Origin of the sequence: Rhizobium sp. BK196, assembly GCF_014193255.1 — a bacterium.
Taxonomy (GTDB): Bacteria; Pseudomonadota; Alphaproteobacteria; order Rhizobiales; family Rhizobiaceae; genus Rhizobium.
Genome location: NZ_JACHZB010000009.1, coordinates 1 through 56,223, shown reverse-complemented (window position 1 = coordinate 56,223; position 56,223 = coordinate 1). Strand labels below are relative to the sequence as shown.

At 59.5% G+C, this 56,223-nt stretch carries 52 protein-coding genes and 7 pseudogenes (1 of these 59 only partly in view); 33 read left to right on the top strand and 26 right to left on the bottom strand.

Annotation, left to right across the window (positions count from 1 at the left end):
• Positions 1-455, bottom strand: partial view of an alpha/beta hydrolase gene (locus FHT78_RS24705; RefSeq protein WP_183749205.1) — the 5' portion only. It extends 499 nt beyond the left edge of the window; 455 of the gene's 954 nt are visible here — the first part of the coding sequence; the start codon lies at positions 453-455; the stop codon falls past the left edge of the window.
• 9 nt (positions 456-464) lie between these two features.
• Complete coding sequence (locus FHT78_RS24700) at positions 465-1,613, bottom strand: Gfo/Idh/MocA family oxidoreductase (RefSeq protein WP_183749204.1); 1,149 nt, start codon at positions 1,611-1,613, stop codon at positions 465-467.
• Positions 1,614-1,768: 155 nt separating this feature from the next.
• On the opposite strand from FHT78_RS24700, the gene FHT78_RS24695 reads away from it, so the two are divergent.
• From FHT78_RS24695 to FHT78_RS24670, 6 genes are read left to right on the top strand one after another with little or no spacing between them, the layout of a single operon-like run.
• On the top strand, positions 1,769-2,590 hold the full coding sequence (locus FHT78_RS24695; protein ID WP_183749203.1) for a sugar phosphate isomerase/epimerase: 822 nt from the start codon (positions 1,769-1,771) through the stop codon (positions 2,588-2,590).
• Positions 2,591-2,600: 10 nt separating this feature from the next.
• The gene (locus FHT78_RS24690; RefSeq protein ID WP_183749202.1) at positions 2,601-3,677 is read left to right on the top strand and encodes a Gfo/Idh/MocA family oxidoreductase; all 1,077 of its coding nucleotides are present in this window, start codon (positions 2,601-2,603) and stop codon (positions 3,675-3,677) included.
• On the top strand, positions 3,677-4,498 hold the full coding sequence (locus FHT78_RS24685) for a sugar phosphate isomerase/epimerase (protein WP_183749201.1): 822 nt from the start codon (positions 3,677-3,679) through the stop codon (positions 4,496-4,498). The genes FHT78_RS24690 and FHT78_RS24685 overlap by 1 nt, the downstream gene beginning before the upstream one ends.
• Positions 4,495-5,328: an alpha/beta hydrolase gene (locus tag FHT78_RS24680; RefSeq protein ID WP_183749200.1), complete on the top strand. Its 834-nt coding sequence runs from the start codon at positions 4,495-4,497 to the stop codon at positions 5,326-5,328. The genes FHT78_RS24685 and FHT78_RS24680 overlap by 4 nt, the downstream gene beginning before the upstream one ends.
• Positions 5,325-6,047, top strand: a complete 723-nt coding sequence (locus FHT78_RS24675) for a ribulose-phosphate 3-epimerase (protein ID WP_183749199.1) — start codon at positions 5,325-5,327, stop codon at positions 6,045-6,047. The genes FHT78_RS24680 and FHT78_RS24675 overlap by 4 nt, the downstream gene beginning before the upstream one ends.
• Complete coding sequence (locus tag FHT78_RS24670) at positions 6,044-6,988, top strand: ROK family protein (protein WP_183749198.1); 945 nt, start codon at positions 6,044-6,046, stop codon at positions 6,986-6,988. The genes FHT78_RS24675 and FHT78_RS24670 overlap by 4 nt, the downstream gene beginning before the upstream one ends.
• A 269-nt stretch (positions 6,989-7,257) precedes the next feature.
• Here FHT78_RS24670 and FHT78_RS24665 read toward each other — a convergent pair whose 3' ends face one another.
• From FHT78_RS24665 to FHT78_RS24645, 5 genes are all read right to left on the bottom strand, one after another.
• Positions 7,258-8,118, bottom strand: a complete 861-nt coding sequence (locus FHT78_RS24665) for an ABC transporter ATP-binding protein (RefSeq protein WP_183749197.1) — start codon at positions 8,116-8,118, stop codon at positions 7,258-7,260.
• Positions 8,115-9,149 carry an ABC transporter ATP-binding protein gene (locus tag FHT78_RS24660; RefSeq protein WP_183749196.1) on the bottom strand — a complete coding sequence of 345 codons (1,035 nt, stop codon included), beginning with the start codon at positions 9,147-9,149 and terminating at the stop codon, positions 8,115-8,117. The genes FHT78_RS24665 and FHT78_RS24660 overlap by 4 nt, the downstream gene beginning before the upstream one ends.
• Before the next feature lie 4 nt (positions 9,150-9,153).
• A complete protein-coding gene (locus FHT78_RS24655) occupies positions 9,154-10,011 on the bottom strand; it encodes an ABC transporter permease (protein ID WP_183749195.1) in 858 nt (285 codons plus the stop codon).
• Between the two features lie 5 nt (positions 10,012-10,016).
• On the bottom strand, positions 10,017-11,021 hold the full coding sequence (locus FHT78_RS24650; RefSeq protein WP_183749194.1) for an ABC transporter permease: 1,005 nt from the start codon (positions 11,019-11,021) through the stop codon (positions 10,017-10,019).
• Between the two features lie 64 nt (positions 11,022-11,085).
• Positions 11,086-12,987, bottom strand: a complete 1,902-nt coding sequence (locus tag FHT78_RS24645; protein ID WP_183749193.1) for an ABC transporter substrate-binding protein — start codon at positions 12,985-12,987, stop codon at positions 11,086-11,088.
• Between the two features lie 375 nt (positions 12,988-13,362).
• On the opposite strand from FHT78_RS24645, the gene FHT78_RS24640 reads away from it, so the two are divergent.
• The 8 genes from FHT78_RS24640 to FHT78_RS24605 all read left to right on the top strand — a co-directional run bounded on the left by FHT78_RS24640 (position 13,363) and on the right by FHT78_RS24605 (position 21,965).
• Positions 13,363-14,967: a beta-xylosidase gene (locus FHT78_RS24640; RefSeq protein WP_183749192.1), complete on the top strand. Its 1,605-nt coding sequence runs from the start codon at positions 13,363-13,365 to the stop codon at positions 14,965-14,967.
• Positions 14,968-15,224: 257 nt separating this feature from the next.
• The gene (locus tag FHT78_RS24635; RefSeq protein ID WP_183749191.1) at positions 15,225-16,109 is read left to right on the top strand and encodes a dihydrodipicolinate synthase family protein; all 885 of its coding nucleotides are present in this window, start codon (positions 15,225-15,227) and stop codon (positions 16,107-16,109) included.
• 23 nt (positions 16,110-16,132) lie between these two features.
• Entirely contained in the window at positions 16,133-16,792 is a 660-nt protein-coding gene (locus FHT78_RS24630; protein ID WP_183749190.1) for a GntR family transcriptional regulator, read from the top strand.
• Positions 16,793-16,841: 49 nt separating this feature from the next.
• Positions 16,842-18,173 (top strand): sugar ABC transporter substrate-binding protein, encoded by a 1,332-nt coding sequence (locus FHT78_RS24625; protein WP_183749189.1) that lies wholly within the window; start codon positions 16,842-16,844, stop codon positions 18,171-18,173.
• Entirely contained in the window at positions 18,173-19,111 is a 939-nt protein-coding gene (locus FHT78_RS24620; RefSeq protein WP_183749188.1) for a sugar ABC transporter permease, read from the top strand. The genes FHT78_RS24625 and FHT78_RS24620 overlap by 1 nt, the downstream gene beginning before the upstream one ends.
• On the top strand, positions 19,111-19,932 hold the full coding sequence (locus FHT78_RS24615) for a carbohydrate ABC transporter permease (RefSeq protein ID WP_183749187.1): 822 nt from the start codon (positions 19,111-19,113) through the stop codon (positions 19,930-19,932). Before FHT78_RS24620 ends, FHT78_RS24615 begins: the two co-directional genes overlap by 1 nt.
• A 24-nt stretch (positions 19,933-19,956) precedes the next feature.
• On the top strand, positions 19,957-21,012 hold the full coding sequence (gene ugpC, locus FHT78_RS24610; protein ID WP_183749186.1) for a sn-glycerol-3-phosphate ABC transporter ATP-binding protein UgpC: 1,056 nt from the start codon (positions 19,957-19,959) through the stop codon (positions 21,010-21,012).
• Between the two features lie 2 nt (positions 21,013-21,014).
• Positions 21,015-21,965 carry a sugar kinase gene (locus FHT78_RS24605; protein ID WP_183749185.1) on the top strand — a complete coding sequence of 317 codons (951 nt, stop codon included), beginning with the start codon at positions 21,015-21,017 and terminating at the stop codon, positions 21,963-21,965.
• Here the strand turns inward: FHT78_RS24605 and FHT78_RS24600 are convergent.
• A complete protein-coding gene (locus tag FHT78_RS24600) occupies positions 21,953-22,660 on the bottom strand; it encodes a GntR family transcriptional regulator (RefSeq protein WP_183749184.1) in 708 nt (235 codons plus the stop codon). The two genes, FHT78_RS24605 and FHT78_RS24600, sit on opposite strands and share 13 nt — an antisense overlap.
• A 26-nt stretch (positions 22,661-22,686) precedes the next feature.
• Positions 22,687-23,712 (bottom strand): Gfo/Idh/MocA family oxidoreductase, encoded by a 1,026-nt coding sequence (locus tag FHT78_RS24595; protein WP_183749183.1) that lies wholly within the window; start codon positions 23,710-23,712, stop codon positions 22,687-22,689.
• A gap of 219 nt (positions 23,713-23,931) precedes the next feature.
• Here FHT78_RS24595 and FHT78_RS24590 point away from each other — a divergent pair, with 219 nt between their 5' ends.
• The 3 genes from FHT78_RS24590 to FHT78_RS24580 all read left to right on the top strand — a co-directional run bounded on the left by FHT78_RS24590 (position 23,932) and on the right by FHT78_RS24580 (position 26,904).
• On the top strand, positions 23,932-25,644 hold the full coding sequence (locus FHT78_RS24590) for an IlvD/Edd family dehydratase (protein ID WP_183749182.1): 1,713 nt from the start codon (positions 23,932-23,934) through the stop codon (positions 25,642-25,644).
• Positions 25,641-26,513, top strand: a complete 873-nt coding sequence (locus tag FHT78_RS24585) for an amidohydrolase family protein (RefSeq protein WP_183749181.1) — start codon at positions 25,641-25,643, stop codon at positions 26,511-26,513. The genes FHT78_RS24590 and FHT78_RS24585 overlap by 4 nt, the downstream gene beginning before the upstream one ends.
• A 157-nt stretch (positions 26,514-26,670) precedes the next feature.
• Positions 26,671-26,904 (top strand): type II toxin-antitoxin system VapB family antitoxin, encoded by a 234-nt coding sequence (locus tag FHT78_RS24580; RefSeq protein ID WP_183749180.1) that lies wholly within the window; start codon positions 26,671-26,673, stop codon positions 26,902-26,904.
• Positions 26,905-26,985: 81 nt separating this feature from the next.
• On the opposite strand, the gene FHT78_RS24575 is transcribed toward FHT78_RS24580, so the two are convergent.
• From FHT78_RS24575 to FHT78_RS24555, 5 genes are all read right to left on the bottom strand, one after another.
• Positions 26,986-27,600 (bottom strand): DJ-1/PfpI family protein, encoded by a 615-nt coding sequence (locus tag FHT78_RS24575; RefSeq protein WP_112972442.1) that lies wholly within the window; start codon positions 27,598-27,600, stop codon positions 26,986-26,988.
• Between the two features lie 62 nt (positions 27,601-27,662).
• Positions 27,663-28,610 carry a substrate-binding domain-containing protein gene (locus FHT78_RS24570; protein WP_183749179.1) on the bottom strand — a complete coding sequence of 316 codons (948 nt, stop codon included), beginning with the start codon at positions 28,608-28,610 and terminating at the stop codon, positions 27,663-27,665.
• A gap of 53 nt (positions 28,611-28,663) precedes the next feature.
• Positions 28,664-29,656, bottom strand: a complete 993-nt coding sequence (locus tag FHT78_RS24565) for an ABC transporter permease (RefSeq protein ID WP_183749178.1) — start codon at positions 29,654-29,656, stop codon at positions 28,664-28,666.
• On the bottom strand, positions 29,653-31,215 hold the full coding sequence (locus FHT78_RS24560) for a sugar ABC transporter ATP-binding protein (protein ID WP_183749376.1): 1,563 nt from the start codon (positions 31,213-31,215) through the stop codon (positions 29,653-29,655). The genes FHT78_RS24565 and FHT78_RS24560 overlap by 4 nt, the downstream gene beginning before the upstream one ends.
• Positions 31,216-31,243: 28 nt before the next feature.
• On the bottom strand, positions 31,244-31,924 hold the full coding sequence (locus FHT78_RS24555) for a GntR family transcriptional regulator (protein WP_183749375.1): 681 nt from the start codon (positions 31,922-31,924) through the stop codon (positions 31,244-31,246).
• A 211-nt stretch (positions 31,925-32,135) separates the two neighbouring features.
• Here FHT78_RS24555 and FHT78_RS24550 point away from each other — a divergent pair, with 211 nt between their 5' ends.
• From FHT78_RS24550 to FHT78_RS24535, 4 genes are all read left to right on the top strand, one after another.
• Positions 32,136-33,362: an iron-containing alcohol dehydrogenase gene (locus FHT78_RS24550; protein ID WP_183749177.1), complete on the top strand. Its 1,227-nt coding sequence runs from the start codon at positions 32,136-32,138 to the stop codon at positions 33,360-33,362.
• 16 nt (positions 33,363-33,378) lie between these two features.
• Entirely contained in the window at positions 33,379-34,866 is a 1,488-nt protein-coding gene (locus tag FHT78_RS24545; protein ID WP_183749176.1) for an NAD-dependent succinate-semialdehyde dehydrogenase, read from the top strand.
• A gap of 118 nt (positions 34,867-34,984) precedes the next feature.
• Complete coding sequence (locus tag FHT78_RS24540; RefSeq protein ID WP_312858787.1) at positions 34,985-35,698, top strand: alpha/beta hydrolase; 714 nt, start codon at positions 34,985-34,987, stop codon at positions 35,696-35,698.
• A gap of 880 nt (positions 35,699-36,578) precedes the next feature.
• Positions 36,579-36,917, top strand: coding sequence for a hypothetical protein (locus FHT78_RS24535; protein WP_183749174.1), 339 nt, complete (start codon positions 36,579-36,581; stop codon positions 36,915-36,917).
• 202 nt (positions 36,918-37,119) lie between these two features.
• Here FHT78_RS24535 and FHT78_RS24530 read toward each other — a convergent pair whose 3' ends face one another.
• Complete coding sequence (locus tag FHT78_RS24530; RefSeq protein WP_183749173.1) at positions 37,120-38,910, bottom strand: glycosyltransferase family 39 protein; 1,791 nt, start codon at positions 38,908-38,910, stop codon at positions 37,120-37,122.
• Positions 38,904-39,773 carry a glycosyltransferase gene (locus FHT78_RS24525; RefSeq protein WP_183749172.1) on the bottom strand — a complete coding sequence of 290 codons (870 nt, stop codon included), beginning with the start codon at positions 39,771-39,773 and terminating at the stop codon, positions 38,904-38,906. Before FHT78_RS24525 ends, FHT78_RS24530 begins: the two co-directional genes overlap by 7 nt.
• 1,518 nt (positions 39,774-41,291) lie before the next feature.
• Here FHT78_RS24525 and FHT78_RS24520 point away from each other — a divergent pair.
• On the top strand, positions 41,292-41,507 hold the full coding sequence (locus tag FHT78_RS24520; protein WP_183749171.1) for a hypothetical protein: 216 nt from the start codon (positions 41,292-41,294) through the stop codon (positions 41,505-41,507).
• An 11-nt stretch (positions 41,508-41,518) separates the two neighbouring features.
• Here the strand turns inward: FHT78_RS24520 and FHT78_RS24515 are convergent, their stop codons facing one another.
• The 5 genes and pseudogenes from FHT78_RS24515 to FHT78_RS24500 form a co-directional block, all read right to left on the bottom strand.
• Positions 41,519-42,826, bottom strand: coding sequence for a lipase family protein (locus FHT78_RS24515; protein ID WP_246715409.1), 1,308 nt, complete (start codon positions 42,824-42,826; stop codon positions 41,519-41,521).
• 183 nt (positions 42,827-43,009) lie between these two features.
• Positions 43,010-43,342: pseudogene (locus tag FHT78_RS29445) on the bottom strand (endonuclease/exonuclease/phosphatase family protein); the annotation flags it as partial.
• Positions 43,343-43,351: 9 nt separating this feature from the next.
• A pseudogene (locus tag FHT78_RS29440) lies at positions 43,352-43,527 on the bottom strand (DUF3606 domain-containing protein).
• A gap of 405 nt (positions 43,528-43,932) precedes the next feature.
• Positions 43,933-44,772 carry an SDR family oxidoreductase gene (locus FHT78_RS24505; RefSeq protein WP_183749170.1) on the bottom strand — a complete coding sequence of 280 codons (840 nt, stop codon included), beginning with the start codon at positions 44,770-44,772 and terminating at the stop codon, positions 43,933-43,935.
• A gap of 214 nt (positions 44,773-44,986) precedes the next feature.
• Positions 44,987-45,391, bottom strand: a complete 405-nt coding sequence (locus FHT78_RS24500; RefSeq protein ID WP_183749169.1) for a GFA family protein — start codon at positions 45,389-45,391, stop codon at positions 44,987-44,989.
• Positions 45,392-45,992: 601 nt separating this feature from the next.
• On the opposite strand from FHT78_RS24500, the gene FHT78_RS29695 reads away from it, so the two are divergent.
• Positions 45,993-46,127: a hypothetical protein gene (locus tag FHT78_RS29695; protein ID WP_281412882.1), complete on the top strand. Its 135-nt coding sequence runs from the start codon at positions 45,993-45,995 to the stop codon at positions 46,125-46,127.
• 203 nt (positions 46,128-46,330) lie between these two features.
• Here FHT78_RS29695 and FHT78_RS24490 read toward each other — a convergent pair.
• A pseudogene (locus tag FHT78_RS24490) lies at positions 46,331-46,992 on the bottom strand (BID domain-containing protein); the annotation flags it as partial.
• Here FHT78_RS24490 and FHT78_RS24485 point away from each other — a divergent pair.
• From FHT78_RS24485 to FHT78_RS29435, 4 genes and pseudogenes are all read left to right on the top strand, one after another.
• Positions 46,992-47,175: pseudogene (locus FHT78_RS24485) on the top strand (mobilization protein); the annotation flags it as partial. The pseudogenes FHT78_RS24490 and FHT78_RS24485 sit on opposite strands and share 1 nt — an antisense overlap.
• Positions 47,172-47,603 (top strand): annotated as a pseudogene (locus FHT78_RS24480) (type IV secretory system conjugative DNA transfer family protein); the annotation flags it as partial. The pseudogenes FHT78_RS24485 and FHT78_RS24480, both read left to right, overlap by 4 nt.
• 198 nt (positions 47,604-47,801) lie before the next feature.
• Positions 47,802-48,257 (top strand): hypothetical protein, encoded by a 456-nt coding sequence (locus FHT78_RS24475; protein ID WP_183749168.1) that lies wholly within the window; start codon positions 47,802-47,804, stop codon positions 48,255-48,257.
• Positions 48,258-48,768: 511 nt separating this feature from the next.
• Entirely contained in the window at positions 48,769-49,110 is a 342-nt protein-coding gene (locus FHT78_RS29435) for an AAA family ATPase (RefSeq protein WP_312858789.1), read from the top strand.
• A gap of 339 nt (positions 49,111-49,449) precedes the next feature.
• Here the strand turns inward: FHT78_RS29435 and FHT78_RS24465 are convergent, their stop codons facing one another.
• From FHT78_RS24465 to FHT78_RS24450, 4 genes are all read right to left on the bottom strand, one after another.
• Positions 49,450-49,710: a hypothetical protein gene (locus FHT78_RS24465; protein WP_183749167.1), complete on the bottom strand. Its 261-nt coding sequence runs from the start codon at positions 49,708-49,710 to the stop codon at positions 49,450-49,452.
• A 22-nt stretch (positions 49,711-49,732) separates the two neighbouring features.
• Positions 49,733-50,095, bottom strand: a complete 363-nt coding sequence (locus tag FHT78_RS24460) for a hypothetical protein (RefSeq protein ID WP_183749166.1) — start codon at positions 50,093-50,095, stop codon at positions 49,733-49,735.
• Between the two features lie 19 nt (positions 50,096-50,114).
• The gene (locus FHT78_RS24455; RefSeq protein WP_183749165.1) at positions 50,115-51,071 is read right to left on the bottom strand and encodes an SDR family oxidoreductase; all 957 of its coding nucleotides are present in this window, start codon (positions 51,069-51,071) and stop codon (positions 50,115-50,117) included.
• A gap of 84 nt (positions 51,072-51,155) precedes the next feature.
• Positions 51,156-52,205 carry a PAS domain-containing protein gene (locus tag FHT78_RS24450; protein ID WP_183749164.1) on the bottom strand — a complete coding sequence of 350 codons (1,050 nt, stop codon included), beginning with the start codon at positions 52,203-52,205 and terminating at the stop codon, positions 51,156-51,158.
• A gap of 151 nt (positions 52,206-52,356) precedes the next feature.
• Between FHT78_RS24450 and FHT78_RS24445 the strand changes: the two genes are divergently transcribed.
• From FHT78_RS24445 to FHT78_RS24415, 6 genes and pseudogenes are all read left to right on the top strand, one after another.
• Positions 52,357-52,722, top strand: a complete 366-nt coding sequence (locus tag FHT78_RS24445; protein ID WP_183749163.1) for a response regulator — start codon at positions 52,357-52,359, stop codon at positions 52,720-52,722.
• Positions 52,723-52,952: 230 nt separating this feature from the next.
• Positions 52,953-53,216: a DUF982 domain-containing protein gene (locus tag FHT78_RS24440; protein WP_183749162.1), complete on the top strand. Its 264-nt coding sequence runs from the start codon at positions 52,953-52,955 to the stop codon at positions 53,214-53,216.
• A 376-nt stretch (positions 53,217-53,592) separates the two neighbouring features.
• The gene (locus FHT78_RS24435) at positions 53,593-53,910 is read left to right on the top strand and encodes a PepSY domain-containing protein (RefSeq protein ID WP_183749161.1); all 318 of its coding nucleotides are present in this window, start codon (positions 53,593-53,595) and stop codon (positions 53,908-53,910) included.
• 17 nt (positions 53,911-53,927) lie between these two features.
• On the top strand, positions 53,928-54,527 hold the full coding sequence (locus FHT78_RS24430) for a general stress protein (RefSeq protein ID WP_183749160.1): 600 nt from the start codon (positions 53,928-53,930) through the stop codon (positions 54,525-54,527).
• A gap of 94 nt (positions 54,528-54,621) precedes the next feature.
• Positions 54,622-54,977, top strand: a pseudogene (locus FHT78_RS29430) (hypothetical protein); the annotation flags it as partial.
• A gap of 76 nt (positions 54,978-55,053) precedes the next feature.
• Positions 55,054-56,066 (top strand): annotated as a pseudogene (locus tag FHT78_RS24415) (IS3 family transposase); the annotation flags it as partial.
• Between the last annotated feature and the right edge of the window lie 157 nt (positions 56,067-56,223).

The following is a 56,223-nucleotide window of genomic DNA, read 5'->3' as shown; positions in this document are numbered from 1 at the left end:
CGATCGATACCGAGCGCGCTTGCCTGCTCCACCATATAGGCAAGAGCCGATACGCAATCCTCCAAACCCGCCGGGAACTTGTGCTCGGGGGCCAGCCGATAGTCAGGACAAAATACCGCACAGGCGCCGATATTTGCAAACCACCGGCAGATCTCGTCATGGGATTCAAGCGTGCCGACGACCCAGCCGCCACCGTGAAGGTAAAGAAGTGCCGGCGCATCCGCGTCTGGCGCACCCACGCCTCGATAGATCCTGACCGAGATCGGGCCGCCCGTCCCTGCAATTGTTCTGTCCTCGACGGCCGCGACCGGCTCGCGATCGCCCTGCAATGTCGGACAACCCGCGTCATAGGCGGCGCGCGCCTCGTTCACCGTCCCGCGCTCAAAGGGTGGCTGGTTTGCGGCGCGGCCGAGCGCCAGGACATGCGCGGCGCCGGCGTCCAATCGATCGTTCATCGTTTCACCTCAAGCAAGCAGGCTGCGGGCTTCGTCTTCGCCGAGCAGCTGCGGTTGTGCGACTGTACCCGCAATCACAACCGCGCTCCTGGCCTCACTGGATGCCAAGGTCGCCTCCATGATCTCGAGAACATGAAGGGCCAAATCGCCGGAGGCGCGCGGCGCCCTGCCCTCGCCAAGCGCGCGGATGAGATCGGCAACGCCCAGCATGCGATAATTGGCGCGGTCGGGAGCGCTATATGGCCAGTTCAAAGCGCCATACAACTCGCCTTCGCTTTCGAAATTCTTCCATTCGGCACCACGCTCGGAAAGCGAGACCGTTCCGCCGAACGTATCGGGATCTGGCAAGCGCAACGAACCTTCCGTACCGTGCAGCTCGATCGGATGATTGGAGTGCCGGAAGACGTCCCACGACGTGCCGAAATTCACCGTTGCGCCGGATTGAAACTCGAGAAGCGAGAGCACGTTGGTCGGCGTGCCCACTTTGAACCTCATATTCTTGAAGGGGCCGTCGGCCGTGATCAGCCGTTCTTCCTGGCCCTTCGTCGCCATTGCCATGACGCTTTTCACCGGCCCGAGCAGATTGACCAGCATCGTCAGATAATAGGGACCCATGTCGAACATCGGCCCGCCACCGGGCTGATAATAGAATTGCGGATTGGGATGCCAATGTTCCATGCCGCGGCCGAACATGAAGGCGGTGCCGCTGACCGGGCGACCGATCGCACCTGCATCCATCAGGCCTCGTGCGCGCCTGCCGGCGGCGCCGAGGAATGTATCGGGAGCCGAACCCAACAGAAGACCGCGACGTCTGGCTTCAGCCACCAGCTTGCGGCCCTCGGCGGCCGACGTCGCAAGCGGCTTTTCGGTGAAGACGTGCTTGCCCGCAGAAAGTGCCGACATCGTCACGTCGAAATGAACGGCCGGGATCGTGAGGTTCAGGACAAGGCCGACTTCGGGGTCTGCCAAGAGCGCGTCGACCTCCATCGCCCGGATGCCATATTCCTTCGCCCTCAGCGCCGAGATGTCGGATGAGATGTCGGCACAGGCCCTCAATTCGACTCCGGCAAACAGGGCAGCATTACGAAGGTAGGTCATCGAGATATTGCCGCAGCCGATAACGCCGATGCCCAGCCTCGTTCCCGGATATGCTTTCATGAATTGGCCTCCCCACCAATTTCAGATGTTTCGCCCATCATCGATGGGGATCGCTGCCGCGACAATCGCTATAGACCATATTATTTCTTGACGCGCGATAAATTTTTATAAACCATGCGGAAAATCCATCCGATCATCGCATCGAGGAATGAGCCATGAGTATCAGAGACCTGAAAGTCGGCTGCCAGACATTCACCTGGGAAATGCTCGGGAAAAGCTGGAATGGCCGCCCGGACGATCTGCTGGATGCCATTGCGAAGGGCGGCTATGCGGGCATCGAAATCACCGACACGATGATCGGCCACTACGCAGACCGTCCCGACGATTTCGCCGCAAGCCTGAAGAAACATGGCCTGACGCTCGTGTCTTTCGCGATGGGCTCGAAAAGCGGCTTTACTGTCAGGCAAGAGATCGACAACGACCTCAGAACCACACAGCGCTGGATCGATTTCGTGGCCGCCTTTCCCGGCGCCCTCGTTTCGATCGGCTCGGCGACGGCTGTCTCGGAAGGACCGCGGGAAGCGAAATTCGAAATCGCTTCGGAATTCTACAATCGGGCCGGCGAACTGGGCAAGGCATCGGGCGTGGATATCGCCGTGCATCCAAGCTCGCACCACAATACGCTGCTGTTCGACCGTGCCGATTATGACCGGATCTTTTCGCTTATCGATAAGAACCTCGTCGGCTGGGTGCCCGATACCGGCCATATCCTGCGCGGCCATGGGGATATTCTCGATACGCTGCGAACCTATCAGGACCGCATCCGATATCTGCACCTCAAGGACGTCGATGCGAACGGCAAATGGGCCATGCTTGGCAAGGGGGTCTGCGATACGCCCGCCGTGATCGACATCGTCGCCGCTGCGCCGCGCTTCAATGGCTGGCTGGTCCTGGAAGAGGAATCAGACACGGCCGCCGCCAATCCCGTGGCAGCCGTCCGGGCGAACCGTGAAACGATGCGCCGCTACGGCGCCTGAGGGAGAAGTCATGATCCGTAAGGAAGACCGCCGGCTGCGTGTGGGCGTGCTCGGCTGCGGCCCGATCGCACAGTTCGCCCATCTCGAATCCTGCGTGAAAGCCAGGAATGCCGACCTCTACGCCATCTGCGATGCAGCACCCGACTTGCTTGCGCGAATGGGTGCGACGTACGAACCACAGAAGATGTACGCCGATTATGACGCGATGCTCGCCGATCCCGAGCTCGAAGCCGTCATCATCGCCACATCAGACGCCTATCACGTGCCGATGTCGATCAAGGCGCTCGATGCTGGAAAGCATGTGCTCTGCGAGAAGCCCACTGGTGTTACGATCGAGGAAGGCCGGGCGCTCGCCGACGCCGTGAAGCGCTCCGGCAAAGTGCTGCAGGTCGGTCACATGAAGCGTTTCGACCCGGCGCTGGAGGCTGCCCGGGATTTTGTCCGTGACGATATCGGCGAGATCTTCGCGCTGAAAGCATGGTACTGCGACTCCACCCACCGCTACACCAATACCGATGCGGTCCAGCCGCTGCCGATCACCAGCAAATTCGCGAGGAAACCCTCCGGAAATCCCAAGGCTGACCTACGCCAGTATTTCATGCTGGCGCATGGCTCGCATCTCGTCGATACCGCCCGTTTTCTGTGTGGTGGGATCGTCGCGGTGCGAGCCCGCCTTCTCGAGCGTGCCGGCGCCTATTGCTGGTTCGTGGAAGCCGAATTCGCCAATGGCGCGCTCGGTCATCTCGATCTGACGGTCGCGGTCCGCATGGACTGGCATGAGGGCTTCCAGCTCTATGGCGAAAACGGTTCGGTGATCGCCAAGACCTTCAATCCCTGGTACCTCAGAGCGAGCGAAGTCGAGATCTTTCACGAAAAGGACGCGACGACCCGAAAACCTCTAGGAGCCGACGGGCACTTCTTCCGCCGCCAGCTGGAAGGTCTTGCCGATACCGTGCTGAACGGTGCGCCGATGCGCGGCGCCGATATAGAGGACGGGATCGCCTCCATCCGCGCCATGGTCGCCATCGCCCGCTCGGTTGAGACGGGTGAACGCGTCGAACTCGCAACCGTCACGGGATCGGTCTGATGCAGCTTGGGATCTTTGCAAAGACCTTCCCCGGCACCGATCCCCGGCAAATTCTCTGCACCGTGCGTGACTGCGGATTTGCGACGACGCAGTTCAATCTCGCCTGCGTCGGCCTGCCGTCGATGCCGGATGCGGTAGCGCCGGAAACGATCACCGCGATCCGGACAGCATCTGAGGAGGCCGGCGTTTCGCTCGCGGCGCTTTCGGGCACCTATAACATGGCTCATCCGGACAGGTCCGTGCGGGAAAGAGGGCTCAAACAGCTTGGAGCGGTGATCGAAACGGCGGCGGCCCTGCAGATTCCGCTGGTGACGCTTTGCACCGGCAGCCGTCATGCCCAGGACCAATGGATGCATCATCCCGACAATGCGCTTCCGTCCGCCTGGGCCGATATGGCGGCCGAAATGGAAAAGGCGCTGGAACTTGCCGAGCGGCACGGGATCGATCTCGGCATCGAGCCGGAACAGGCAAACATCGTCACCTCCGCCGCCGATGCGGTGCGGCTGATCGAAGAGATAGGTTCGAGGCGCCTGCGCATCGTGCTCGATCCGGCAAACCTCTTCGAGCAGGCAGCACCAGCCGAAGTGTCCGACATCGTCGCTAGGGCGATCGATATCTCGGCCGGGTATGTGACGATGGCCCATGCGAAGGATCGTTATGCCGATGGCCGCTTTGCGACGGCAGGTCAGGGTATCGTCGATTTCCCAGCCTTCATCAAAGGCCTGCGCGCGACCGGTTTCAGCGGTGCGCTCGTCACGCACGGTCTTGCGGCAGAAGAAGCACCCGCCGTCGCCAAATTTCTTTCGGATCTGATCCGATGAAGACGCCCATCGCCTTCAGACGAGACGATGCCAACCTTTCAGTCTACGACTGCGGGACAGGCCAAGCCTTGCTCTTTCAACACGGGCTCGGAGGCAATGAGGCGCAGGTCGCGCAGGTTATCCCGGAAGGGCACGACTGGCGGCGGATCACGACCGAGTGCCGCGGGCATGGAAGCTCGACGCTCGGAACGCGCCGCCCCTTTTCGATTGCGATGTTTGCAGCCGACGTCTTGGCCGCAGCAGACGAAAAGGGAATAGACCGGTTCATCGCCGGCGGCGTCTCGATGGGCGCAGCCATCGCGCTGCATCTGGCCAAAACGTATCCCGAGCGCGTCATGGGTCTCATTCTGGTGCGACCGGCCTGGTGGTTTGCCCGGGCCCCAGACAATCTCGCGCCGATCCGCGAGATCGCGGCATTGCTTCGATCTCATTCGACTGGCGACGGCCAGACGCTTTTTGCCAGGTCGGCGACGGCGGGACGTCTGCGGATGGAAGCGCCAGACAATCTCGCCTCTCTGCTTGGCTATTTCGAACGCCCGGATGCACGAACTTTCGCCGACGTCCTCTGCGACATCGCCTCGGATGGAACCGGCGTTTCGCTGGAAGACGCAGAAAACCTCAGTGTTCCCGCCCTCGTCCTCGGCAACCGGCAGGATGCCATTCACCCCCTCGCCGTCGCGCGATTGTTGGCTGACACGCTTCCAAATGCGCATTTCCTCGAAGTGCCGGCAAAGGCAGCGGATGCCGAAGCGCATTTCGCCGCGGTCCGAACGGTGATCCAGCAATTCCTCACCACAGAATTCAAAGATCGGAGCATCGCTCAGCCATGACATCGAACTCTCTCTCGGGCGGCGCCATCGCCGCATTGCCCCGGCATAGGCTACTCGGCGAGTTTTCACTCTGGTCCGCGGATCTTGCCAATATGGAGCGCGACCTTCGCCGCATCGAACCCTATGTTGATCTCCACCATATCGACGTAGCCGACGCACGCTTCACGCCCGGCTTCCTGTTCTTTCCCGATTTCGTCGCCCGCATCGCCAAGCTGACGGCAAAACCGATCCATGTGCACCTGATGGTCGAGGCCGAGATCGTCGAGGAGCAGACACGCCAGTTCATCGAGGCCGGCGCCGATCTCATCAGTGTTCATGCCGAGAATGGGGAAGCCGGCTTGTGTGCGGTGGCACTCGCAAAAGAGCTTGGGGCCGAAGCCGGTGTCGTTCTGCGACTGGAAACTCCGGTCGCCGCGGCAGAACCGTTCCTCACTGAGGTCGCCTTCTTCACGCTGCTCGGGACCTCGATCGGCGTCAAGGGACAAAGCCTTTCGGACAAAGCCTGCGACCGGTTGCGCGAAGCGCGCTCGCTGATGAAGCGCGCCGGACGTGAAAAGGAGATCGTCCTTGCAGCGGATGGCGGCATCCGTGAACAGACAGTTCCGCTGTTGCGGGCAGCAGGTGCCGAGACGGTCGTGCTCGGGTCACTGGCGTTTGGCGACATGGATCTGCCGGGGCGCATCGCCTGGCTGCGTTCTCTGGAGGCCGAGCCGCAATGAACAGAATTGCGCTCGCATTCGACCTGGGTGGAACGGAGTTGCGCGCCGCATTGGTTGGCGACGACGGCAATTTACTGGCGTTCGCATCCGCTCCGACGCGCGCCAGGGATGGGCCGGTTGCAGTCATCGAGCAGATCACGATGCTTGCGGAGGAAACCTGTTCGGAACTTCCCGACGCCAGGCCGCTCGGCATCGGCGTCGGAGCGCCCGGCCCGCTTGATCCGGCCGCAGGCATCCTGACTGCACCGCCGACACTCTCGGGCTGGCGTGAAGTACCCCTCGCGCGCCTTCTTGAAGATCGCTTGAACCTGCCTGTCCGGTTGGAGAACGATGCGAACGCCGCCGCTCTCGGCGAATGGCGTTTCGGCGCCGGGCGCGGCACGGCCTCGCTTGTGTTCGTCACCGTGTCCACCGGCATTGGCGGTGGGGTGATCGCCGATGGCCGGATCGTGCACGGTCGTCGTGGGCTCGCAGGTGAAATCGGCCATATGACCATCACCGGCGAGAGTGAACGATGCCTTTGCGGTGCGGTGGGCTGCTTCGAGGCGGTGGCATCGGGCACGGCACTTGGCCGTCGTGCGACAGCACTGACAAAACCGGGTGACGGTTCAGTGCTACGGGCGCTGTCACATGACGGCGACGTGACGGGCCAACACGTTGTCGAGGCTGCGCGCGGGGGTGACGAAGCAGCCCTTGCGCTGATTGACAGGGAGGCCCGCTGGCTGGGCATCGGCTTTACCAATCTGCTCCACCTCTACTCGCCGGATATGATCGTCATGGGCGGTGGAATTTCCCACGGCTACGATCTTCTTCGAGAACGGATCGAGGCCACCATTCAGGAGCGCGCGATGCCCGCTTACCGCGATGTGCCGGTCGTGCCGGCGCAACTCGGAAGGCATGCCGGTTTGATCGGCGCCGCAAGCCTGGTCCTTCTCAAATGACAGGTTCCGAAATCTGACCGCCGCCCCACTGCAGGATGATAGCCGAGTGCTGAGTTGGATTTGTATAAGCTGTAGCCTTCGACGAAGACAGGTGTTGGATTCGCGTGGGTGGGAATCCGACGACGAACCGCAGGGCGAAGCTTACATGACGGCAATCGAAGAGGCGGATCGGCTGTTGATTTCCGCCGGTACCGTCGCTGGGGCCCTCCTCGTAGCCTCACGACGCAATGTCGGCGAAGAAGTAGAGCCCTCAGCCGAGTGGAACAGAGCTAGACACCGGAAGACATACGGTCGCGCTGACGCGCGTATAGGATCGCTGATGCTCGCTTTGGATCCGGGGGCAGCACGGCATTCTTCAAGGCGAACGAATAGTCGTGCTGCGGATTGTCCAGCACGGCACGCGCGTCCCCACTTTCGACGACCACGCCCTTGCGCATGATGATGACACGGTCCGCTATGTAATAGGCGGTCGCAAGATCATGAGTGATGTAGATGATCGATACTTTCAACGTGTCGCGCAATTCGCGGAAGAGATTGACGATCGACATGCGCAGCGACGCATCCACCATGGAAACTGGCTCGTCTGCGACGATAAGCTTCGGCTCGGGAATGAGCGCGCGTGCCACCGCAATGCGCTGGAGCTGGCCACCGGACAATTCGTGCGAATAACGTCCTCGAACCTCCGCAATGGAGAGGCCGACCCGCTGCAGCGTCATATCTGCCAAGGCCTCCCTTTCCGCGCGGCTCTTCGCACCCTTGAAGCGATGCGCCGTGGCATACAGATACTCGTCGATGCGCGTCAGCGGATTGAAGGCTTCGAAGGGATTCTGGAAAACCGGCTGAACTCTGGTCATGAAGGCTTCGCGGGCGCTGCGGCTGCTGATATCGCCAATGTCGGCGCCGTCGAAGCGGATGGTGCCGCGGTCTGCGGCTTCGCTGCCGAGGATCATCTTGGCGAGCGTGGATTTGCCGGAGCCGGATTCGCCGACGATCGTAAAAATCTCTGGCCTGTCAGCCGCAAGCGCAAAGCTCACGTTATCGACTGCCGTCATTCTGGCGCGTGAAAAGAAACCGCCGATCGGAAAGAACTTGCTGACATTTTCAAGCTGGAGAAGGTGTTCGCCACTCATTGGATCTTGTACTCCCCTGCCTTGAAACAGGCCACGCGCCCGCCGGTCGCGCTCGGCTCCATGACAGGAACCTCCTTCGAGCACCTGTCGATCGCAATCGGACACCGTGGATGGAAGCGACATCCCGACGGCGGGTTCGAAAGCGCCGGAGGCTTGCCCTGCAAGCTCTTCCGCGTCCGGGTATCGCCGATGCGCGGCAGGCTGCCGATCAGGTGAGCCGTATAGGGATGTTGCGGATTGTCGAAGATCGCCTGCGTCGGCCCTTCTTCGGCGAGGCGGCCGGCATACATGATCGCTAGGCGATCGGTGATGGCGGCGTGGACAGACATATCGTGGGTGACGAAGATGACTGAAGCTTGCATACGCGTCTGCACTTCCTTGATCAACGCCAGAACATCCTGCTGCACCAAAACGTCGAGCGCCGTCGTCGGTTCGTCGGCGATGATGAATTCCGGTTCGCACACGGTGGCAAGCGCAATGGTCAGCCGCTGGCGCATACCGCCGGAGAGCTGGTGCGGAAAGGCTTCAAGGACATGCGGATCGAGATGCAGGCGGGCAAGATGCGCCTCGACCCGCTGGCGGAAAGCAGCTTGATCCAGATCCATATGGCGGAAGGCGAAATCGTTGAAAGCGTGTTTCACCCGCCGGACCGGGTTTAGCACGTTCATCGAGCCCTGCATGATGTAGGAGAGATGCCGCCAGCGCGCAGCCCGCATCTTTTGCGGTTCGCCATAGACGTCGATCGGCTTGCCATCGAAATTGAAATTGACCGTGCCGCCGACGACCCTCATCGGCGGGCGAATGGCTCCGGCAAGCGTCTTGATGAGCGAGGTCTTGCCGCTCGAGGATTCTCCGGCAATGCCGTAGATTTCGTTCTTGCGTACCGTCAGGCTGATATCGTCGACGGCCCTGATCTCGCGCCGGACGCCGAAATAATCGTTGACGTAGTAGCATTTGAGCCCGTCGATCGTCAGCGCATCCCGGGAGTTTTCGACGAGGGTCAAAGGTGCTTGCCTCAAAGAATTCTGCATCGTCTCAGGCTCCCATCCGTGCCAGGCGCGAGCGCGGGTCGATATATTCATTGACCGACATGGAAAGCATGAAAAGGCCGAGGAAGAGGATGACCACGAAGAGCATCGGGAAGGCCACCCACCACCAGATGCCGGCAACCATGGCCGAATGTGCATTGGCCCAGTAGATCATGCCACCGATCGTCGGCCGGTTAATGTCGGAAAAACCGAGAATGGAGAGCGTCACCTCCAGGCCGATCGCCCAGATAAGATTGTTCATCGTCGTGAAGAAGACGATCGGCATGACATAGGGAAGATGTTCGCGAATGAGGATCTGCGACGTGCGCATGCCCGAAAAGACGGCGTGCCGCGTGAATTCCCGTTGCCGAAGCGATAGCGCAACGGAGCGGATGAGCCGGCTGTCATGGGTCCAACCGAGCAGGGCTGCGACGACCGCCAGCATCGACCATGTCATCTGGTCACGCAGGACAAAGACCAGAAGAAGCAGGATCGGGATGTTTGGCAGCGCGCCCAGCGTATCGTTGACGCCCATGATGATCTGGTCGGTGCGGCCGCCGATGTAGCCGGAAACGAGGCCGACGACGAGCGCGATGAGGCGGCTGACGACGGCGACAATGATGCCGAAGATGAGCGTATTGCGCAGCGACGCGCCGATCTGCCAGAAGACATCCTGGCCGCGCGAGGTCGTGCCGAACCAGAATTCGGCCGATGGCGGCATGTCGGGGATCACGACATAGATGGCGGTCTCGTCATAGGGTGAGAAAAACGAGGAGACGATCAACCCGACAATGATCAGGATCAGGATCGTCCCGAACAGGAATTCGCGGTTGTAACGAAGCAGGTCTCGGAGGATCTTGAACATCGCGATTATCCCAGTTTCACGCGCGGATCGATCAGCGGATAGATGATATCGATCACGAAGACGGCCGCAGCAACAGCAATGATGGCGATGGTCGTGACACCCAGGACCAGGCTGTAATCGCCGGAATAGATACCCGAGATCAGCAGCTTGCCGATGCCCGGATAGTTGAAGACGAACTCGACGATGACGGCACCGCCGAAGACATTGCCGAGGCTGAGCGCGAGACCCGTAACCTGCGGCAGCATGGCGTTGCGGGCCACATAATACGAAAAGATGCTGCTCGAGCGCACGCCGCCGAGCTCGGCATAAACCACATGGTCGTCAGTGATGATGTTGGAGACGAGCGAACGCATGGAGATGAACCAGCCGCCGATGCCGACGAGCACCAGCGTCAGCGCCGGCAGAATGCCATGTTCGATGACCGAACTGATGAAGACCCAGCTGAAGGCAGGCGCGAGATTGACCTGCGCGCCGCCACTGATCGGCAGGATCGGCCAGACGAAACCAAAGAGAATGACGAGGCTGAGGCCGATAATGTAGGTCGGAATCGGCTGCAAAGCCATGATGACGATGCCGGCAAGCTTGAGCAGCCGGCTGTTGCGGAAATAGCCGGCAAGCGCACCGAGCAGGTTGCCGATAATCCACGAAATGATCGTAGCAAGTGTGAGAAGGCCGACGGTCCAAGGCAAAGCGCGTCCGATGACGGTCATGACCGGCGTCGGGAAAGAGGACAGCGACGGACCGAAATCCCCGGTCAGCACCCGTCCCCAGAATGTGAAATACTGACCGATAAGCGGGCCGCCGGTTCCATAGAGCTCCCGCAGCGACTGTCGCAGAATTTCAACAGATTGTGGATCGGTCGAGCCGAAACTCGTCAAAAGCGATACGGTCTGCTCCACCGGGTCGACCGGCGAGAAATGCGCGATCAGGAATGCGAGCGTGATGCCGGTGACGACCACGAAAAGGAACTGCAGGAAACGTTTGCCCGCATAGATCAGAAAACCATTCATGGCATCCATCCTTCAGTAGGAGAAGGGGAGCGGCCGGCAATCAGCCACTCCCACGTCGACGCGATCAGTTCTTCGGAGCGTCCGGATTGGCCTTCAGGCCGGTCACCATGTAACGAATGTTCGACCAGTTCGGACCAGAGGCGGAATAGGGGTTTTCAGCGCTCGGATAGTTCGTCCAGTAGGTCGTGTCGAACGGTGCGAACTTGTTATAGGCCATCAGCGGGATCATCGGCATCTCTTCGACCGCGAGCTTTAAGAAATCCTGACCGACCTTGATGACGTCGGGCGAGTCGAAGGCGATGGAGCGGTTCTTCGCGATGATCTGATCGAGACGCGGATCCTGCCAGCGCTGCAGATTGCGCGGCGGCTGGATCTGGCCGAGCGGCTTTATGAATTCCGAATGATAGCTGTCCAGGAAGAAGGACAGGTCCGGATGGCCGCCCCAGGTTTCAATACTCCAGTAGATTGCGGCTTCGTAATCGCCGGTCGAAAGGCGCTGACCGTTGGTCGGGCCGGCAACGTCGACCTTCGTGGCAATTCCGTTCTGGCTCCATTGCTGGGCAATGACCGTGCCGGCACGCGCCAACGTCGGAATGGCATCGCCCTCGACCTGCAGGCGGATCGTGAACGGCGTGCCGTCAGGCTTCAGCCATTGATTGCCGCTCTTCTTGAAACCGGCCTTCTGCAGGAGCTCGGCTGCAGCCTGAACATCCTGCTTCCACCAGCCGAAGCCGAAGGTGCGCTGCAGCTGTTTCGGATCGGTCGGGATCTGGTCGCCCCACTGACCACGCACCATGGTGGCGATCTGGGCGGAGATGTTAGGATCGTAGGGCTTGATCTTCCGGCTGCCGGTATCGAGCTCGAAATTGGTGAGCCAGTCCTGCATCGGCGCGTAATAATCGTCCGGCGCCGAGCCCGTCGGCGGCGTGGCGAGAGCAGCCAGATTGGCGGCACCGCGATAGGAGCCGAGAGCCACGGCGCGGATATCAATCATCAATGCCAGCGCCCAGCGCACATCCTTGTTGTCGAAGGGCGGCTTTTTGTTGTTGAGCAGCACGGATGGCAGGGTCGGATCGGGATGGGCGAAGGGAAAGCCCTTCAGCCAGGAAGCAACGCTCTTGCTGTCGCGCATCATCGCAAACATGCCCTCGGGTGCCATGTCGTTGATCACGTCGAGATTATGATTGCGCTGCTCGATGACGCGGGCTTCGGGATTGCCGGCGGCGCGATAGACGACATATTTGACCTGCGGCGGCTCCTTGGCGGCCATGCCGATCGACGTCCGTTGCCAGTCGTCGCGCAGTTTCCAGATGGTCCAGTTGCCAGCCTTGTCATAGCTCTGCAGCACATAGGCGCTGAGCGAGACCGGCGGATTATTCTTGAATGCCAGAGGGTCGCCCGCCTTTTCGAAAACATGCTTCGGCATGATCCAGGCAGCGTTCCAGCGCACGGTAAACACGGTGTGGAAGCGCGAATTCGGCTTCTTGAGATGGAAGATCACCGTCTGCGGATCAGGATTTTCCACGCTGGCAACGTTGACGGAAAAGGGCGCGCTCCAGGACATGCCGGGATGGTCGATCTGCGTCTTGACGGTATAGGCCACGTCATCGCTGGTGAATTCGACACCGTCACTCCAATAGATGCCCTTGCGCAGCTTCACGGTCATTTGCGTGAAATCGGCATTATAGGCCGGCGGCTCGGTCGCGAGCGCATTCTGCCAGGCATGCGGACCACCCTCCGGATTGATGAACCAGAACGTATCGGTCGTCAGCTGCTGCAGGCCGTTGACATTGGCAGACCCGCCACCGCCCGGCGCCCAGACATTGAACCAGTCGGCATTCTGCTGCGGCGTGCCCTGGATGATCAGAGTTTCATTACGCGGAATACCGGCGATGAAATCCTGCGCATAAGCAGGCAGAGCGGCGAGAGACGATAAGGCAATGGCTACAAATCTAGGGAACTTCATCGGACGCTCCTCCTTGGCCCGCAGAGCCGGGCGCTTCCCGTAATCCGTTATCGATCGCATTCCGGCGAAAGCGTCTTTATAGGGACCTGATAGTCCCTATGGCTCCTCCAGCCGACAAGCTTCGCCTCAACATTTATCGACAATTTTTCGCGGAACGGCAACAGGTAATTTTCCAGACGCTAAAAACTCCCGGAAATTTCGGCATTTTTGATCATCTGGTTCATCGCCATTTTTTATATTATTGACAAAGTGGTCGTTTCGCTTAGCTTTTTGCGTCGAGCGCGGCACCCTCCCAAGACAGCCGCAACTCATCACCATATTGGTCGGTTAGCCTTCGGGAGGAGGCAGAGGCTTGGCCGTTCAAGAGGAAAGACGATGACGAGTTCCTATGACGTGACCATCAACGTTCACGCCGGCAGGCCGACAGGCGCCTATAAACCGCTGTGGAACTGGTTCGGCTATGACGAGCCAAACTACACCTATTCCCCCCATGGCAAGAAGCTTCTGAAGGAGCTGACGGAACTTAGCCCCGTCGCTCCGCGCATTCGCACCCACAATCTGTTAACGAGCGGCGATGGTAAGCCGGCCCTGAAATGGGGCTCGACCAATGCCTATACAGAGGATGCGAACGGCAATCCCGTCTACGACTGGACGATCATCGACCAGATCTTCGACGCCTATGTCGAGGCCGGCAACATTCCGCTGATCCAGATCGGCTTCACGCCGGAGGCGCTTTCCGATTTCGACGGCCCCTACAAGCATCATTGGGAACCGGCGGATAAATACGCAACGATCACGACCGGCTGGACCGCGCCGCCGAAGGACCTGAACAAATGGGGCGACCTCGTCGAGGAGTGGGCGCGGCATCTTGCCGATCGCTACGGCGAAGACGTCGTCTCCTCCTGGCCCTGGGAAGTCTGGAACGAGCCAGACGGCCACTACTGGACCGGTACGATCCCGGAATTCTGCGCCATGTATGATGCGAGCGCACATGCCGTAAAACGAGCGTTGCCGAAAGCACGCGTCGGCGGCCCGCATACATGCGGCGGTTTCGCCAATGAGAAGGCGCAGACCTTCCTGCGCGCCTTTCTGCGCCATGTTGTCGAGAACAAGCCGCCGATCGATTTCATCGCCTTCCACGCAAAGGGCAATCCGGTCATCTTCGACGGCCATGTGCGCATGGGCCTGCACAAGCAACTGCGCGACATCGAAACCAACCTCGCCATTATCAACGAATTCCCCGAGCTTCGGCATCTGCCCGTCGTCATCGGCGAATCCGACCCGGAAGGCTGTGCGGCCTGCTCGGCCCGCGTCCACCCGCAGAACGGCTACCGCAATGGACCGCTCTACGGCGTCTATGTCGTCGAGAGCATGATCCGCACATATGAACTGTCGCGCCGCGCCAATATCGAAATCGAAGGTGCCGTGACCTGGGCCTTTCTTTTCGACGACCAGCCCTATTTCGACGGCTTCCGGGATCTTGCCACCAACGGCGTCGACAAGGCAGTGCTGAACGGCTTCCGGATGCTCGGCAAGCTGGGCGGCGAGTGGCTGGAATCCGAAAGTGACTATCGCCGCGATATCGAGGACATCATGAGCCACGGCGTTCGCGACAAGCCGGACGTCAACGTTGTTGCGACCCGCGACGACAAGGGCGTCTCTGTTCTCGTCTGGCACTATCATGATGACGACGAGGCAGGCCCCGCTGCCGAGATCAGCCTGTCGATCGACGGCTGGGGCAATCGTGCGGCTGCGCTCAAGCATTTTCGCATGGACGAGCAGCATTCCAACTCCTTCCGCATCTGGAAGGAAATGGGCAAACCGCAGGACATCAAAGGCGCCGATTACGCCAGGCTCGAAGCCTCCGGCAAGCTCGCCGAGATCGACAATGAAGCATCGATCTCCGTCAAGGACGGCAAGATCGATCTCAAGTTCTCCCTGCCGCGTCAGGGCGTGTCTCTCCTGCGCCTGGACTGGTGAGACGGCAGGCAAGAGAACGCAGCCCTCAAAGTTGCGCTCTCGGACTTCCCTCAAGCAATGGCGTGCGGCCGTCACCGGCCGCGCGACATGACCGGCATCTCCTAAAACCTTTCCCTGCAGCACTGCCGGCATGCGCAGGCTGGTCAAGCGCATTGCGCTAACAATCCGCAGCTTGCACATCGAAACATTCATCATAAAGCGGTTTACAGCCAATAACTGACATGTTAGTCATATCGTACTGACATCGAGGAGATATATTGGTGACGGGGTTTGGTTTGTCGGTCGCATTGGCGACGCCTTTTGAAAGCAGCGGCGCCATTGCCGTCGAGGTCATGATCGCCCAAGCAAAGCGCAGCCTCGATTCGGGTTGCGCCAGCGTCACGCTGTTTGGAACGACCGGCGAAGGCGCATCCATTGGCAATCAGGAACGGGAGCGGATCCTCGACGCGTTCGTCGCCGCCGGCGTTCAGCCCCGGCAGATCGTCGTCGGTGTACTCGTCGATGCGGCGGAAGACGCCGCCCAGCAGATGTCGCGTGCCTTGTCGAAGGGCGTGGGCAACATCCTTCTCGCCCCGCCTTCCTATTTCAAGAATGTCAGCGATGACGGCATTTTTACCTGGTTTGCCGACGTCTTTGCGCGCATCGGCGACACAGCGCGTGGCGTTCTGGTCTACAATATTCCTTCGGTGACGATGGTCGGATTGAGCATCGACCTGATCAGCCGGTTGCGAACGGCATTCCCCTCAATCGTCATCGGCGTCAAGGACTCCTCCGGCGACTGGCCCTACACCGAAGCCCTGCTGCGCCAGCACGGCGACCTGATCATCCTGATCGGCGACGAGCGGCATCTCGCCAAGGGTGTCCGCATGGGCGGCCAGGGCGCAATTTCCGGCATGGCCAATTTTGCGCCGCATGAAGTGCGCGCCATGGCCGTCGACGGTAATGACGATCCCCGTATCGAAAGCTTCGTCGCAGAGCTACTCAAGCACCCGGTCACACCGGCTGTGAAAGTCATGGTGTCCAAGATGACGGGCGATGATACATGGCTTGCGGTTCGCCCGCCTTTGACGTCAATCTCCGCCGACGGTCAGCGCGAGCTTGCCCTTGCCTTTGACGCACTTTTTCGCACAAAGGCAGCATAGCGGTCATGTACGAGGAGAGCCCGATGGATGGAGCTGACGAGCAGCCGACGCTAAGAGAGAAAGCTTATGAGAGCTTCACCCGGCATCTGCTTGCGCGTGACGTCCGTCCCGGGCAATTCGTGTCCCAGCGCAGGCTTGTCGAATTGACCGGCCTGACGCTCGGCGCCATTCGCGAGCTCATTCCCCGGCTTGAAGCCGAAGGCCTCATCAAGACAGTACCGCAACGCGGCCTGCAGATTGCGCATATCGACCTCAACCTCATCCGAGAAGCCTTTCAGCTTCGGCTTTTTCTCGAAAAGGAAGCCGTCGCCATCTTCACGGAGACGGCAAGCGACGAGACGATTGCGGCACTCTTGCAGCAGCATCGAGAAATCGTGGCTGCGATCGAGGGCGGCAATCTTTCCCATGAACTGGAAATCCACGCCCAGGCCGTCGACTGGGGCATGCATGACGCTTTTATCGATGCCCTGGGCAATACGATCATTTCCAATGCCTACCGCGTCAACTCCATCAAGATGCGCCTGATCAGCCAGGAGCGTTTCCGCATCGAAGGGCGCGTCGGCCCCGTCATGGGCGAGCATCTTCGCGTGCTGGAGGCGATTGAGCAAAGGGATGCGCAAGGAGCCGTCGATGCGCTTGCCGCGCATATCAATCACGCGCGAAGTCGCGCGCTGAGAATTTAGACTGACGCCTGCGGTGAGGAGATCGCGGGCCACACAAGAGGAGGAGAGCATGTCATCATCATTCATTCGTCCCACGCGGCGAAACTTCCTGGCAGGTTCCGCGGCGATCGGTGCCGCCGGCTTCTTCGGCATCAAGCCTGCTTCGGCAGCTGTCGACTGGAAGCGCTTTGCCGGAACGACGCTCGAGGTGAACCTCGTCAAGAGCCCGCGCAGCGAAACGATCCTCAAATATCTGAGCGAATTCGAAGCGCTGACGGGCATCAAAGTCAATGCCGAAGCAACACCCGAGCAGCAGCAGCGTCAGAAGACGACAATCGAACTCAGCTCCGGCAAACCAAGTTTCGATGTCGTGCACCTCAGCTACCACGTCCAGAAGCGCCAGTTTGAAAAGGGTGGCTGGCTTGCCGATATCAGCGAATTCGTGAAAGATCCTTCACTGACCGACCCGTCTCTGGTCGAGAGCGATTTTGCAGAAGCCGGCCTGCAGTTCGCCAAGGATTCGCAGGGCGTGCTGCGCTCGCTTCCCTTCTCAGTGGACTACTGGATCGTCTACTGGAACAAGGAATTGTTCGAGAAGAAGGGCCTCTCCTACCCCTCGACCTTCGACGAGATGGCCAGTGCCGCTGAAGCCCTGACGGACGCCTCCACCAATACCTACGGCTTCGTCGCGCGTGGTCTTAAGAATGCAAACGTCCCCGTCTGGACGACCCTGCTGCTCGGCTACGGCTCGACGCCCCTCGGTCCTGATGGAAAGCTGCGCACGACTTCGGATGAAGCCGTGGAAGCAGCTAAGCTCTATCAGCGGCTAATGACGAAGGCCGCGCCCGTCGGCGTTTCCGGCTTCAACTGGGCCGAAGCACAGTCTGCCTTCCTGCAGGGCAAGGTCGGTATGTGGCTCGATGGCGTCGGCTTTGCTCCGCCGATCGAGAACCCGGAAAAGTCGCGCGTGGTCGGCAAGGTCGGTTACGGCATCATGCCGAAGGGACCGAAGGCCCAGGCTGCCGCAACGACCGGCGACGGCATCGGCGTCACCGCTGCCAGCAAGAACAAGGAAGCAGCCTATCTCTTTTGCCAATGGGTCGTTTCCCACGACATGGGCGCACGCTTGCTGCAGGCAGGCGCCGGCGTTCCCTTCCGCAATTCGATCCTCGAAGATGCTAAGGTTCGCGAAGGCGTCAAGATGCCAAGCAGCTGGGTCGATGCCGTTGCGGGCTCGGCAAAGATTTCGCAGCTCGCGCTGCCGGTCATCATTCCGGTTACCGAGTTCCGCGACATCTATGGCGTCGGTCTGACCAACATGATCGGCGGCGCCGATCCGGCAGCGGAACTCAAGAGCGCCACCGCGCAGTTCGAACCGGTACTGGCCCGAAGCGAGGGATAATGGCATCCGTGAGCATGGACACCACGCGATCGAAAAGCATCGCAAATGCAAGGAGCAAGCCTGGCAGGCTTGTTCCGAACTACTGGCCCTTCGTTGCCCCGGCGTTGGTCGTCATTGCCGCGGTCATCGTGTTTCCCTGGTTATTTACGCTCTGGATGAGTGTGAACAGCTGGACTCTGGGCCAGCCGGTGGTTTTTGCAGGCCTGGACAATTACACCCGGCTGCTGGTGGACATGCGCTTCTGGGAGTCCTTGTGGCACACGGCGCTTTACACGCTGCTTGCGGTCGTCGCCCCGCTGTTTCTGGGCACGCTCGCAGCCCTGATCTTCGACGCGCAGTTTCCGTTCCGCGGATTGCTGCGCGGCGTTTTCGTCATGCCAATGATGGCGACACCCGTCGCCATCGCGCTCGTCTGGACCATGATGTTCCATCCGCAGCTTGGCGTTCTGAACTATCTGCTGTCGCTCGTGGGCATCGGACCGCAGGAGTGGATCTACAACCAGAACAGCGTCATTCCTTCGCTCGTGCTGGTGGAGACCTGGCAGTGGACGCCGCTGATCATGCTTATCGTGCTTGGCGGGCTCGCCGCCGTGCCGCGCGAACCCTATGAAAGCGCGGAGATCGACGGAGCAAACGCCTGGCAGAAATTTCGATATCTGACCCTGCCGATGATCGCGCCCTTTCTGATGATCGGCGTCATGATCAGGAGCATCGATGCGGTCAAGAGCTTCGATATCATCTATGCGATGACACAGGGCGGTCCGGGCACTGCATCAGAGACGATCAACATCTACCTCTATAATACCGCCTTTTCCTATTACGACATCGGCTACGGATCGGCGATGGCAGTCGTCTTCTTCATCATCATCGTCGCGCTTTCCTTCGTGCTGATGATGATCCGGCAGCGCGCCAACTGGTCCGACACGGAGACACGCTGATGAAACGCAAGACGATCGACCGTATCGGGCTGCTGTTCGTCGCCCTCGTCATGGTCTCCCCGGTCATCCTGTTTTTCCTCTGGATGATCTCACTGTCGTTGAAGTACGAGATCGACAACGGCGCCTATCCGCCGATCTTCATCCCCGAGCGCTTCGCCTGGTCGAATTACATGAAGGTCTTCGAGGAGAACAATTTCTTCCTCTACTTCTGGAATTCGATCCTCGTGACGGGCGGGGCGACCCTGCTTGCGCTGCTGATCGGCGTGCCTGCCGGCTACGGCATTGCGCGGCTGAAGGCGGAGCGCTCCGCCATGGTCATCATGATCGCACGCATGACGCCCGGTCTGTCCTTCCTCATCCCACTGTTCCTGCTGTTCCAGTGGCTGAACCTTCTCGGCACGCTCTGGCCGCAGATCATCATCCATCTGGTGGTGACCGTTCCGATCGTCGTCTGGATCATGATCGGCTATTTCGAAACGACGCCAATGGAGCTCGAAGAGGCTGCCAGCATCGACGGCGCGACATCCTGGCAGGTCTTCCGCCTGGTGGCGCTGCCGATCGCCAGGCCCGGCATCGTCGTGGCCTTCATTCTGTCTGTCATCTTCTCCTGGAACAACTTCGTATTCGGCATCGTACTTGCTAGCCGCGAAACCAGAACCCTGCCGGTGGCCGTCTACAACATGCTGTCGTTCGAGCAGGTCAGCTGGGGGCCGCTTGCCGCAGCCGCGCTCATCGTCACGCTGCCCGTGCTGGTGCTGACGATGTTTGCGCAAAAGCAGATCGTTGCAGGCCTGACGGCTGGCGCCGTCAAGGGCGGCTGACCGGACATTCAAAGGACTATCAACATGGCAAACGTGAATATTCGAAACGTCCAGAAGCGCTTTGGCACCGTCAATGTCATCAGGGACATCAGCGTCGATATCTCCGACGGAGAATTTGTCGTGCTCGTCGGTCCGTCCGGCTGCGGCAAATCCACCTTGCTGCGCATGATCGCCGGTCTGGAAGAAATGAGCGATGGTGAGATCCGGATCGGTGCTCGTGATGTCAGCAATCTGAGGGCCCGCGACCGCGATATCGCGATGGTCTTCCAGAACTACGCGCTCTATCCGCATATGAGCGTCGCCGACAATATGGGCTTTGCCTTGAAGCTGAAAAAGGCCGACACGTCGGAGATTTCTGAACGAGTGACCAAGGCGGCAAATATCCTTGGTCTTGAAAAGCTGCTCGACCGCTATCCCAAGCAGCTCTCTGGGGGTCAGCGCCAGCGTGTCGCCATGGGCCGCGCATTGGTGCGTGATCCGCAGGTCTTCCTGTTCGACGAGCCGCTTTCCAATCTTGATGCGAAGCTGCGCGTCCAGATGCGCGCCGAAATCAAATCGCTGCATCAGCGTATCAAGACGACGACGATCTATGTCACCCATGACCAGATCGAGGCAATGACGATGGCCGACAAGATCGTGGTCCTGCACGATGGCGTCATCGAGCAGGTCGGCGCTCCCCTGGAACTCTATGACCGCCCCGCCAATCTCTTCGTCGCCGGCTTTATCGGCTCACCCTCGATGAACTTCATCGACGGCAGAATCGAGGAGGGTGTCTTCCGCACGGAAAAGGGCCTCATCCTGCCACTGCCGGAAAACATCAAGATCGCAGCGCCCGCCGGCGAGCTGGTCTACGGCATCCGTCCCGAACATATCCGCGCCAGTCAGGGCGGGATCGCCGGCCGCGCCGAGATCGTCGAGGGAACCGGATCGGAAATCTTCGCCAAGCTCGATTGCAACGGCGAGCAGATTTCCTGCCTCTTCCGGGAACGGCTGGCGATCGCATATGGCGACACCGTCTCGATTTCCATCGATCCGGCAAGCGTGCACCTTTTCGACAAATTGACCGGCCAGCGCATTTGAACATGACCTCACTCAATGCGGACAGCAGGCAGCGCCACGTTCTGTGTGTTGGTGCGGCCGTGCTCGACACGCTGTTTCGCGTCCGCGCAATTCCGCAGACACCGGGCAAGGTTCTGCCCCATGAGATGCTGCAGATAGCCGAAGGTATGGCGTCGAGCGCGGCCTATGCCATCGTTCGCCTCGGCGGCATGGCAAGCCTCTGGGGCGCCGTCGGCGACGATCCGACCGGCCAGCAGATCCTGACAGAGCTCGAACAAGCCGGAATTGATGTCAGCGGCAGCGCCCGCGTTGCCGGTGCTCGCTCGGCCGTTTCGACGATCCTCATCGACGACGATGGCGAAAGGCTGATCATTCCCTTCTACGATCCACGACTGCACGAAGATGTCCGGGAGGTCACGCCCGACGATCTCGCGGCGTTCGATGCCGTTATGGTAGATGTGCGCTGGCCCGCTCTCGCCATGAAGGTCCTAAAAGCGGCAAGGGCGGCAGGAAAGCCCGCAATTCTCGATGGCGACGTCGCGCCGCCTCACATTATCGACATGTTGGCGAAACATGCCAGCCACATCATCTTTTCGGAGCCGGCAGCCCGCAGCCTGTCGCAGATCGGCGATCCCGCCGGCATGGTGCCGCTTCTCAAGAAGCAATATCCGCAGGCTTTGATCGTGGTCACGGCCGGAGAGCGCGGCAGCTATTGGTGGAACGAAGAAACAGCTGACGTCGCGCATGTGCCTGCATTTCGGGTCAAAACGGTCGACACGCTCGCAGCCGGGGATATTTTCCACGGCGCCTACGCGCTGGCGATCACCGAGGGATTAACGACCGATGCCGCCATTCGCATGGCGTCGGCCGCTGCGGCCCTGAAATGCAGCATTTTTGGAGGACGGCTCGGCGCACCCGAGCGCGCCGAGGTCCTGGCCCTCATACGGAACGGCGGATGTCATCAGCCGGCATGATCGCCGGTCTGCTCCTTTGGGCCTCGATTATCGCTCACATAAGCGAGGTAGCGCTTCTTGCTCGGCTGCAGGTGATCGACGCAGAGCTGCGCCAGGACCCAATTGTCCCTGCCCTTCAGCATCTCGATCATCAGCCGGTGATGTTCATGCGAGATTCGCAGCGATTCCTTGCTGGACATGGAATTGGCGCGCACCGGCAGGCTGAGCCGCATATAGAGTTCGATTGACTGGACGAGGTGGGAATTGCCACACGCCCCGAAGAGCGTCAGGTGGAACCGGTCGTTCGTCTCGTGCACGCCGCGAAGATAGCCGGATTCCACGTGCCGGCCGTGCTCTTCATGCAGGACCGTCAGTTCAGCGATTAGCCCCTCGGGTGCCGGCAATGGAATCCAGAGCGCGGCCTGCCGCTGCAGCAGCTCGCGCACGTCATAGATCTCCTGCACCTGTCGCGGGGTCAGCGAACGGACAGTGGCACCCTTATTGCGCTCGCGCACGACAATGCCCATCGCCTCCAATTGGACAATCGCCTGACGGGCGAAATGGCGGGTGACATGGAAGCGCGCCAGCAGCGTGTCTTCGGTCAGACGCGTGCCTGGCGCCAGGCGTCCGAAGATGATGTCTTCCTCAAGGGCGCGCGCGATGCTCAGGTCGTCGTGTTCGATCTCGCCTTCACTGATATCGTCAAGCGTCTGCATCCATAATCCTCCGGCGGTTTGCCATCTTATCGCGGTTTGCATCGAGCGTCGAACCGGCTCAGCCGATAGATATCTTCAACCAGCGCCAGCGTCTTCATGTTATCGGCGGGCACGGTCTCCATCGGCGCACGCCCCTCCAGCCCGTCGAGGAAATGGGCGATCGTTGCATCATAGGCGCCCTGATAGACCGCATCCGCATCATATTCCTCCAGGCGCTGGATTTGCCCGTTCGCCGAAAGACGGACGCCGTCCAGTTCCAGCGTCGCCTGTGTACCAAAAATCCGCAGATGGTCACGCGGCGCCGGCGGAGCGCCATGCACAGCGAGATTGGCGTTTACAGTGACGATCACCCCGTCGTCCAGACGGCGCAGGACGACGGAGGCAACATCTTCGGCAACAATATGCCCATTGCTGCGCTCGAGACGTGCGGCAACGACCTCCATCTCGCCGAACAAGTAGCGCAGCGTATCCAGGTGATGGATCATCACCTCCATGACAAGGAGGCGTTCCTGGTTGCGGAAAAACGGCTGGCGGACGAGGGCCGGCCTTCTGCCCTCACCGTCTGCGATCATCCCACTCGATAGGAACTCGAATTGGACCTGCCTGACGGCGCCCGCAATGCCCTCTTCCAGCCATGCCTTCAGCCGGCGATAGTAAGCGCGAAACCGCCAGTTCTCATGCACCATCAACCGGATCGACGGCGGCAGACCGGCAACGAGAGCAGCGGCCTGATCGTAGTCGGGCGCGAGCGGCTTCTGGCAGATGATATCGAGGCCCCTTGCCGCGGCAAGCCGCACAAGCGCAACATGGACCTCGCGCGGCGCGCAGATATCGACCGCATCGAGCGCCTCATTCGCCAGCATCGCCTTCGCAGTCGCGTAAGCGCGTGGAATCCTAAAGTGCTGGCTTTTGACCTCGCGCGCCTCTTCCGAGGGATCGGCGATCGCGACGATCTCGGCGCGCGCCGACTGTTTTGCCCATGCCGGCAGATGATATTCGCTCACCCAGCCGGCACCAATAATCCCTACGCGCCTTCGCCTGATCTCTTCCATATACCACCGCAACTCGTTTTATCGATAATCTAAGCGCCGCCGGCTGGAAAGCCAATGCGTGGCGCAGATAAAAACAGGGAAATAACGTGAATTATGTTGCGTTTTCGTTATAAAATCGCCGACCAAGCTAACCTGCACATATGCGACCATATCTTTATTTATTGACAATCATGCGCATCCCACTAGGCTTGAGATCGATTTAAGGTCGAGGGAGGAACAATGTCGAGCGGTCTTCGTCGCAAGCTGACGAGTTACGGCGATCAGGGTTTTTCCCTTTTTCTTCGAAAAGCTTTCATCAAGGCGATGGGCTATTCCGACAATGCCCTCGATCGCCCGATCGTGGGGATTGCCAATACCTACAGCGATTTCAACCCCTGCCACGGCAACGTCCCGCAGTTGATCGAAGCGGCCAAGCGCGGCGTCATGCTGGCCGGCGCCATGCCGATGGTCTTCCCGACCATTTCCATTCACGAGAGCTTCGCCTCCCCGACCTCGATGTATTTGCGCAATCTCATGGCGATGGAAACCGAGGAGATGATCCGCGCTCAGCCGATGGATGCAGTGATCCTAATCGGCGGCTGCGACAAGACCTTGCCGGCGCAGATCATGGCCGCCGCTAGCAGCGAGATCCCGGCGATCTTCCTGCCCACAGGGCCGATGGCCGTCGGCCATCACAAGGGCGAAAGGCTCGGCGCCTGCACCGATTGCCGCCGTTTCTGGGGCCGCTTCCGCGCAGGCGAAATTGACGAGGCGCAGATTAGCGATGTCAACAACAAGCTCGCAAGCTCGATCGGCACCTGCACGGTGATGGGAACGGCAAGCACTATGGCTAATCTGACCGAGGTTATGGGCCTCTGCCTGCCGCGGGCAGGATCGGCACCGGCTGCCGAATCCGAGCGGATGCGGCTTGCCGAAGAAACGGGCCGGATCGCTGCCGGCCTTGCAGCCAATCCGGATGCGCCAACCGTGCGCGATGTCCTGACACCAGCGGCCATCCGCAACGGTCTTGTCGCCCTGCAGGCGATGGGCGGCTCGACCAATGCCGTCGTCCATCTCGCCGCCATTACCGGGCGCCTCGGCTTTCACCTCGACATGGCCGAACTCGACAGGCTTGGCAATGTCGTACCGCTGCTCGTCGACCTGCAACCCTCCGGCCAGCACTATATGGAACAGTTCCACGAGGCCGGTGGTGTGCAGACGCTGCTGAAAGCCGTTCGTCACGAGATCGACGGCAGCCAACGGACGGTATACGGGATGACTGTTGGCGAGGTGATTGACGCGGCCCCCGATGAGCCTGGGCAGACAATCATTCGCACGGTCGAAAAACCGCTGAAACCGATCGGCACCATTGCCGTACTCCGTGGTAATCTCGCGCCTCGCGGCGCCGTCATCAAACAATCTGCCGCATCGAAGGAGCTTCTGCAGCACGATGGGCGAGCGGTCGTCTTCGATTCCGTCGAGGACATGGCTCTGCGGATCGATAGCGACGACCTTGACGTCGGTGCCCACGATATTCTCGTTCTGCGCAATGCCGGTCCGAAAGGCGCGCCGGGAATGCCCGAAGCCGGATACCTGCCGATCCCGCGCAAGCTTGCCCGGCAGGGCGTCAAGGACATGGTTCGGATCTCCGATGCGCGCATGAGCGGCACGGCCTTCGGGACCATCGTGCTCCATGTCGCCCCCGAAGCTGCCGCCGGCGGACCCTTGGCGATCGTCAGAACCGGCGACCGCATCCGCCTCGACGTCAAGGAGAGACGCATTGACCTTGCCATCGACCAGGCCGAATTCGACCGGCGGATGGCGGAGTTCGGAGCGGTATCGCCTGCCGAGCCCGCGCGCGGTTATGCGAAACTCTACCATGCGCGCGTGTTGCAGGCCGACGAAGGCGCCGATTTCGACTTCCTCCAGCATGAGGAACTGGATCGGAAATGAGCCGGCCGGATAGTGAAGCGCCCCTCTGCCTGCCACGTCTGCCGTTGACCCGTCTTCCGAACACGCCGTTGCCTGAGGGCACGATCGACACGCATTTCCATGTCTTCCGGTCGGACGCTCCCCTGAATACGCCGCGCAGCTACACGCCGCAGATCGCCACGACGGCCGACTGGATCGCCTTCGCCGACCGGCTCGGTATCGGCAGGGGCATTCTCGTGCAGCCGAGCGTCTACGGCTTCGACAATCGGGTGCTTGTCGAAGCGCTGGCTGCCTTCCCGAAACGTCTTCGCGGCATTGTCGTCATCGATCCCGAGACGAGTGCCGAAGAGATCGGCCGCCTCGACGGACTCGGTGTCCGCGGTGTGCGCATCAACACCCGCAATAAAGGCGGCCTGCCGCTGGCAGCCGCCGAAAAGATTGCGGCAGCCATCCGCGAATTCGGTTGGTCACTGCAGCTGCAGATCAGCTCGGACCAGATCGATGATCTTGCCGCACGGCTGCCATCCCTCGGCATCCGCTTCGTTATCGATCACATTGGGTTCATACCACTCGATGCGGGCGCATGGCGACAACACATTCCGCCCCTGCAGCGGCTCGCCGATCACTCCGGGGGCTACATCAAGCTGACGGCGCCCTACCGGCTGACGCGCAAACGCGGCCATGGCGGGCTCGCCGACATTGTTGGCGCGCTTGCCGCCAGTCATCCGGATAAGCTACTCTGGGGAAGCGACTGGCCGCATACCGAACTCTGGAGCGATATGCCTGACGACGCCGACTTGATCGACGATATTCAGGACGCCATCGGCAACCCCTCGCTTGCTCGCAAGATTTTCATTGAAAATGCGGAAACGCTGTTCTTTGGCCGCTAGGGCAATCCCAGTAGCGCGCAAGCTTAGCGCCCGCGATCAGACGAAATTAACATTACTGGATTTTCGCATCCGAACGCAGATGCATCAGAGTGGATATCCAGGCGCAGATTTGGTCACCAAATGGTGCTATCTATAACATCATAATCAGGAAGCAACGATGCGATCGACTATCAATCTCGACGACACGCTCCTGGAAAGGGCTAGGTCCCTAACCGGCACGAAAGAAACCGCCACTCTGGTCCGGCAAGCGTTGGAGACGCTTGTCCGGGTGGAGTCGGGAAAACGCCTCATCGCGCTCGGCGGAACTATGCCGGACGCGGAGGCAGCCCCACGCCGCCGATCCGTGTCTCAGTCAAATGACCGAGCCGTGGCGAGAACGTGGGAGACTTAGGGCAGGAAAGCCTCTTCGCAAAAGGCAACCCCGCATTTCGCGAGCGTTGCCTGATCATAAACCCATAGCGGGAACGCGAGCTCAGGCCGCCTTGGCAATATCGTCGCTGTGGCGGATTTCCGTGCCGAGCACCTTCAGGCATTCGCGGATGAATGCAGCAAGCGCGGTCCATCCCTTCGCGGAAACCATAGTGCCATCGACATAGGCTTCCGTCGGCGACAGATCGATATAGGTGCCGCCTGCAAGCGTGACTTCCGGCTCGCAAGCCCCGAGAGCACCGACCTTCTTGCCGCGAACGACGCCGTCGACGGCAATCAGAATCTGGACACCGTGGCAGATCGTAAAGATCGGCTTTTGCTTCTCGTGAAAATGCCGCACGATTGCCTGGACGCGTTTATCGGTGCGGATATATTCGGGGCCGCGACCGCCTGCGCAATAGACCGCATGATACTGGTCGAGTTGCGCCTCGGCCTCCGAGAAGGTCTTGTTGATCGTGAAGAAGTGCCCGAGCTTCTCCGTATATGTCTGATCGCCCTCGAAATCGTGGAGCGAGGTCTTGATCAGATCGCCGGCCTTCTTGTCGGGGCAGATCACGTGGACCGTGTGTCCGACTGCCTCCATCGCCTGCTGGTAGACATAGATTTCGTATTCCTCGGTGAATTCACCGGTCAGCATCAGTATCTTCTTACCAGGCATGATGTACTCCTCTTCTTCATGCAATGGGGCGGCGGCTGCGGCCGCCCCCGGTTTGGGTCTCATCAGAATGGAGAATCGGGGAAATAGTATTCCTTGGCATTCTCCTGCGTGATCAGCGGCGCATCCAGCTTGACCGTGCCTCGTACCGGCGCCTGGCCAACAATATTGGCAACGGTCATGTAGATGGCGGTCTTGATCATGGCAGGCGGATAGGGTGTCTCGACCGGCGTCATCTTATCGCCGTCGATCACCTTCTTGACGATGTCCTTCATACCATTGCCACCAAGGGCAAGCTTGATGTCCTTGCGACCAGATTCCTTGACGGCCTCGAGCACACCGAGAAGCATGTCGTCGTCATTTGCCCAGACAGCGTCGATCTGCGGGTATTTGGCAAGATAATCCTGCATCAGCTTGAAGGCGTCATCACTGTTCCAGTTCGCGTACTGGATGTCCAAAACCTTGAGATCGGTTCCCTTGATGGCATCCTGAAAGCCCTGGATGCGTTCATCGTCGATGACCGTCGGAATGCCGCGCAAGATGACGAGGTTGCCTTTGCCGCCCAGCTTGTCGATCATGAACTTCGCCGTATTGCGGCCAACGGCGATGTTGTCGCCGGCAAGGTAAAGGTCCTGGATGGATTGGTCGTTGAGACCCCGATCCACGACGGTGATGAAGCTGCCGGCATCCTTGACCGCCTTGACCGGCGTCGTCAGTTCCTCCGACGTATAGGGCAGGATGACCAGCGCATCGAGCTTGCGTCCTGCGGACAAATCTTCAAGCGCACTCACCTGCGCCGTTGCCGAAGGCGAGGTCTTCACGACGACCTCGACATTCGGAAAGGCGGCATTGACTTCCTTGGCGGCAGCCTGTGCATGATAGACGATGCCCGCCGTCCAGCCGTGGTCGGCTGCCGGGATCGACACGGCAACAACCTTCTTATCGGCCGAAAGGGCCTGGCCGGCGAGCAGACCCGTACTGACGGCCAGGGCCGCAATCCATTTTCTAGACATTCATTCCTCCCAGAATCGGACCACATACATCAATCCGCGCGGTCCGGACGCGGTTACTTCGAGAACCTCTGAATGAGCATTGCGATGATGATGATGACACCCTGAACACCGGCGACGAGGTATTCCGATACGAAATCCGAGAGCACCATCAGGTTGGCGATAAGTTCGAGGATGACTGCACCGGCGACCGTGCCCCAGACATGGCCCTTGCCACCTCGCAGGGCAGTTCCGCCTATGACGACTGCAGTGATGACCTGCAATTCCCACAGCACGCCGGTGGTCGGTGTCGCCGCTCCGAGGCGCGGCACATAGCAGATCGCAGCGATCGCAACACAAACGCCCTGCATCGCGTAAGCGATCGTACGCGTCTTGATGACTGAAATGCCTGAGTAGCGGGCCACGTCCTCATTCGCACCAACGGCAGCGCATTTCCGGCCGTACTTCATCTTGTAGAGGATGAAGGATGCGATAGCGGCGACGGCAATCGAAATGAGGATCGGAAAGGGAATACCGCCAAGGGTGCCGAAATAGACAGGCCGATAAGCATCGCGGAGACTGCGATCGATTGGGATCGTTCCGCCATCCGACATATAGGTGATGAGGGCTCGGAAGATCCCCATGGTACCGAGTGTCGCGATAAAGGGCTCTATCTTTCCAACGGTAACGATGAGCCCGTTCATCAGCCCGCAGACGAGCCCGACGACAAGCGCGATGGCCATGCCGGCAGGTATTGCCAGGACACCCCAGTCGGCAGCCATCCTGTTCATGAACATGATGGTTATGCCCGTGATGAATGCGGCCATCGAACCGACCGAAAGATCCAGTCCGCCGGATGAGATGACGAAGGTCGCACCGACGGCGATGATCGCGATGAAGGCGCTTCGCGTGATCACATTGCCGAGATTGGTCGCCGAGAGGAAATCCTGGTTGATCGAAAAACCGATCAGAAGCAGCGCCAGAAGCGCGAGGAACGGGCCAACATCCGACCAACCGATGTTCCATTCCCGTTCCGGCCGCACCGGCGTCGCACCCGTAATCACACTCATTGTCTTCCTCCCTGCTTCGCCGCAACCGTCGTTTCGCTAGTGGCAAGAAGCGCGATCTCATGTTCCGTCATTCTGTCGCCCGTCACCTCTCCAGTGATGCGCCCCTCCCGCATCACAAGAATCCGGTCGCAGATTCCGATCAGTTCCTGCATTTCCGACGAGATGACGATGCAGGTCCTGCCTTCTGCGACGAGACGCTCGATGAAGGCGTAGATCTGGGCCTTGTTGGCGATGTCGATCCCGCGCGTCGGCTCGTCGATGACCACGACCGAAGGGTCAGTGAGAAGCACCTTGGCGAGCAGAAGCTTCTGCTGGTTGCCACCGGAAAGCTGACCCGCCTTGACGGCGTAACTTTTCAGCCGGATGTCGTACGTGTTGACGGCTTCGACGAGCGCACTCTGCTCACGACGGCGCCGCATCAGAAGGCCGGGATGAAATTTGCCGAGGGCAGACAGCGTGAGGTTCGGCGCAAGCCGTTCCTGCAGCAGCAGGCCCTTGCCTTTGCGGTCCTCGGTCAGGTAACCGATGCCGGCATCCATCGCCGCCCGGGGACGCCTGATATCAATCGTCCTGCCCTGCAATTTTACGGTTCCGGTGGCAGGACGCAGGCCCATGATGCCCTCGAACACTTCGGTGCGGCCGGCACCGATCATGCCGGCGAATCCGAGGACCTCGCCTTTGTGAGCGGTAAACGAGATGTCGCCTGCGAAGCCGGGAACGCCAAGGCCCTCGACTTCTAGCATCGCCTGTAGCGCTGGCTTCACAGTCTTCTCCGGGTAAAGGGCGGCGAGATCGCGCCCAACCATCAGCCGCGCCATGTCCATCTGCGTCAGGCTATGACCGGGGTAGGTGCCGACCATCTTGCCGTCTCGAAGCACCGTCACCTTGTCGGCAAGCCGCTGGACTTCATCGAGGCGATGGCTGATGTAGAGGACGGCAGCACTCTGCTCCTTCAGCTGCAGGATGATGGCAAGCAGTCGCTCGACCTCCTCACCCGTCAGGACTGCAGTTGGCTCGTCGAAGATGACAATCTTGTAATCGTCGAAGAGTGCACGGGCGATTTGGACAAGCTGGCGATCCGCAAGCGAGATGTCGCGTACCAAAGCGTTCGGCGATATGTGGCATCCAAGGTCCTGAAGTTTCTCGACAGCAAGACGCCGCATCGTCCGATCATCGACCAGGCCATAACGCATCAGCTCGCGGCCGAGAAAAAGATTTTCGCCGACAGTCAGGGCGTCGGCAAGCAGGATCTCCTGGTGCACCAGAACAATACCCGCTTCCTGCGCCTGCTCAGGCTTTGAGAAACCGACCTTGCGGCCGCCCATCGACAGCGTTCCTGCAGTGGGCTCGGCGTAACCGGAAAGGAGCCGCATGAATGTCGACTTGCCGGCGCCATTCTCGCCGATGATGGCATGGATCTCGCCGGGCAAGATATCGAGCGTTACTTCCGAGAGTACGGTGACCGGTCCGTACTTTTTCGACATGCCCTCTGCACGAAGAACCGGATGAGAGACAAGGCCATCGATTTCAGGCACCAAGCTCCTTCCCTTCCTCTCCATGGTCATGACGCTCGACATTATCCGCCTCTTAATCGAAGGCCGGCAGGAGCCGGTCCCGTGAATGTTCGAGATGGGTCCTCATGGCCTTCTCGGCAGCTGATGGGTCACCTGCAGCAAAGGCAGAGAGAAGCGCTTCGTGCTCGTCCAGTGCCTCTTCGGTGACGCGGGAATGGAACATCAGTCGAAAGATGTGAAAATGCGTGTGCTGGTGGCCGAGAGTTTGGCGAATGAGCTCGTTGCCGGCAAATTCCATGATCCTGTCATGAAAAACGGCGTCCTGCCGCGCGAAGGTGGAATAGCGCAGGCGTTCATCGGCCCCTTCCCGGCGCCCCATGACGCCAGCCGCCTCCCTGAGAATCGCGAGCTTTTCATCGTCCATGGCCTTTGCCGCCCTCGCAGCACCGTCGGGCTCGAGAAGCAACCGCAGGTGATAGAGCTCATCGAAGCGCCGATGGGTAATCTGCGGGGCAGCGCTGTAACCGATAAGATGCGTCTTGACGACAAGCCCCTCACCCTCGAGGCGGCCAAGCGCTTCACGGATCGGCGTCTGGGAGACGTTGAATTCCTTGACCAGATTATCGACCGTGATGCGCGCACCCGGAGCGATCTTCAGAGACATTAGCTGCGCAAAAATCACCTCGTAGACGCTGTCAGCGAGACTGTTGCTGCGCTGGATGAAACCACTCGGATCAGGCGTGGCGTTGAGCATCATCGTATTCTGGCCCTGCATTTCTTTTGCCTCTTGACAGGAACAATCGCTAACACGATGCTCGGCGATACGCAATCCCATATCCTATAGGATTTTATATCGGAGGTTTCATGAAGGTCATTCGGCTAAGCGCGGAGGACATCGCGCGACAGTTTTGCGACGCTTCCTCAAGGTCTTTCGTCATCCCCGCACTGGTGAAAGGGCCAGTACAATGACCCTCTTCGCCGCTATCCGGCTCCCGAAAGAAATTCTGTTCGGCAAGGGCCAACGTTTCGCGCTGCCGTCGGTCGCCAAGAGGCTCGGCCAAAGGGCGCTGATCTGCACGGATGAGCGCTTCGCAGGCACTTCCATCTTCGCCGAGCTTGTAGCCGCACTGAACACGGCGTCGATCGAGACACTGATCCATGACCGGGTCCTGCCGGATGTGCCGCGCGACACCGTTGCGCTATGCATCGAGGAGGCGCGGAGCTTCGAGCCCGACATGGTGATGGGGATAGGCGGGGGGAGTTGCCTCGACATGGCAAAATGCGCCGCCCTGCTTTTGAGCTATGGCGGAAGCCTCTCGGATTACTATGGCGAGTTCAAGGTTCCCGGTCCGACAATCCCGATCATCGCTGTCCCGACCACGGCGGGTACCGGCTCGGAGGTGACGCCGGTTGCCGTCATCTCCGACCCGGATCGGACGCTGAAAGTCGGCATATCGAGCCCTTATCTTATCGCCGCAGCGGCTATCTGCGATCCGGAGCTGACAATGTCCTGCCCGCCAGGCCTGACCGCTGTCGCGGGCGCGGACGCGTTGACTCATGCAATCGAGGCATTCACAGCCGCCCGACGCGGCGCCGACCCGTTGCTGCCCCAGAATCATGTCTTTATCGGTAAGAGTGAACTTACCGACTATTTTGCGCTTCTCGCGATCAAGCTCCTGGGACGCAGCCTTGAAACGGCTTGCAAGGAGGGATCGAACGAAGATGCGCGCGCCGACGTAATGATGGGTGCACTGGCTGCCGGCTGCGCATTCGGCACGGCCGGTACCGCAGCAGCGCATGCCATCCAGTATCCCGCAGGCGCATTGACCCATACGGCCCACGGGCTTGGCGTCGCAACGATGATGCCCTACGTCATGAACTACAACCGCTCCGCCTCGACGGCCGAGCTGGCCGAGATCGGCCAGGCACTGGGTCTGGATTCAACGAGCAGGACGAAGCAGGAAATGGCGGAAGCAGCCATCGAGGAGATCCGCAGGCTCTTTCGAGCCATCGGCATCACGCCGACACTCGCCGATCTCGGGCTTACCGCCGACAAGCTCGACTGGACTGCCGAACAGGCGCTCAGCATCGACAGATTGATCAAGAATAACCCGAGGCCTCTCGACATCGACGCCATGAAGCGTCTCGTTCGTGCAGCCTATGACGGCGATCTTGCCGCCTCTGCCCTCTAAGCATTCGAGAACCAAAATGACTATTGCCCAGCAACTGCCACAGGCCGAGCGCCACCTGCCAGACATTGAGGCCACGACCCGCGGCCTTTATATCGATGGGAACTGGCGGCAATCGAAAAGCGGGCGCAAGATCGACGTGACCGACCCCTCGACCGGGGCGCTTCTTGCGACTGTTGCGGACGCCACCGTCGAGGATGCGCAGGCAAGCATAGAGGCCGCATCCCGGGCTGCGCCTGACTGGCGGGCCACGCCGCCGCGCAAGCGCTCGGAGATCTTGCGACGCTGTTTCGAACTGATGATCCAGCGTTCCGAAATGCTTGCGACCTTGATCTCCCTGGAGAATGGCAAGGCGCTGCGCGACGCCCGCGGCGAGGTCGCCTATGCCGCCGAGTTTTTCCGCTGGAATGCAGAAGAGGCCGTCCGCATTAAGGGAGAATTCGGCATCGCTCCGTCGGGAGCCAACCGGATCATTGTCGATTACCAGCCGATCGGCATCTGCCTGCTGATCACCCCATGGAATTTCCCGGCTGCGATGGCTACGCGAAAGATCGCCCCGGCACTTGCCGCTGGCTGCACTGTCATCCTGAAACCGGCAAGCGAGACACCACTGACGGCCTATGCACTGGCGTCGATCTATGAGGAGGCCGGTGTACCGCCAGGCGTCGTCAACGTTCTGACGACAAGCACTCCCGCCCCAGTCAGCGCGACCATCCTCGCGGACCCGCGCGTCAGAAAACTCTCGTTTACCGGGTCTACGGGTGTTGGCCGCCTGCTTCTCGCGGAAGCGGCCAAGCATGTCATCTCCTGTTCGATGGAACTCGGCGGCAACGCTCCCTTCATCGTTTTTGACGATGCCGACTTGGATGCAGCACTCGACGGCGCAATGGTTGCGAAAATGCGCAACGCGGGCGAAGCCTGTACCGCGGCGAACCGTCTTTACGTCCAGTCAGGAATCTACGAGTCATTCGCGGCAGGGCTGACCAAAAGAATGGCAGCTCTCAACGTAGGTCCCGGTGTCGATGCCCTTACCGAATGTGGGCCAATGATCACGCCAAAGGCGGTGGAGAAAATTGATCGCCTCGTGAGTGACGCCAAGGCAAAGGGTGCGCGGGTCACCTGCGGCGGCGAGGCCCTTGCGGGGCTGGGTTACTTTTACCAGCCGACGGTACTTGTCGACATGCCCGACGGTGTCGAGATGTCAAAAGAGGAGATCTTCGGACCGGTTGCGCCACTTTACAGGTTTGATACCGAGGACGAGGTGATAAGGCGTGCCAACGACACCGAATACGGTCTCGCCGCCTATGTCTTCACGCGCGACATAGCACGGGGATTTCGCGTTTCCTCCGCTTTGGAGGCGGGTATGATCGCGCTCAATCGCGGGCTGGTTTCCGATCCCGCAGCGCCGTTTGGCGGGGTCAAGCAAAGTGGTCTCGGACGTGAAGGCGGACAGCATCACGGCATCGCCGAGTTCATGGAGGCCAAGTATGTCGCAACGAGCCTCTGAGACGGAGGAAAATTTCTTGGAGACTGATCCGTTCCGCATACGGGGACATGTGTCAGACTTCGACGCCATCGTCTCGGAGATTAGGGCAAGGAGTGCTTCGACCCGCGCAAGGCTCCCCATGAGGGAAATCTCTTATGGGAACGGAACAGGTGAACTCCTGGACGTCTTCTATCCCGACGGTCCAGCCGGGCGGCCGGTGCACATGTTCATCCACGGCGGCTACTGGCGGATGTTTTCCAAGCGCGACTACTCCTATGTCGCCGACACGATCGTCGGCACGGGAGCAATCGCCGTCATCGTCGATTACGCTCTAATGCCGCATGTCAGGATGGAGGTGCTCGTTGACCAGGTCCGGCGAGCAAAGCAGTGGGTGCTGGCACATATCGCAAGCCACGGCGGCGACGCATCTCGCTTTTCGGTCAGTGGTCATTCCGCCGGGGCCCATCTTGCCAGCTTCCTGTTTCATCGGCAGGAGGCTTTCTCGGGCGTGTCGGCAGCCCTCCTGCTTGGGGGTCTATACGACCTGAAGCCCCTGCAATCATCCTTCCTGCAGTCAGAGATTGGCATAACAGACAGAGAAGTTGCCGACTTTTCGCCGATCCTGCACTCTTTTGACCAGCGCTGCCGCGCCACCATCGCGGTCGGCGCTGAAGAAACGCCGCCGTTTCATCGGCAGGCGGAAGCCTTCTCATCCCACTTGCAACAGCAAGGACTGTTGGTCACCAGCGAAAGGCTTGAAGGCTCCAATCATATGAGCAGCGTTCGCGATCTCGGCCTTCCTGGCACGGCCCTCGGCCGAATTCTCAGCGAGACGATTGCCAATGCCCGTTGAGGATGAAAAACACCATCTCACAGGCTTCCTAGGCAGAGCATCCAGGTAGATCGGAACGCGCTCACCTTTCAGCGTGCGAAAGTCCACCAATGTATATGGTCGTCAAACCGTTGGTGTTCACGCCAGCGGGCGACCACAATACCAACGCGGCTGCTGCGGAGAGAACCTGAGACGAAGACGTCGCCACTTCCCAATGATATCTGCATCCCCAAGCGTTTGCCTCTCGCGTCCTTCGTCTCGTTCGATAAAGCGATCTGACATCAAGCTTCACCTCTCGGCGGCCTCGTTCACGCTCGATTCGATCTTGGCCCCGTTGCCGGTCTGTCCGGCGCCCGACGGAGACATTATCGCAATGCTGAGCACCGAGGCTATCATGACGGCAACAACGGCAATCATCAGACGCATGAACGTTCAAACCCTGTTTGTCTTGCAGAAGATTAAACGTCGGATGTTTTGGAGGGTTCCGTGTTGGCTACTTCCCGGCTGGGAGGTATTTGCCGGCGCCGTCGGTGTCAGGGTGCCGAATCCGGTGCGAATTCCGCCAACTCAGCCTTATGCCGGCTGAAGGCGAGTGGCCATCGTTCAGGCGACATTTGAAATGGCTTCAGGCTGCCGTGGGAGAACTCATTGTGGCCGACATCGCTGCAGAAGTTCGAACCCGGCAAAATCGAAGTGGCCATTACGGTTTCGCTTGTCCATCGCCCTAGCCTAGCGCGGAGCGGAGGAGGTTAAGGATTCTGCGTCGACTGCGATAACGGCTGCGGCGGAGTCGCTGATTTATTGAAGGCGCTTGTTCGAGGCTCGATGTGCCACGAGATCGCCACGGCGGTATACGCGCGCTATATGTCCCTCTTCCACTATTCAACTAGGTCGCGGGCATGTGGTTCCGCTGAGCCCTGCTGTTGCTGCGCACTCTTTCGAGGAGGGCCCGCCTGTTGAAAAGAACGGGCGGATCTTCGGCGGATATTTCGTGATTCGGCAGGACGAAGGCCTGGATGTTGATCACGCAAACGTTGGCAATCGCGCGAACCTCTCCGATCATCTAGGTGACCGTAACGACGACGCAGCCGCCCAGATCGTCCAGAGCATACGGAAGATCCGGACGACTGGCGACGCTTCGAATATTAAAGCCGCCGCACCGCCGCACCTCACTGGCGAGGTAACGGCCCCGGTCATCTGCGATATAGACCAGAACGGGACAGTAGGCGATTTCGCCTGACATTGCGCGTTTCCATTCACTTCCGGTTTTCGTCCCACGCTACGGATTTCGCCGCAAAGGTGGGCTTCGTTTTGTTCAATTCTATGATTGGGGCGATCTTCCCGTCGTGTCCGCAGGTGAGAAGACGCACCCTTTCTTGCGGATCCTTCCGCGCGGCCTGCCGGCAAGCCGGGAAGAACCCCGCAGGGACCTGACGATGCCTTCAGACCCGTCCGCCATCGTGCGTGCGATAACCGTAGCCGATCCTGTAGAAGAACCGCCCAGCTTCGGTGCCGCCTTTGTAGATGGTACGCTGCTCAATAGGGCCGATCTCCTCGAACCAATTGGCGAGGCCTTGACCGGAAAGGCTGTCCTCCTTCAATCCGACCATGATCACGACCCTGCCGGAAAGCGCCTGCGCCGATCGCCAGTGCTCGAACATCAGACCGGAATCGCCGAAGAGGTTCCTGCTGGTGATGTCATCGAGCCTTGTCCGGCCCCTGCCGTAAAATCCGAGTTCGCTCGCCACATTGTACTTGTCCATCCCAACAAGAAGCGGCCGCCCGTCGGTCGTTGCAGCAACCCTCGCCTTCACCTCCTCGGCAGCCGACACGAATTCCTCAAAGGCAATCGGTATGGCCCGCAGCCCCTTTGGATATCCGACCAGGGGCAGGCCGAGGGCGAGGTAGTGGAGAAGCACGGAAAAGACCAGGACGGTGCCGATCGCAAGAACTTGCGCGGCAGTCGCAACCTTTGTCATCGAAGCAGATCTGAGCGCGGTTTCGATCATCCTGGCCATGAGCGGGAGGAGCGCTAGCCAGATCGGACCGGTCCAGTTGAGCTTGACCGCGTGAAACTGGCTGAAGGCTATGAAGACGGCAAGTGGAACGAAGGTGAAGACCGCGAGGAATGTTTCCGATCTGCACAATCGGCGCGCCGCCAACAAGCGCGTCAGTCGCGCGGTGGACGTGGCCGCCAGAAGCAACCCCACCGGTCCGAGCACGATGGCGATGAACAGGAGAAGCGTTGGAGCTGAAAAGACCACATCATCGGAGAGCCACCGACGGCTTCCCTGGAACTCGAAAGACAACCAGCCATGTGCAGCGTTCCAGGCAACGACCGGGGAAAACAGGGCTGTCGCGCAGATGGCGCAGAGATAGGGCCAGCGAGTTGCAAACCATCGACGGGACTGCGGGCGGACGATCATGAAAACGAGGGCCGCCGGTCCGAGGAGAGCAATCGTATATTTCGACAGCATGCCGAACCCTATCAAGACGCCAGCGCCGAGCCAGGCTTTCGGGCAACCGGCAACGAGTGCCCGCTGCAGGAAATACAGCGCCCCCGCCCAAGCTGCCGTCAGGGGTGCATCCGGCGTCATGACGGCGCCCGTCGCAAAGAAAAACGGAAGGACCGCCAACAACGGCAGCGAGAGAAAGGCCGCCGTACGGCCGAAGGTCTCGCTTGTCGAGCGAAACATGAAAAATGCGGTCGCAAGCCAACACAGCGGCGCTGCGATGCGCACGCCGAATTCGCTGTCACTAAAGACCGCTGTCCCGAGCCAGATCAGCCAGGCGACCATTGGCGGATGATCGAGATAGCCCCAGTCCAAATGCTGAGCATAGGTCCAATAATAAGCCTCCTGCGGCATGAGGTCGATGGCGCCCTGGTAGAACAGGCGCAGGAAAAAGACATAAGTCGTCAGTCCGATTGCGCCTAGCTTCCAGCGTACGGCGAGGGGGAGCATGTCTTTTCTGCGAAAGGCAAAAAGATCGTTGCCCAGATAACTGACGATGCCACCGCCGATAATCCCGGCTGCCAAAGCAATGGTTACCGGAAGACAAAGAAGGGACGCCGCCGAAATGATGCCCCCGCGCATCGCCAGCGCCAGGATCCAAACGGCTGCGGAACGCATCCGCTGGACGCTGTCCTTTCCGCGGTCGTCGAACGAATAATGGGCATGTCCGACGTAGCTGCAGGCGGTCGCAATGGAAAAGCCGCAAATATGCGCTACCATAATGCCGGCGCCCAACCCCTGGACAAAGACGCGATCACCAGATCGAGCACGAAGCCTGCCGTGCCGACCACCGAGAAGCGCGGGAAAGTGCCGGAGAAACGTGTACCCCGGAGATAGGCGAGCAGCTGGGCGAGGTAAGCGACCAGATGGCCGGCGCCGATCTTCGATTGGCCCGATTGCCGATCGACGAAGGAAATCGGCACTTCGCAAACCCGAAATCCCGCTCCCGCCGCAAGAAGGGCCGCCAGTCCGATCTTGAAGCCCCTCGCATGAGTTCCGGCGGCGAGAAGGCAAGGACGGCGGATCGCAAAAAAGCCTGATAGCGGATCCCGGACGTCGGTGAAAGGCGAAGCGAAGGCCGCCCCCAGGCGCGAGAGCAGCCTGCGCCGCAAAGACCACCCGACAGTGGCGCCTCCGTCGACATAGCGGCTGCCGATCGCCATGTCGTGGCGGCCCGAGGCGACACGATCGATCAATTCTGCGAGCGATCCTGCGGGATGGCTTCCGTCGGCGTCGATGACGACGACGATGGAATATTGAGCCTGCCCTGCCGCGGCCAGGACGTCTTCGGCAAGGCCGCCACCATTGTTCTGCAAAAGCCTGACGGGATAGTGCGCGCCCCAGCGCCCGACCCTCTCGCACGTTCCATCGCGCGATCCGCCATCGGCCACCAGAATTTCGAACGTATATCCGGTTTCAAGATTGTCGATGATCTCGCCAATCGCGCGATCGATATTTTCGACTTCGTCCAAGGTCGGAAGGATGACCGAAACGGATGAAGAATGCCGGACTTGATGCGGGGACGCCGCGACCAAGGTTTCGAGAGCTTCGCTCTGCGGCAATGGCTTAAGATGCGATAACATTTTTTTCTCCGGGCTCGGCGGCCGGGGATCCCGGCTGCACGACGTCCTGGAAGTAGCCCTTCGAGTAAGGGATCGGTTTTAAGTGATATTAACTCGCGCTGCGATTTGTTGCGGAAGCTGGCGGCGCGGGGCAGAAGTAAACCGCGTCGGGCATCACGCCGCGTCCACGGCCGATCCCCAAAGCTACCATGGCAGAAGCATCTCTTAACAAGACAAAATCCATCAAAGAGCAGTTTGCCTGCACTTTTCGCGCGGTCGCAGAGCGACGTCGCAAACAGACAGCCCGGGAGCGGACATTGTCTTTCATGAATAGGAGTAGTGGCTTGGTTATCGTGGCAGCGCTGATGTCGCCGCTTTCAGCCTTCGATTAGGCTGAAGCCGCCGAGGCGGACGTCTATGGTCGCGGCGAACCGGTGGGGAAGGCGCAAAGGAACGGGCGCCAGAGCGGCTAGCGCGCACCCTACCAAGAATGGGATGTGATTGTCGACGAAGCGGTCTACGGCCCGAAATTCGAAGGATCGAAGGAGGTCACGCCGGTCCCGTTCATCTATGAATCCAGCACCGAAGGTAGACCACGGATAAAAGGCTCGCAAGTGTCTGAATTCGCAGGAACACCCGGATCCGGATGGACCATCATCGGCTCCGATCGTGACCCCTCTCCATTTTCATCTCGGATTGTAAATCAACTCCTTGCGTAAGAGCGGTAGGGGCAACCATTGGTGCTGGTTCACAAACACACGACCATTCACCTGTCGCGTTTGACTTTAGGTTCACCCATCTTGACTGGGGTCAGCCAAGCCCGCAGCATAAAAACACCGACAATAAGCACGACTGCCCCGAGCACTATCATACCCCACCCGATTCCATTCGGGCCAAAACGAGTGTATAGCCAACCTGTCTGCTCGGCATCAGTTGCTGGAGTTCCAAGACGATACCAGCCGTTCAGGAGCGCTCCGACTCCGATAATCAAGGCAACTACAAAGCGGGGCATTTGGCTCTTTCGCTCACTTTAGGTCTACATCGCGCAGAAAGACAAAGGAGGCTTCCGCGGTCAAGTTGATTTGTGCCGAGTGACAGCGAAGGCCGCGCGGCTGGCAGCAACGCCGAAAATAGATCAAGTCATGGGCAGCATATCGCCTTTTTTAATGCGGCGAAATTGCACCTCTTTAGGCAAAGGCCTTCGGCCACTCGCACTGTGGAAGCAATTCGCGAAGCGTAGCGGTCTGTTCGCGATCGGGGGCCATTTCGGCGCCATTCCGCCTCGCCGCAGGACGCGATGCGGAAGCCCTCATGGCGGAGCCGGTCTAAACCACTTGCGCGTCAAAGCTCGCCATGCACAAATTGATTTCGGACAGGAATGTGACTGGCGACTCCGAGATATAAGTTCGAGCGGTTCCACTGTCGCCTGCACATTGATTGGAAGCGTGAAGGACATCGTTGTGCCAAACACCTTATCGTTCGCCGCGCATATACGCCAGCCGTGATGTTCGATGATCGTGCTGGGCGCCGGTCGGACGGGTGCCTTTCGTAACTGCATCCTGCCAGCGGGTGGATTTCTGGAAGCCGGCGAGTATCGGCGAGATCGCCGGACGGCGGTCGCTGACGATTGACGTCGAGCTGACCGCCGGGACCGGCGGCACTCCCGGTCAGGAGGACCTTCTTGTCGGGACGATGGTGGATGGACTACTGATCGTTCTCAGAAGATTCGCGTTCACCGCCTGCGTCAGAACGTGAGTTCTCGGATTCTAATCAACGTTATGGTGAGAATGCGGATCCGGCTCCTGCACAGGTCCAGGCGCGGAGATCTGCGAGCATTCTGCTACCACCCTCTTTTTCTCGATCAACGCGCGAGCGAAGCTGACAGAGTCTTGGAAAGACCCGTTCAATGTTCCATCATGGTCTAGTCCATCATAGCGGCGCCAAGTCACGTCGTTGCCGGCCGCACACAGAGCCGACACCAGAGCATATTGACGCATAGGCTCGACCGTGTGATCGGCAAGACCAGTCCCAATAAGCAATGGTATATCCATGGTCTTCTGCGGCATGTCCGTGGCATTCACTCTGGTGGCTGCGAGCTCCTCAAGCGGAATAGAGAATGCGTCCGCCAACGACTTTACTCCAAGCTTTTGAGCTTCTATGCCAACCTCACGGGTGCAGCCTTGCAGCGCTGTTACAAGAAGCTTTTTCCCTTTGTCGCTAAGGATTTCCTCTACACTTCGCTTTTGATCCCGCAGCCCAACTGTAGCTACGCTGAAAAACATGTTCGCAGAATTGCGCGCCGGAAGCGAAATTGGACCGTCTGGAAACGTGCTGTTGGGCGCTGTAGCGATGACACCTAGGATCTCGAGGTCAGGAGAGTATTCACGAAAGAGATTAGCCGCGCCCAGTGCGGCCCCCCCGCCCTGTGACTGGCCGGCAATTACGACTTTACCGGAAAGACGACCTGGAGCAGCAGCCGAAGCAGCACGCACCGAATCGAGGATTGAGCGTGCTTCCGACTGCCAATAAAGGTATGGATGGGGTCCCGGCCCCCCGAGCCCTTGATAATCCGTAGCAACCACAGCAAAACCGGCACCTAGCCACTGGTTCACATAGGCGGCATCTCGCTTTTTCAGCCCTGCCCAGGAAGGCGCACAGACATCGGCTATGCCGAGGGTGCCGTGGCCCCATGCAATCAGTGGCCACCCCTCAGCCGGAGGCGGACCCGCCGGGAGGTACAACATGCCGCTGACAGGCAGAAGTCCTGAGTTCCATCGCGCATCTGTGGATGTGTAAAGGATACGTAGGACTTCGCTCGCCGATTCTAAATCCTTTTGAACCGGCGCAGACTCCTTACGCAGCAGATGTCCCGGCTTTTCAGGCAATTCACCATCCCATCGGTAGAACGGCGACAGCTCCATGTCACCAACTGCGGGCCCGGTGGGAAGTACACTCGTGACGGAACGTTCTGCTTCCGCTCGCACTTCAACTTTAAATCCGCTCATGGTGGTCACTGTTGTTGCGGACAGCGCTAGAGCACAACAAACAATCGTTAGGTGTACTTTTGAACCCATAATCTTCCCTCATTTAATGTGCATGCCGTCGGCGGCTTATGCGTCTGGCAGCCGACCTTGCGAGACCACCTAACGGTCGAGGCTTCAATGCATCGCCGTAATGCAATCTACACAGGTGCGGGGGCACGATTATTTTATTGTGTTACGAAAAATTGCGACTTTGCCGGTTCTGCTCGGGGCGAGATATGGATTACCGTTCGGTAGATAGAGCCCTCCGATGACAATGCCGTCGACGATCGCCTCGATCTAGCGGCTGTGCTCGTCTTCCGGTTCACTCGGCAATCCCTTTCTCGTGAGGTGCGGCTCCCGCCCATTGGCAACGATCGCGACGCCGTTCCATGGCTTCTGGCCCTGCCGCACAGCCCCGTAGCCCGCAGCCTCGATCGCCTTGACCGGAAATTTCTCCTGCGGCGCCTTCAGCTCCTGCAGGCAGACGACGTCCGGCCCAGCCTCTTCGAGCCATCGGATGAGAACTTCAAGCCGGCCGTTGACGCCTTTGACATTATAGGTCGCGATCTTAACGGCCTACAGACGGCCGATTTCCTGCTCGACCTCTTGCGAGAGTTGCCGGCGCTTTTCACGGCTTTCTTAACCGTGTCCTTGGAAACGCCTTCCTTCTTAGCCTCGTAGCGGACCTCATGATCCTGTCCGCCAGCGACCTAGGCTCGATCCCGCGCTCTGCCTCGGGACGTGCTCGCCAGCGAAGTCCCCTACGATTTCATTTCGGTCAAAAAACGGATGCCGATTCAAGAAGTTCCGGCCGGCCGCGGTGAACAAGTCAACCACCGGGCCTATATCCTTTGCGCAGCAACAATCGATCCCGCGAAATCGGCGAACACGCGTGTCTTTGCATTGTCAGCCTGTCGGTGGCGAACACCGCCCAAAGATCGATCCTCGGAGTTTCCTGTCTTCTAGGACGCGCCGCACGCTGCGATCAGCCAGTTCCAGCGCATCCAGTCGGAGGCGACCGCCAGGCCCGGATGAGACAGGACGGCTGTGCGAACCCGCGGACATGAATTTACCGACGGATAGCGCAGCGGTACCATCGGCGCCGCATGTTCATTCAGGCACTTTGCAAACGGGGCTCTCCAACCACCAACTTATCTTCAAAGCCTAGCTTGTTCGACGGAGCTAAAACGCAATGCTCTACCGTCTGCCGCGACTATCGCATCCATCTCCTCTGCGAGCACATCGCGATCATCGACACCGCGCAAGAGACGGCCAGCCAGAGTATCGAAGCGTCCGGCAGCGATGTCGGCAATCAAGAGTGCAGCCCGCGACGGTTCGATGTTGACACCATCCTCGAAAAGCTTCTGGATCCCGGGCAAGTAGATTTTCCCGGCCTCCGACGATAGCTGCAACTCGGTCATCGCCGTGCGAACAAGACCGGGATCGACGGCGAACGCGCGCACGTTGTTGCCAATGGTTGTGTCGTTCAGACACTCCGTGAAACGCATGATGGCGGCCTTGCTGGACGCGTAGCCAGAGCCATGAGGAAAGCTGTTGCCCGTTCCGCCACCAACGAGGTTTACGATCCGGCCGCTGCTCTGCGCCAACATCATAGGGGCGGCCGTGCGGCAAGTGTTGAATGTACCACGAAGATTGATCTCGACATCCCGCCACCAAACAAGGGGATCACAGTCCCAAATAGGACCAAAGCCCTGAAATGAGCCGTGGTTGTTGATGAGAATGTCGATCGGGCCCAATTCGCTCGCAACGCGAGCAAAGGCACTTTCAACGGCGGCAAGGTCAATCAGGTCCGTCGAAACAGCGATCGCTTCACCGCCCGCTTCGTCAATGAGAGAGGCTGTTTCCTCAATCTCGGTGGCCGTTCGCGCCAACACGGCGACCTTTGCCCCTTCCCTGGCCTGCTGTAGAGCGATCTCTCGACCTATTCCTCTGCCGCCGCCAGTTACGACGGCGACCATGTTTGAAAGGCGGGTCATGCTTACTCCTATGGCGTTTTAGAAATCGATTGCATACACAAAAATATGTATGCCTCGACGGCTGATGGCAATAACGGCGGCTCGACTTCGATCTCGGGTGAGGTCCAATTTCAAGGCGTCGTACCGGGAGCCGCTGGGCGCGCTGGCCGACTTTCGTCGCTTTCCTTCTGGGATAAGACGGAAACCCGTTCGGTTACGTCTTCTGCTGGGACGCTCAATCCCCCGGTCGACCTGGAAGTCCAGTCAGATCCTGCGCCCACGCCAAAGCCGAGGAGCACCAGATCTGCGAATGGGGCTTCAGCCCCCGACGCTGATTGACAGTTCCCAGTCTGATCCCGACCTGCTCGGCGTCTTCATTCTCTCCCGTCGTGTAGATGGGCGATCCGCAATCGGAACAGAAGAACTGCAGCCGCCGACGACCATTGTCGGCGGTCTTAACATAAAGTTTAGGCTCACCTGACGTGATATGGAACTGGCTACGTTGTGTGCTGACGGTCACCCTATAGGCGGTGCCAGTCAATCTCTGACAGTCGGCACAATGGCAGATCGCGACGTCTTGCAGATCGACCTCGGCTTCATATGTGATCTTTTCGCATTGGCATGCGCCATCGATGTGCATGTCAGCTCTCCATCCAGTATTGCTGCTTCGGGACATAGAGGATGGCCCTGACAAGTCGACATCTAGTCCTGCCTCGCCGCGCTACCTTCTTGATTCTGCGCATGGGCCGCTCACGGGATCTTCTGCAGTAGATGGAGAAAATATGAAAAACGTGGCAAGTGACGTGGGATGTCTAGTCAACAAAGCCGATAGATGTCGGTCGCATAGAACATCACCCCTCACCCTTCCCCGCCTCGGCGGGGTTCTCTCCCCAGCCGACGGGGAGGAAATTGCATTAGAAATCGCAGCCGTCGCGAATCGACAACTCAAGTCGCCCTCCCAGTCACTGATTGACTTTGAAGAGGTCCCCTCTACGCAGCCGGTAGAAGACGCTATCCTTGACTGATGCGGAGTTCGTCACCATCTTCATCACATGTTGATCTTGCATCATGATATCGTCGTAAGACGGGTGTTCCTCATCGCAGGAACTTGACCCCCGGCTGGCCGCATCGCATCCAGCCGAGGGGGTTGGCGGCCGAGGCTGGGAGTCTCCCCGCATTTTCTCAACAATTCCATCATTCGCCGTCGCAGAACCTGGTTCGCGGCGTGCAGGAGTTATCGAATGGCAAGCAGCTGGACCTCGCGAAGACCGGCGATCACCATAGGCAAGGGCGAACATGGAAGGCTGACCAAACTCGCCGAGGCGCATGCGTCCAAGAACCCTGATGCGTCTGACGCGCTTCTTCAAGAACTGTAACGGGCGCGCGTTGTCGACGACGCCCTCGTCCCTTCCGATGTCGTCCAGATGGGCTTCGAAGTTCGCTTTACCAGCGATCTGGGCGATGATAGGCAGGTGACCCTCGTGTTTCCCGGAGAGGCAGACATCCCAATCGGCTTCGCCCTGTTAGATCGCCGACTGGAATTCTATACGCTTTGTTTGGCGCGATGGCCTGCATCAAATCACATGCTCAATCCCAGTGTGTTGGTGCTGCCAAGGGAGCGTTTCAGCTCCAGCCGCTGGGTAAGCTCGGCGCGATGGCTGCGGTCGGCAAGCCGCGTGACATCGCGGATACGCTCGATGTCACCACCTGACCTGACCCTGCCCGCTTCAGCTGTTCTGCAAGGTCTGCGGGATTGGCGCGACCGAAGCGTTTTTCGATCGCGCTCACGACTTCTTTTGCTTCGTCCAACGCTCTGCGACCTTCAGGAGTCATTGCCAACTCGCCAACTGGCCTGCTCTTCTCCGACGACGGCAGACCGTCGAGCTCGCGAAGCAGCGTCTTCGATCCATCGCTGAGATCTGGCACCGCAATCACGTCCTGCCTTTCCCGCTTCCGGCGTTCGGAATTGGTCTCGGCCTCAAGTCGCCGCTGCCAGGTTTTGCCGCACTGCTCGACGTGAGCTGCCAGCCCCTTGATGAGGCCGAGCGCCCGGCGACGCGCAGCATTGTCTTCGAACATGCCGGTCCTGCCGAGGAGTGTGCCTATCGTTTGCGGCGACGATTGGAGCTGTCTTGAGATTTCGCGAGGATCTGAATTCCCGTCAAGGATGCGGCCGCGCAGTCCCTGCATGGCTTCTTCGGCATTCGAGAAAACGTGTTCCGCAAGTGATCGCGCCGGCTGCCCTTGTGCTGCATCGGCTGGAGAAAAATCGCGACCTGCAGATCACAGAAGGACTGGCCGCGTGGCTTCGATCCGAATTGCCGAAGTTCCTCACCCGCGACGGCGACCGGGATCTGTTCGACGATCTTCTGAAACAACAGCTGCCCGAGCCGTCGATCGGATAGTGGGAGTGCAGCATTATGATGTATGCTAGTCAGATCAAAGCTGCGTTCGCCAATATGATGCGCACGGCAGCCCGCGATCCGCTCTCAGCGATCGTCGCGCTTATCACTTTGCCGCTCAGATATGCCCGGTCGTTCCTCAAGGGATCTGTAACTTATCTGATTGCCATCTACGGCCTGCGTGTGATCCTCGGCAGCAGCAAGGGTGATATCCTCCGGCACGTCGGCGATTGGGCATTCGTGCTGTTTGCCGTCGTATTGCTGATCCGCTTTTTGACGGCGCCGCTGGTTGGGCATTTCGGAACGATGAGTGAATCGGACACGCACGGGACGGCGCGCTTCGCCGGCGCGCGAGAAATCGCGCCGCTGACGAAATCCGAAGACGGATTGCTGATCGGCCGCTTACGGAACAACGGCCAGCTTCTCCGATATCAGGGACCGGCCCATCTGCGCAAAAAGGATTATGTCGACGTTCCGACCTTGCTGGGCCGCCCGCGAGCGCGGCGGTGGCTACGATGATTTGTCAGCGCGACCGTTCATCGGAGGTTCATTGAGCAGGGCTCCCAATGGAGCCCTTCCGTTATCGGCGCCATAGCTCAGGCGGAAGAGAAGATTGAAACGTCAACATCATCGACTGAGGCCAATCACATGTCGCACAAATTGCTTCTCTCCGCTGCCGGATCGTTGCTTGCTGCATTTATCATGTCGACGCCGGCGCACGCGCTGACGATGAAGGAATGCAGCACAAAATATCAGGCGGCAAAAGCTGACGGCTCTGCCAAAGCCATGAAATGGAACGATTTCCGCGCCAAATTCTGCGGCGCGGACGCTGCTGCCGCCGATAAGGAAGACGAGGCGGACGTCGCAAAGACCACCGACAAAGAGCCTGAAAAGGCGACGACCGCGGCGCCGAAGAGCGTCAAGTTCCCGAAGGCGATCGACAAGAAATATTCAAGCGAGACGCCCGCAAAGGCTCGCCTCCATACCTGCGTCGATGCCTATCATTCGGCCAAGGATGCCGGCACGCTTGGAGATCTGAAGTGGATCCAAAAGGGCGGCGGCTATTGGAGCCTTTGCAATACAAGCATCAAGGCTGCTGGCTGAATGTAACACTAGAGAACGCAGAAGGCCGCCGCAAGCGGCCTTTTGCTTGCTAACGACCGCCCTGTCACCGACCGGGTCGTCTTGCCGCAAGCCCGAACCCAAACCGGACGAAAGCAGCGAGGGCCAGCGTTCATTCCTTTTCGCCTTGAACGGAATCGAACCGCCCTTCAGCGGGCAAGATTCTATTTCGCATCAATGACATCCGATACATAAGAATGGAGGGCGTTTGAGACCGATGCTTCTGCATTTGGGTCGACCGCCGGCGGCAATCGGCAACTGGCTCATTCCATCCAGCAGCAGCGATCAGGAACGCAATGAGGCCCATAAATGGGGCTTCTCACTCGTCCCCAACAGAGTTCGCGAATGAACACGTGCGAAATCGCGATATGGGGTGCTATGGCAAGCTCTACCATCCTGGCAAAGGAAATTGACCGTTATCGAAACTCTGATTTATGATTTACGGTAATGATTATACCCAGACCCTCTCGAACAGGCCTTGGCGCACACACCCGTGGTCGCGCTAGTCGGCGCACGTCAGGTTGGCAAGACCACGCTCGCTCGCAAACTTGCGGATCGAGTACAAGGCACAATTTCTCTGGACCTGGAACGCGTAGGTGACCGACGCAAACTGGAAGATGCGGAAGCGTTCCTCCAAGCTCAAGTGGGGCATTTAACGGTGCTCGATGAGGTACAGCGATTGCCGGCGCTGTTTGCAGAGCTGCGGGGATCGTTGACGATCGGCCACTCGCGAGATTGTTTCCGACTGATCCGGTCTCGCCCTCCACGTCAAAAAGCACGCGGGCTTTTTTGCTCGCAAGCGGTCTCCCTATTTTTCTGTGGAACTTTTTATTGAGCTTTGCGTTCGGAGCGACGGGGAATGCGCACGCTCGCGCGCTTCCCGACCTTTCCAGTTACCGCACTCCTTGCCCCGCCCTATGCGGGGCATTTTTCGCTAGGCTGCCAGGCACCAAGAAATCGTTGACGTCAAAAACTCGCATCGGACTTTGGTCCGTTGCACACCGTGGTGCGTCCGCTAACTCCTATCCTGCTGGCGCCTTTAAAGTCGGTATGAAGGGTGTCTTTCCGTAACCGGGTGGCACCCTTTTCTCAGGCCGCGGATCATCGAAAGCACGACGCTGTGACCGCCGACATATGTCACGTGGTATTCACACGACAGTCTTCACCCTCACTTTTAGCTTTTCGCACGAAGCCGGTCAGTAAGACGTGTGACTGTGGGGTACTGCGCAACGAATTCGACACCTCTCCCGAATTTGATCAAGTCATCCTCATCTAAGGATCCGGGCCGGCGGATGTGCGGACGGTCGTTGTCGTCCATCTCCATGCCTCTTAGTTCGAAGCTGAAGATCGAGCCGTAGAAATGAAGCGCCTCCTCGACGTCGTCGATTTCGAGCGCGACGTGATTGACGCCGACGAGGCGACGTTTCGAGGTCATGTTGCAGCCTCCTCCCGCTTGGTCATCGCGTCTTCTCCGTTCCGGATGGCGTGGTGACCTGCGTCGGGCCGCCGCCGTTTCCGCTTGGGGAAGGAGATCGATCCGTCGCTTCAGGCGGTTTGCTTGACCCGTCGGCGGCGTTGTTGTCGAAGGTTCCGGCACCGGAAGGCTGGGCGTTTATCGGGTCGTTTGACGTCGCTGCAGTCGTCCGGCCATCCGTCCGGTCGATATTTTCGCCCCAGATCTCGACGCCGCCCCAGACGATCATCGCGAGCACGAGGCCGCCGACCAAAACAAGGAACACGGACTTCCCGTACCGACCCTGCCGGGCTTCCGTTGCAGTCTCGGTAACGCGGGCATTCCGCCTGTCTCTGATTTCGGTCATGACGTCCTCCGTTCCTGAACTAGTAACCGCCGACGATCGGAATGATTTCGCCGGTGATGTAGCTCGACATCTGCGGGGACGCGAGGAAAACGTAGGCCGGCGCGATTTCTTCGGGCTGGGCCGCACGCTTCATCGGCGTCTGGCTGCCGAACTTCGCGACGTCCTCCGCCTGCTTGTCGGAAGGATTGAGCGGGGTCCAGACCGGTCCCGGCGCGATTGCGTTCACACGGATGCCCTTCGGCACGAGTTGGCTCGACAGAGCCTTCGTGAAGGCATGGATGCCGCCTTTCGTCATCGAATAATCCAGCAGCTCCTTGGAGCCTTCGAGGCCGGTCACCGAGCCGGTGTTGATGATCGCCGAGCCGTTCTTCATATGCGGGACGGCGGCCTTGGCCATGTAGAAATAGCCGTAGAGGTTTGTCTTCAGCGTTTCGTCGAAATGCTCGTCCGTCAGGTCTGCGATTTCGGCGGTGTGGACCTGGAAGGCGGCGTTGTTGACGAGCACGTCTAGGCTGGAAAACTCCTTTATCGTCTTCTCGACCGCCTGGCGGCAGAAGTTTGCGTCCTTCACGTCGCCGCGGATGACGAGGCACCTGCGGCCTTCCTTCTCCACCGCAGCCATGGTCGCCTCGGCGTCCTCGGCTTCGTCGAGGTGGACGATCGCGACGTCGGCGCCCTCACGCGCGAAGAGGATCGCAACGGAACGACCGATGCCGGAATCGCCTCCGGTGATCAATGCGACCTTGTCCTTCAGCTTTTCCGAGCCCTTGTAGAAGGGCGCGTCATACATCGGGGCGAGTGGAAGATCGGCTTCGGATCCTGGCTTGTCCTGATGGACCTTTGGAAACGGTGGCTCGGGATAGCGGCGAGCGCCCGCCTGCATCGCGCCGGGTTCCTTCGGCTTCTGCTTCTTGTCCGCCTTGTCGACTTGATCCTGGATTTCTCGCTGCTTTGCGGCTGTGGCTTCTGACGTCATCGAAAATCTCCTTCTCTTACTTAGAACGTTGGCGGTTGAAAAAGGTTACGTCGGCGCAGCCTGTTCGGCCTCGGAGGGGCTGCCTCAAGGCTTGTGTCTCAGACCGCCGCCCACGCGGTCGAGGGATGGGAGCTCAATGCGCAGTTGGAGCCCTCCGTTTCCCCAGGTCCTGTGGATTGATCCACCAAGCTGCTTCTCGACCACCGCGCCAAGGAGGACCGTGCCGAAACCATATCCGTGCCGCTCAGCCGGGACAGGGCCACCTTCCTCGTTCCAGTGAAGCACCAGACCGTTTCCTTCTTTTCTCCAGTCGATAGAAAGTGTGCCTTTTCCGCGCGAGAGCGATCCATGGACCGCGGCATTGGCTGCAAGCTCGTGGACAGCCAGCCCAAGAGGCTGAACCGATGGTGCGGGAACCATGATCTCCGGCCCCTGGACGTCGACTTGATCGCCGCCAAAGACGGCGACCTGGGTGCGAATGATGGATTCGAGACTAACTTCCTGCCAGCCGCTCTCCGCGAGCAGCATGTGAGTGCGCGACAGCGCCTGAACGCGCTGCTGGACCGAAGCCGAATAGGCTGCTGAATTCTCCGACTTGCTGAGGCGCACGATGCTGTCGACGATGGCGAGCACGTTCTTGGTTCGATGATCGACTTCCAGAAGCAGCCTGTGCTCGGCCTCTTCCAGCGTCTGCACACGCCGCAGCTCGGTGACGTCGACCTGCGACGCGAAGAAATAGGCAACGGCACCTGCCTCGTCCCGAAGGGCGGACAAATGGAGTTGGTTCCAGAACGGTGTGCCGTCCTTCTTGTAATTCAGGATCTCGATTGTCGCGTCGCGCCTTTGCGCGATTGCCGCACGGATCTCCGCGACGGCTACGGGGGACGTGTCTGGACCTTGAAGGAACCGGCAGTTCCGGCCGATTATCTCTTCGGCACAATAGCCCGTCAGCTCGACGAAGGCGTCGTTCGCAAGAACGATCCGCATATCGGGCTCGCGGGCGTCGGCGACCACCATTGGCATCCGGGTTCGCTGGAATGCGAACGATGCCAGTTCCTTGCGGTCTGCCATTCCCTGTTCAGAAGCTGCTGCTGGGATATCTCCATGGATTTCGGGCCGGTCGTCTGTGCGCACGTGGTCACCTCATTTTTCGAACTGAACGTGAGGAAACGAGAAAGGTTTCGCAAGGCAAGGACAGCGAGGCGCCTGCGACGCTCAGCCCACGAAAACGTGGGTTGCGACGCCGGCCCAAGACAACTACGCTCCTTGTGCGGAGGGGTATCGCGTGAAGCTCGGAAACGTTCTCGTCCTCGAAGACGAACCATTCATCTCGCTCGACATGGAGGAGATGCTCAAGGAGTTCGGAGCAGCGTCCGTGACGTCGCTGGACACGAGAGCGGATGCGCTGGCATGGCTGGCGGTGAACACGCCGGATCTCGCAGTCGTCGATCCGAGGGTGAACGACGGCCTGTGCACGGACGTCGTCGAGGCTCTCGCGCAGATGAAAGTTCCCTTCGTGGTGTATTCCGGGGCCGATGTCGACCAGAGTGACGTTGCGGCCGAAGCCTTCTCGGCTGGAGAGTGGCTTTCGAAGCCGACGATGCCGGAGATCATGGCCGAGGTGCTGGGGCGGGCAACGGCTGGCCGATAGGTCGGAAACGCTTTGCCTAGCCCGCTATCTTGTCGGACGACGAGCGTGCTCCGCCGACCCCTAAAGATCTGGACCAGATCCCACCCTGGCGATCGCTGAGATCGACCAAGCTGAGCACGTCAGCTCAACAGCTCGAATAAATCGGAGCAATGGATTCGATGCCTTTGCATCCAAACGAGTGCAATGTATAGTTGCTGCGTTCCATTGATGATTGTCGTTTGAGGGCGACTATGAAGTGGCGTACAGTCAGACCGATCGAGCCAATTGTTCTGGTCTTTCCGGATAAACAGAGGCGGAAAACAGTCCGCACAGCTCGCGATGCAGCCGAAGCCCTCCTTCACGAATGGCCGCACGACGATGGCGAGGAGTTCTGTGCTGCCGTCAAAGTCTGTCTGGATGTCATCATCGGTCGCGGCGATCCACATCACCTTCGAACCGCCATGTTGCGCGCCGCTGGCGAAGCCGGAGTGATCGCAATAGCCGCTATTCACTGATTGCGGTCAAACGTCTTCTCCTCCGCCATCAGGGCTTACATTCGCCTGGGCTTCTCTCGAGGTGACGCGCGGCTCATCTGTGAAGTCGGCAATGAACGATAGAATACGGCGCCAGGGCCGACAGGATCAACTTAGCCGCCATCACCTGCCTCTTCAGCTTGCCCGAAGATCATGGCGCCAGTCAGGAGGGCGCAACGTCAAGCGTTGGATCGTCCAGATCCGCAACGCCTCTCAGTTGCGATGACCGGACGGGCATTCGACGAATCTGCAGATATTGGTTCGAACCTTCAGCCTAAAGTCCGATGGCGGAACAAACAGTTTATCACGGGGTTGAGCAACGGATCCAACGACGAAGATCCGAGCTAGAGAGGAAACTATGAGAAAGATCATTCTTGCCGCCGCACTCGCCTCCGTATCAACTCTTTCAGCCGTTGCTCAGACTGCACCCGCAGCCAACAGCAATGGCAACACCCCGGCGGTTGCGACACCGGACACGAAGAACCCCACGGCCCCGGTCGAAGGCGCAAACAGCTTTACGGAAAGTCAGGCCAAGGACCGGATCGAGAAAGCCGGTTATACCGGGGTCAAGGACCTCAAGAAGGACGACCAAGGCATCTGGAATGCCGCCGCCATGAAGGACGGCAAGGCCGTTACCGTCGCACTGGATTACCAGGGCAACGTCGTCGCCAATTAATCTCAAGGAGATCATCTATGAGAACTGTAACCGGACTGTTCGATGACTACGCAGATGCCAGCGCGGCGGTAAGTGACCTTGAAGCTGCAGGTGTGCGGTCTAGCGATATCAGCATTGTCTCCAATAATGCCGACAGGCGGCATGGGGATTCGAATGCAGCAGAGGGCGCTGGAACCGGGGCCGGAATCGGCGCTGTGGTCGGTGGCGCAGGTGGCCTCCTCACTGGCCTTGGCTTGATGGCGATACCAGGTGTCGGGCCGGTTGTAGCGGCAGGCTGGCTTGCAGCGACCGCTGCTGGCGCGGCGGCGGGTGCAGTCGCCGGCGGTGCGGCCGGGGGCATTATCGGCGCTCTCACCGAGTCCGGTGTCCCGGAACGCGATGCCCATTTTTATGCGGAAGGCGTTCGTCGGGGCGGTACATTGGTCACCGCCAAGGTGGACGAAGCCATTGCACCCGAAGCCGACGCGATCTTGAAACGCTCAAGCTGGGTTGATCCGGCCGAACGCCGTAGTGCCTATGAACAGCAGGGATGGACGCGCTTCGATGACACGCTTGATCCCTATAATGCCAAACAAGTCGAAGAGGAGCGGCTCCGCTATCGGCGTCGCACTCTCTGACTAAGCAACGAAGGGCGCCGAAAGGTGCCCTTTCCCCAATTGCTAAGCAATTTCCTTCGGCCCGGCTCATCGGGCAAGAATACGCCCCGAGATAATGGCGCCACTACGAGGCTGGGCGCCGCGAGCAAACGGCTGTTCGGCCACGCTCCCTTCGGTCACTGGAACACCATGACGTTCATTGCCGCCCTGCGTGTCGATCGCGTCAGCGCGCCATGGGTCATCGACGGGCCGATCAACGCGACGACCTTCTTAGTCTATGTCGAAAAGGTGCTGGCGCCGGAGCTGAAGCCCGGCGACTACAACAATTTCCGGCCGCACTCATCGCTCGGATACCAGACGCCGGCGGACCATGCCGGAACTATCGCCGCAACCGGCTCTAACGCTACGCAATGTGGAAGCTTCGCGTTTCCGCCGGTTGCTCCCACCGCGCCATTTGGCGTATCAAAATGATCTGAACCCTTCAAACTGGACCAGTTTTGGTTAGAGTTTTCCGGTGCATTTCCTGGCTGGGAAAGGACGGAAGATGATGAAGGCATCGCAGTTTTCGGACGCGCAGAAGGCGTTCATTCTGAAGCAGGGTGATGAAGGTGTGCCGGTGGCGGAGATTTGCCGAAAGGCGGGCATCAGCCAGGCGACCTATTTCAATTGGAAGAAAAAGTACGCTGGCATGTTGCCGCCGGAGATGAAGAAGCTGAAACAGCTCGAAGACGAGAACGCTCGGCTGAAGAAGATCGTCGCGGACCTAACGTTGGACCGCGAGATGCTGCAGGATGTCATCCGCCGAAAGCTTTAAGGCCTGCTCGCAAGCGGGAGGTGGTTAAGGGCATGTGCCGCGATTGGGCGATCTCGATCCGGCAAGCTTGTAGGGCACTGAACTTCGGTCGGTCGACCTACCACTACACCTCTCGCCGTGCCGATCAGGCCGGCCTGGAACGTCGTATTCGTGAGATTTGCGAGACCCGTGTCCGTTACGGCTACCGTCGTGTTCATGTACTCCTGGAACGCGAAGGTTGGGGCACCAATATCAAACGAACTTATCGGATTTACAGGGACTTAGGCCTTCAACTACGAAATAAAACGCCGAAGCGCCGAGTCAAAGCCAAGCTACGGGAGGACCGGCAAAAGGCCGTTGAACCCAACGATGTCTGGGCGATGGACTTCGTTCACGACCAACTCGCGACCGGCAAGAAATTACGAGTGCTGACGGTGGTCGACACCTTCTCGCGCTATGTGCCGGTGCTTGATCCGCGGCATAGCTATCGGGGAGAAGATGTCGTGGAAACATTGGAACGGGTATGCCGGCAGGTCGGCTATCCGAAGACGATCCGTGTCGACCAGGGGACGGAGTTCGTTTCACGCGATCTCGACCTCTGGGCCTATGCCAAAGGCGTGACCTTGGACTTCTCACGCCCTGGCAAGCCGACTGACAACGCCTTCATCGAGGCGTTTAACGGCCGCTTCCGGGCGGAATGCCTGAACCAACACTGGTTCCTGACCCTTGCGGATGCCCGCGAAAAGATGGAGGATTGGCGTAGAGACTTGTATGAGGCGGGTTTTGTCAATCCATGGCAGTGCCTTCCGAAGAGTTCGAATCAATTCCATTTTGAAGTTTGCAATCGTCTGGCTGCTCTGGCACCGCTGGTGCCTCCACTTGTATCCGGTCGAAGCTTTGCCCCGGACCATAATCCCGATTCAT

What these genes read in the sequence shown, in the direction of transcription:
- FHT78_RS24700 (WP_183749204.1), bottom strand. Translation starts at nt 1,613, where the DNA reads ATGAAAGCATATCCGGGAACGAGGCTGGGCATCGGCGTTATCGGCTGC.
- FHT78_RS24695 (WP_183749203.1), top strand. Translation starts at nt 1,769, where the DNA reads ATGAGTATCAGAGACCTGAAAGTCGGCTGCCAGACATTCACCTGGGAA.
- FHT78_RS24690 (WP_183749202.1), top strand. Translation starts at nt 2,601, where the DNA reads ATGATCCGTAAGGAAGACCGCCGGCTGCGTGTGGGCGTGCTCGGCTGC.
- FHT78_RS24685 (WP_183749201.1), top strand. Translation starts at nt 3,677, where the DNA reads ATGCAGCTTGGGATCTTTGCAAAGACCTTCCCCGGCACCGATCCCCGG.
- FHT78_RS24680 (WP_183749200.1), top strand. Translation starts at nt 4,495, where the DNA reads ATGAAGACGCCCATCGCCTTCAGACGAGACGATGCCAACCTTTCAGTC.
- FHT78_RS24675 (WP_183749199.1), top strand. Translation starts at nt 5,325, where the DNA reads ATGACATCGAACTCTCTCTCGGGCGGCGCCATCGCCGCATTGCCCCGG.
- FHT78_RS24670 (WP_183749198.1), top strand. Translation starts at nt 6,044, where the DNA reads ATGAACAGAATTGCGCTCGCATTCGACCTGGGTGGAACGGAGTTGCGC.
- FHT78_RS24665 (WP_183749197.1), bottom strand. Translation starts at nt 8,118, where the DNA reads ATGAGTGGCGAACACCTTCTCCAGCTTGAAAATGTCAGCAAGTTCTTT.
- FHT78_RS24660 (WP_183749196.1), bottom strand. Translation starts at nt 9,149, where the DNA reads ATGCAGAATTCTTTGAGGCAAGCACCTTTGACCCTCGTCGAAAACTCC.
- FHT78_RS24655 (WP_183749195.1), bottom strand. Translation starts at nt 10,011, where the DNA reads ATGTTCAAGATCCTCCGAGACCTGCTTCGTTACAACCGCGAATTCCTG.
- FHT78_RS24650 (WP_183749194.1), bottom strand. Translation starts at nt 11,021, where the DNA reads ATGAATGGTTTTCTGATCTATGCGGGCAAACGTTTCCTGCAGTTCCTT.
- FHT78_RS24645 (WP_183749193.1), bottom strand. Translation starts at nt 12,987, where the DNA reads ATGAAGTTCCCTAGATTTGTAGCCATTGCCTTATCGTCTCTCGCCGCT.
- FHT78_RS24640 (WP_183749192.1), top strand. Translation starts at nt 13,363, where the DNA reads ATGACGAGTTCCTATGACGTGACCATCAACGTTCACGCCGGCAGGCCG.
- FHT78_RS24630 (WP_183749190.1), top strand. Translation starts at nt 16,133, where the DNA reads ATGGATGGAGCTGACGAGCAGCCGACGCTAAGAGAGAAAGCTTATGAG.
- FHT78_RS24625 (WP_183749189.1), top strand. Translation starts at nt 16,842, where the DNA reads ATGTCATCATCATTCATTCGTCCCACGCGGCGAAACTTCCTGGCAGGT.
- FHT78_RS24620 (WP_183749188.1), top strand. Translation starts at nt 18,173, where the DNA reads ATGGCATCCGTGAGCATGGACACCACGCGATCGAAAAGCATCGCAAAT.
- FHT78_RS24615 (WP_183749187.1), top strand. Translation starts at nt 19,111, where the DNA reads ATGAAACGCAAGACGATCGACCGTATCGGGCTGCTGTTCGTCGCCCTC.
- ugpC (WP_183749186.1), top strand. Translation starts at nt 19,957, where the DNA reads ATGGCAAACGTGAATATTCGAAACGTCCAGAAGCGCTTTGGCACCGTC.
- FHT78_RS24605 (WP_183749185.1), top strand. Translation starts at nt 21,015, where the DNA reads ATGACCTCACTCAATGCGGACAGCAGGCAGCGCCACGTTCTGTGTGTT.
- FHT78_RS24600 (WP_183749184.1), bottom strand. Translation starts at nt 22,660, where the DNA reads ATGCAGACGCTTGACGATATCAGTGAAGGCGAGATCGAACACGACGAC.
- FHT78_RS24595 (WP_183749183.1), bottom strand. Translation starts at nt 23,712, where the DNA reads ATGGAAGAGATCAGGCGAAGGCGCGTAGGGATTATTGGTGCCGGCTGG.
- FHT78_RS24590 (WP_183749182.1), top strand. Translation starts at nt 23,932, where the DNA reads ATGTCGAGCGGTCTTCGTCGCAAGCTGACGAGTTACGGCGATCAGGGT.
- FHT78_RS24585 (WP_183749181.1), top strand. Translation starts at nt 25,641, where the DNA reads ATGAGCCGGCCGGATAGTGAAGCGCCCCTCTGCCTGCCACGTCTGCCG.
- FHT78_RS24580 (WP_183749180.1), top strand. Translation starts at nt 26,671, where the DNA reads ATGCGATCGACTATCAATCTCGACGACACGCTCCTGGAAAGGGCTAGG.
- FHT78_RS24575 (WP_112972442.1), bottom strand. Translation starts at nt 27,600, where the DNA reads ATGCCTGGTAAGAAGATACTGATGCTGACCGGTGAATTCACCGAGGAA.
- FHT78_RS24570 (WP_183749179.1), bottom strand. Translation starts at nt 28,610, where the DNA reads ATGTCTAGAAAATGGATTGCGGCCCTGGCCGTCAGTACGGGTCTGCTC.
- FHT78_RS24565 (WP_183749178.1), bottom strand. Translation starts at nt 29,656, where the DNA reads ATGAGTGTGATTACGGGTGCGACGCCGGTGCGGCCGGAACGGGAATGG.
- FHT78_RS24560 (WP_183749376.1), bottom strand. Translation starts at nt 31,215, where the DNA reads ATGGAGAGGAAGGGAAGGAGCTTGGTGCCTGAAATCGATGGCCTTGTC.
- FHT78_RS24555 (WP_183749375.1), bottom strand. Translation starts at nt 31,924, where the DNA reads ATGCTCAACGCCACGCCTGATCCGAGTGGTTTCATCCAGCGCAGCAAC.
- FHT78_RS24550 (WP_183749177.1), top strand. Translation starts at nt 32,136, where the DNA reads ATGACCCTCTTCGCCGCTATCCGGCTCCCGAAAGAAATTCTGTTCGGC.
- FHT78_RS24545 (WP_183749176.1), top strand. Translation starts at nt 33,379, where the DNA reads ATGACTATTGCCCAGCAACTGCCACAGGCCGAGCGCCACCTGCCAGAC.
- FHT78_RS24540 (WP_312858787.1), top strand. Translation starts at nt 34,985, where the DNA reads ATGAGGGAAATCTCTTATGGGAACGGAACAGGTGAACTCCTGGACGTC.
- FHT78_RS24530 (WP_183749173.1), bottom strand. Translation starts at nt 38,910, where the DNA reads ATGGTAGCGCATATTTGCGGCTTTTCCATTGCGACCGCCTGCAGCTAC.
- FHT78_RS24525 (WP_183749172.1), bottom strand. Translation starts at nt 39,773, where the DNA reads ATGTTATCGCATCTTAAGCCATTGCCGCAGAGCGAAGCTCTCGAAACC.
- FHT78_RS24515 (WP_246715409.1), bottom strand. Translation starts at nt 42,826, where the DNA reads ATGGGTTCAAAAGTACACCTAACGATTGTTTGTTGTGCTCTAGCGCTG.
- FHT78_RS24505 (WP_183749170.1), bottom strand. Translation starts at nt 44,772, where the DNA reads ATGACCCGCCTTTCAAACATGGTCGCCGTCGTAACTGGCGGCGGCAGA.
- FHT78_RS24500 (WP_183749169.1), bottom strand. Translation starts at nt 45,391, where the DNA reads ATGCACATCGATGGCGCATGCCAATGCGAAAAGATCACATATGAAGCC.
- FHT78_RS29695 (WP_281412882.1), top strand. Translation starts at nt 45,993, where the DNA reads ATGGCAAGCAGCTGGACCTCGCGAAGACCGGCGATCACCATAGGCAAG.
- FHT78_RS24475 (WP_183749168.1), top strand. Translation starts at nt 47,802, where the DNA reads ATGTCGCACAAATTGCTTCTCTCCGCTGCCGGATCGTTGCTTGCTGCA.
- FHT78_RS24465 (WP_183749167.1), bottom strand. Translation starts at nt 49,710, where the DNA reads ATGACCTCGAAACGTCGCCTCGTCGGCGTCAATCACGTCGCGCTCGAA.
- FHT78_RS24460 (WP_183749166.1), bottom strand. Translation starts at nt 50,095, where the DNA reads ATGACCGAAATCAGAGACAGGCGGAATGCCCGCGTTACCGAGACTGCA.
- FHT78_RS24455 (WP_183749165.1), bottom strand. Translation starts at nt 51,071, where the DNA reads ATGACGTCAGAAGCCACAGCCGCAAAGCAGCGAGAAATCCAGGATCAA.
- FHT78_RS24440 (WP_183749162.1), top strand. Translation starts at nt 52,953, where the DNA reads ATGAAGTGGCGTACAGTCAGACCGATCGAGCCAATTGTTCTGGTCTTT.
- FHT78_RS24435 (WP_183749161.1), top strand. Translation starts at nt 53,593, where the DNA reads ATGAGAAAGATCATTCTTGCCGCCGCACTCGCCTCCGTATCAACTCTT.
- FHT78_RS24430 (WP_183749160.1), top strand. Translation starts at nt 53,928, where the DNA reads ATGAGAACTGTAACCGGACTGTTCGATGACTACGCAGATGCCAGCGCG.